The sequence below is a fragment of the Bifidobacterium sp. UTBIF-78 genome, assembly GCF_006408945.1.
Lineage (GTDB): Bacteria > Actinomycetota > Actinomycetes > Actinomycetales > Bifidobacteriaceae > Bifidobacterium > Bifidobacterium myosotis.
Genome location: NZ_JFAO01000020.1, coordinates 1 through 57,671 on the forward strand (window position 1 = coordinate 1; position 57,671 = coordinate 57,671).

The 57,671-nt window shown below is 62.5% G+C and carries 42 protein-coding genes, 1 tRNA gene and 5 pseudogenes (1 of these 48 running past the window's edge); 15 read left to right on the plus strand and 33 right to left on the minus strand.

What is annotated here, in order from left to right:
• A pseudogene (locus BG22_RS05325) lies at positions 1 to 225 on the minus strand (hypothetical protein); the annotation flags it as partial.
• A gap of 121 nt (positions 226 to 346) precedes the next feature.
• Here BG22_RS05325 and BG22_RS05330 point away from each other — a divergent pair.
• On the plus strand, positions 347 to 1,630 hold the full coding sequence (locus tag BG22_RS05330) for an MFS transporter (protein ID WP_140493882.1): 1,284 nt from the start codon (positions 347 to 349) through the stop codon (positions 1,628 to 1,630).
• 3 nt (positions 1,631 to 1,633) lie between these two features.
• On the opposite strand, the gene BG22_RS05335 is transcribed toward BG22_RS05330, so the two are convergent.
• A complete protein-coding gene (locus BG22_RS05335) occupies positions 1,634 to 3,133 on the minus strand; it encodes a hypothetical protein (RefSeq protein WP_094667794.1) in 1,500 nt (499 codons plus the stop codon).
• A gap of 138 nt (positions 3,134 to 3,271) precedes the next feature.
• Positions 3,272 to 4,165: a response regulator transcription factor gene (locus tag BG22_RS05340; protein ID WP_258186219.1), complete on the minus strand. Its 894-nt coding sequence runs from the start codon at positions 4,163 to 4,165 to the stop codon at positions 3,272 to 3,274.
• 160 nt (positions 4,166 to 4,325) lie between these two features.
• Between BG22_RS05340 and BG22_RS05345 the strand changes: the two genes are divergently transcribed.
• The 5 genes from BG22_RS05345 (at position 4,326) to BG22_RS05365 (ending at position 9,942) form a co-directional block, all read left to right on the plus strand.
• On the plus strand, positions 4,326 to 5,297 hold the full coding sequence (locus BG22_RS05345) for a DUF2400 domain-containing protein (RefSeq protein ID WP_140493884.1): 972 nt from the start codon (positions 4,326 to 4,328) through the stop codon (positions 5,295 to 5,297).
• Between the two features lie 17 nt (positions 5,298 to 5,314).
• Complete coding sequence (locus tag BG22_RS05350; protein WP_140493886.1) at positions 5,315 to 5,878, plus strand: hypothetical protein; 564 nt, start codon at positions 5,315 to 5,317, stop codon at positions 5,876 to 5,878.
• Between the two features lie 245 nt (positions 5,879 to 6,123).
• Positions 6,124 to 7,530, plus strand: a complete 1,407-nt coding sequence (locus tag BG22_RS05355; protein ID WP_140493888.1) for a serpin family protein — start codon at positions 6,124 to 6,126, stop codon at positions 7,528 to 7,530.
• A 323-nt stretch (positions 7,531 to 7,853) separates the two neighbouring features.
• Positions 7,854 to 8,936 (plus strand): ABC transporter substrate-binding protein, encoded by a 1,083-nt coding sequence (locus BG22_RS05360; RefSeq protein ID WP_181163396.1) that lies wholly within the window; start codon positions 7,854 to 7,856, stop codon positions 8,934 to 8,936.
• A gap of 232 nt (positions 8,937 to 9,168) precedes the next feature.
• Positions 9,169 to 9,942: an ABC transporter permease gene (locus BG22_RS05365; RefSeq protein WP_140493890.1), complete on the plus strand. Its 774-nt coding sequence runs from the start codon at positions 9,169 to 9,171 to the stop codon at positions 9,940 to 9,942.
• A 197-nt stretch (positions 9,943 to 10,139) separates the two neighbouring features.
• Here the strand turns inward: BG22_RS05365 and BG22_RS05370 are convergent, their stop codons facing one another.
• The 9 genes from BG22_RS05370 to BG22_RS05410 all read right to left on the minus strand — a co-directional run bounded on the left by BG22_RS05370 (position 10,140) and on the right by BG22_RS05410 (position 20,143).
• Positions 10,140 to 10,928, minus strand: a complete 789-nt coding sequence (locus BG22_RS05370; protein WP_140493892.1) for an isoprenyl transferase — start codon at positions 10,926 to 10,928, stop codon at positions 10,140 to 10,142.
• A gap of 2 nt (positions 10,929 to 10,930) precedes the next feature.
• Entirely contained in the window at positions 10,931 to 11,650 is a 720-nt protein-coding gene (gene recO / locus BG22_RS05375; protein WP_140493894.1) for a DNA repair protein RecO, read from the minus strand.
• An 87-nt stretch (positions 11,651 to 11,737) separates the two neighbouring features.
• Positions 11,738 to 13,450 carry a S9 family peptidase gene (locus BG22_RS05380; protein ID WP_258186224.1) on the minus strand — a complete coding sequence of 571 codons (1,713 nt, stop codon included), beginning with the start codon at positions 13,448 to 13,450 and terminating at the stop codon, positions 11,738 to 11,740.
• Between the two features lie 283 nt (positions 13,451 to 13,733).
• Positions 13,734 to 14,945, minus strand: a complete 1,212-nt coding sequence (gene ispG / locus BG22_RS05385; protein WP_140493896.1) for a flavodoxin-dependent (E)-4-hydroxy-3-methylbut-2-enyl-diphosphate synthase — start codon at positions 14,943 to 14,945, stop codon at positions 13,734 to 13,736.
• A gap of 137 nt (positions 14,946 to 15,082) precedes the next feature.
• Complete coding sequence (gene dxr, locus BG22_RS05390) at positions 15,083 to 16,276, minus strand: 1-deoxy-D-xylulose-5-phosphate reductoisomerase (RefSeq protein ID WP_140493898.1); 1,194 nt, start codon at positions 16,274 to 16,276, stop codon at positions 15,083 to 15,085.
• Positions 16,273 to 18,150 carry a DivIVA domain-containing protein gene (locus tag BG22_RS05395; RefSeq protein ID WP_140493900.1) on the minus strand — a complete coding sequence of 626 codons (1,878 nt, stop codon included), beginning with the start codon at positions 18,148 to 18,150 and terminating at the stop codon, positions 16,273 to 16,275. The genes dxr and BG22_RS05395 overlap by 4 nt, the downstream gene beginning before the upstream one ends.
• A gap of 263 nt (positions 18,151 to 18,413) precedes the next feature.
• Positions 18,414 to 18,490: transfer RNA gene (locus tag BG22_RS05400), tRNA-Val, on the minus strand.
• Between the two features lie 147 nt (positions 18,491 to 18,637).
• Entirely contained in the window at positions 18,638 to 19,054 is a 417-nt protein-coding gene (locus tag BG22_RS05405; RefSeq protein WP_094667780.1) for a DUF3052 domain-containing protein, read from the minus strand.
• Between the two features lie 252 nt (positions 19,055 to 19,306).
• Positions 19,307 to 20,143 carry a PDZ domain-containing protein gene (locus BG22_RS05410; RefSeq protein WP_258186220.1) on the minus strand — a complete coding sequence of 279 codons (837 nt, stop codon included), beginning with the start codon at positions 20,141 to 20,143 and terminating at the stop codon, positions 19,307 to 19,309.
• Between the two features lie 383 nt (positions 20,144 to 20,526).
• Here BG22_RS05410 and BG22_RS05415 point away from each other — a divergent pair, with 383 nt between their 5' ends.
• The gene (locus BG22_RS05415) at positions 20,527 to 22,347 is read left to right on the plus strand and encodes a zinc-dependent metalloprotease (protein ID WP_140493904.1); all 1,821 of its coding nucleotides are present in this window, start codon (positions 20,527 to 20,529) and stop codon (positions 22,345 to 22,347) included.
• Between the two features lie 212 nt (positions 22,348 to 22,559).
• Here the strand turns inward: BG22_RS05415 and BG22_RS05420 are convergent, their stop codons facing one another.
• Positions 22,560 to 24,122 carry an ATP-dependent helicase gene (locus BG22_RS05420; RefSeq protein ID WP_140493906.1) on the minus strand — a complete coding sequence of 521 codons (1,563 nt, stop codon included), beginning with the start codon at positions 24,120 to 24,122 and terminating at the stop codon, positions 22,560 to 22,562.
• 348 nt (positions 24,123 to 24,470) lie between these two features.
• Here BG22_RS05420 and BG22_RS05425 point away from each other — a divergent pair.
• Together BG22_RS05425 and BG22_RS05430 are read left to right on the plus strand one after the other, a co-directional pair.
• A pseudogene (locus tag BG22_RS05425) lies at positions 24,471 to 25,946 on the plus strand (phosphotransferase); the annotation flags it as partial.
• Positions 25,947 to 26,805: 859 nt separating this feature from the next.
• On the plus strand, positions 26,806 to 27,030 hold the full coding sequence (locus BG22_RS05430) for a DUF3107 domain-containing protein (protein ID WP_094667776.1): 225 nt from the start codon (positions 26,806 to 26,808) through the stop codon (positions 27,028 to 27,030).
• 451 nt (positions 27,031 to 27,481) lie between these two features.
• On the opposite strand, the gene BG22_RS05435 is transcribed toward BG22_RS05430, so the two are convergent.
• A complete protein-coding gene (locus BG22_RS05435) occupies positions 27,482 to 28,375 on the minus strand; it encodes a PHP domain-containing protein (protein WP_140493909.1) in 894 nt (297 codons plus the stop codon).
• 303 nt (positions 28,376 to 28,678) lie between these two features.
• On the opposite strand from BG22_RS05435, the gene BG22_RS05440 reads away from it, so the two are divergent.
• On the plus strand, positions 28,679 to 29,431 hold the full coding sequence (locus BG22_RS05440; protein WP_258186221.1) for a vitamin K epoxide reductase family protein: 753 nt from the start codon (positions 28,679 to 28,681) through the stop codon (positions 29,429 to 29,431).
• Between the two features lie 312 nt (positions 29,432 to 29,743).
• Here BG22_RS05440 and dapF read toward each other — a convergent pair whose 3' ends face one another.
• Entirely contained in the window at positions 29,744 to 30,637 is an 894-nt protein-coding gene (dapF, locus tag BG22_RS05445; RefSeq protein WP_140493911.1) for a diaminopimelate epimerase, read from the minus strand.
• 58 nt (positions 30,638 to 30,695) lie between these two features.
• Between dapF and murI the strand changes: the two genes are divergently transcribed.
• Entirely contained in the window at positions 30,696 to 31,490 is a 795-nt protein-coding gene (gene murI, locus BG22_RS05450; RefSeq protein WP_140493913.1) for a glutamate racemase, read from the plus strand.
• A gap of 265 nt (positions 31,491 to 31,755) precedes the next feature.
• A complete protein-coding gene (locus BG22_RS05455) occupies positions 31,756 to 32,604 on the plus strand; it encodes a patatin family protein (protein ID WP_181163397.1) in 849 nt (282 codons plus the stop codon).
• Between the two features lie 91 nt (positions 32,605 to 32,695).
• Here the strand turns inward: BG22_RS05455 and BG22_RS05460 are convergent, their stop codons facing one another.
• The 11 genes from BG22_RS05460 to BG22_RS05510 form a co-directional block, all read right to left on the minus strand.
• Positions 32,696 to 33,973: an amidohydrolase family protein gene (locus BG22_RS05460; RefSeq protein ID WP_140493915.1), complete on the minus strand. Its 1,278-nt coding sequence runs from the start codon at positions 33,971 to 33,973 to the stop codon at positions 32,696 to 32,698.
• Between the two features lie 9 nt (positions 33,974 to 33,982).
• Positions 33,983 to 35,350 carry a glutamine synthetase family protein gene (locus BG22_RS05465; RefSeq protein WP_140493917.1) on the minus strand — a complete coding sequence of 456 codons (1,368 nt, stop codon included), beginning with the start codon at positions 35,348 to 35,350 and terminating at the stop codon, positions 33,983 to 33,985.
• Between the two features lie 115 nt (positions 35,351 to 35,465).
• Positions 35,466 to 36,875, minus strand: coding sequence for an APC family permease (locus BG22_RS05470; protein ID WP_140493919.1), 1,410 nt, complete (start codon positions 36,873 to 36,875; stop codon positions 35,466 to 35,468).
• 260 nt (positions 36,876 to 37,135) lie between these two features.
• Positions 37,136 to 37,846 (minus strand): class I SAM-dependent methyltransferase, encoded by a 711-nt coding sequence (locus BG22_RS05475; RefSeq protein WP_140493921.1) that lies wholly within the window; start codon positions 37,844 to 37,846, stop codon positions 37,136 to 37,138.
• Positions 37,843 to 39,036 (minus strand): methionine adenosyltransferase, encoded by a 1,194-nt coding sequence (gene metK, locus BG22_RS05480; protein WP_140493923.1) that lies wholly within the window; start codon positions 39,034 to 39,036, stop codon positions 37,843 to 37,845. Before metK ends, BG22_RS05475 begins: the two co-directional genes overlap by 4 nt.
• A gap of 152 nt (positions 39,037 to 39,188) precedes the next feature.
• Positions 39,189 to 40,481: an O-acetylhomoserine aminocarboxypropyltransferase/cysteine synthase family protein gene (locus tag BG22_RS05485; protein WP_140493925.1), complete on the minus strand. Its 1,293-nt coding sequence runs from the start codon at positions 40,479 to 40,481 to the stop codon at positions 39,189 to 39,191.
• Between the two features lie 427 nt (positions 40,482 to 40,908).
• On the minus strand, positions 40,909 to 41,796 hold the full coding sequence (locus BG22_RS05490; protein ID WP_375137701.1) for an SPFH domain-containing protein: 888 nt from the start codon (positions 41,794 to 41,796) through the stop codon (positions 40,909 to 40,911).
• 142 nt (positions 41,797 to 41,938) lie between these two features.
• Complete coding sequence (locus BG22_RS05495) at positions 41,939 to 42,601, minus strand: amino acid ABC transporter permease (protein ID WP_140493927.1); 663 nt, start codon at positions 42,599 to 42,601, stop codon at positions 41,939 to 41,941.
• Positions 42,602 to 42,802: 201 nt separating this feature from the next.
• Complete coding sequence (locus tag BG22_RS05500) at positions 42,803 to 43,663, minus strand: transporter substrate-binding domain-containing protein (protein ID WP_140493929.1); 861 nt, start codon at positions 43,661 to 43,663, stop codon at positions 42,803 to 42,805.
• A 120-nt stretch (positions 43,664 to 43,783) separates the two neighbouring features.
• Positions 43,784 to 44,551, minus strand: coding sequence for an amino acid ABC transporter ATP-binding protein (locus BG22_RS05505; RefSeq protein ID WP_140493931.1), 768 nt, complete (start codon positions 44,549 to 44,551; stop codon positions 43,784 to 43,786).
• A 400-nt stretch (positions 44,552 to 44,951) separates the two neighbouring features.
• Positions 44,952 to 46,331, minus strand: a complete 1,380-nt coding sequence (locus BG22_RS05510; RefSeq protein ID WP_375137700.1) for an O-acetylhomoserine aminocarboxypropyltransferase/cysteine synthase family protein — start codon at positions 46,329 to 46,331, stop codon at positions 44,952 to 44,954.
• Between the two features lie 604 nt (positions 46,332 to 46,935).
• On the opposite strand from BG22_RS05510, the gene BG22_RS05515 reads away from it, so the two are divergent.
• Positions 46,936 to 48,042, plus strand: a complete 1,107-nt coding sequence (locus BG22_RS05515; RefSeq protein ID WP_140493933.1) for a helix-turn-helix transcriptional regulator — start codon at positions 46,936 to 46,938, stop codon at positions 48,040 to 48,042.
• 113 nt (positions 48,043 to 48,155) lie between these two features.
• Here BG22_RS05515 and BG22_RS05520 read toward each other — a convergent pair whose 3' ends face one another.
• The gene (locus BG22_RS05520) at positions 48,156 to 48,404 is read right to left on the minus strand and encodes a mycoredoxin (protein WP_094667764.1); all 249 of its coding nucleotides are present in this window, start codon (positions 48,402 to 48,404) and stop codon (positions 48,156 to 48,158) included.
• Between the two features lie 280 nt (positions 48,405 to 48,684).
• Entirely contained in the window at positions 48,685 to 49,917 is a 1,233-nt protein-coding gene (locus BG22_RS05525) for a PLP-dependent aspartate aminotransferase family protein (protein WP_140493935.1), read from the minus strand.
• 268 nt (positions 49,918 to 50,185) lie between these two features.
• Between BG22_RS05525 and BG22_RS05530 the strand changes: the two genes are divergently transcribed.
• The gene (locus BG22_RS05530) at positions 50,186 to 50,836 is read left to right on the plus strand and encodes an alpha/beta hydrolase (protein WP_140493936.1); all 651 of its coding nucleotides are present in this window, start codon (positions 50,186 to 50,188) and stop codon (positions 50,834 to 50,836) included.
• Here BG22_RS05530 and BG22_RS11455 read toward each other — a convergent pair.
• Both BG22_RS11455 and BG22_RS11460 read right to left on the minus strand, forming a co-directional pair.
• A pseudogene (locus tag BG22_RS11455) lies at positions 50,814 to 51,839 on the minus strand (GTP-binding protein); the annotation flags it as partial. The gene BG22_RS05530 and the pseudogene BG22_RS11455 sit on opposite strands and share 23 nt — an antisense overlap.
• Before the next feature lie 146 nt (positions 51,840 to 51,985).
• Positions 51,986 to 53,072, minus strand: a pseudogene (locus BG22_RS11460) (GTP-binding protein); the annotation flags it as partial.
• 391 nt (positions 53,073 to 53,463) lie between these two features.
• On the opposite strand from BG22_RS11460, the gene BG22_RS05540 reads away from it, so the two are divergent.
• Positions 53,464 to 54,069 (plus strand): PolC-type DNA polymerase III, encoded by a 606-nt coding sequence (locus tag BG22_RS05540; protein ID WP_258186225.1) that lies wholly within the window; start codon positions 53,464 to 53,466, stop codon positions 54,067 to 54,069.
• A gap of 331 nt (positions 54,070 to 54,400) precedes the next feature.
• Here the strand turns inward: BG22_RS05540 and gmk are convergent, their stop codons facing one another.
• The 3 genes and pseudogenes from gmk to carB form a co-directional block, all read right to left on the minus strand.
• Entirely contained in the window at positions 54,401 to 55,060 is a 660-nt protein-coding gene (gmk, locus tag BG22_RS11135; protein WP_258186226.1) for a guanylate kinase, read from the minus strand.
• A 9-nt stretch (positions 55,061 to 55,069) separates the two neighbouring features.
• Positions 55,070 to 55,984 (minus strand): annotated as a pseudogene (gene pyrF, locus BG22_RS11140) (orotidine-5'-phosphate decarboxylase); the annotation flags it as partial.
• Positions 55,984 to 57,671: the 3' portion of a carbamoyl-phosphate synthase large subunit gene (gene carB, locus BG22_RS05550; RefSeq protein ID WP_140493942.1), read on the minus strand. The gene runs 1,696 nt beyond the window's last position; the window shows 1,688 of its 3,384 coding nt (coding positions 1,697-3,384); its start codon lies off the right edge, out of view; the stop codon is at positions 55,984 to 55,986. The pseudogene pyrF and the gene carB, both read right to left, overlap by 1 nt.

Here is a 57,671-nt window from a genome sequence, read left to right on the forward strand (position 1 = left end):
TTCGACCCGCCAGCATCCGAAATCCTGATGGCGCCATCGGCGCACGCCGCCGCCACGGTCATAGCCACGACGCTTCCGCCCGCACCTCGAGCACCTGAGCATGCCCGCACGCGGGCGCACGCGCACCTCGAGCACGGGTTCGGGGCGCATGGGACCATCGACGATGCAGACGTTCTCGACGACCATGCCTTTGACGTTGAGGAGCTGTTTGAATATGCTGTTCATCAGGCGCTTTTCGGTTGTGTTTTTCTTGGTCGATGAACATCCTAACCAAAAAGCGCTCTTCTCTTACCGGTTCAACGCCCCACCGGCAAACAACCACCCACGAAAACAGCAATAGCGCCATATTATCTCGCGCGTGGATCGCGCACACGAAACCCCGATGTTCCATCGCATCGTCGCGCTTGTCGCGGCCGGCATGCTGATGGACAGCATCGACGTCTATATCGGCAGCGCCGTGGCTTCCAGCGCGCTGTCCACCCACTGGTCCACCGTGGCCCAGAACTCCACGTTCATGTCCGCGGGCTTCCTTGGCCTGCTGGTCGGCTCGCTGCTCGCCGGTTTCGTCGGCGACCTGAAGGGCCGTCGCGTGGCATACCAGATCAACCTACTGCTCTTCGGCGGCTTCACGTTCCTGGGCGCATTCGCCCCGAACATGGCCATCCTTTCGCTGTGCCGCCTCGGCGCGGGCCTCGGCCTCGGCGCCGAGATCGTGACCGGCTTCGCCATGGTCAACGAGTTCGCGCCGATGAACCGCCGCGGCCACTGGTGCGCGATCGTCTCGCTCGTGGCCAACTGTGGCGTGCCGATCGCCATGCTGCTGTGCGCCTTCATCATCCCCCGCTGGAGCTGGCGTCCGCTGTTCGTCGGCATCGGCGTGGTGGCCGCCGTAATCTGGTGGCTGCGCCGCGACATCCCCGAATCCCCGCGCTGGCTTGCGGTGCATGGCCGCTATGACGAAGCCGACGCCATCGTCAAGCAGCTTGAGGCCAACGGTTCGGAGCCTCAGACTGCTGCCGCCAAGGCTGGCGTTGACTCCACTCGCAACGCCGGTGGCCGTTCGCTGGGCATCTGCCTGCTCGTAGCCATCGTGGCCGTGAGCGCCACCAACGTGTGCTCCTACGCCTTCACCTCGTGGGTGCCGACGATTTTGGTCAAGCGCGGCATCAACCTCTCCTCCTCGCTGACCACGTCCACCCTGATGATGCTCGGCGCCCCGGTGGGCTGCCTCATCGGCTCGCTGCTCATCGACCGCATCGGCCGCAAGCGCACGATCGTGCCGGCCTTCCTGTTCACCGGCGTGTTCGGCATGCTGTACGCCTTCCAGTCCTCCACCACGGGCGCGATTATCGTGGGCTTCCTGCTCATGATGTGCCTGTACGTGCTTATGGCTTCGGTCGTGGCCGTATATGCCCCTGAGCTGTTCGCCACCAAGGTGCGCTTCCGTTGCGTGGGCGTGGCCAACGCCATCGCCAAGCTGCTCAACGTGCTGATGCCGATGGTCGTGGGCTGGATGCTCACCGCCCTCGGCGCCACGTCCATCTTCGTCTCCATCAGCGTGATCGCCATCGCCTCGATGCTCATCGTCGGCTTCTTCGGCGCCGAAACCGCACAAAAGTCGGTGGGCTGAGAACTAATACGGCACCACCACGGATAGCGTCCATTCGGCGTCCTGCGTAGTAATGCGCAGGACGCCTTTTCGTTCTTCCAGCAACGTTCCGTACCGGGCCAGCCCGGTACCGCCCGCGGCGATATCGGCACGCGCCCCCGGTTCCTGCACGCGCGGCCTGTCAGTGCATACGATATGGACGGCGTCCGAGCCGAATCGAATCGTCACCACGTATCCGCCCGCCGGATCGGCGTGTTTGGCGATGTTGCCATACAGTTCCTCCAATAATCCCGAAAGCAGGCCGCCGTAATCGGTGTAATCGCCGTAATCGTCAGAGGCGCCGCTGTCGGCATCGGTCTCATCGATACTGACCACTGGTCCGACATCGACCGTGGAGATGATGGTCCGTCCATCGAATCCCAATTCCGCGAGCCTGCGATCGCCGTTCCGCGCGATGCGGCGCACCCGCCGCACGGCCGTCTGCTCTGTCTGCTTCGCTTGCTCCGACCGTCCCGACATTCCTCCGGACAGGTCGAGCGTCGGACCGGAAACGCCTGATGGAACGCCATCCTTTCTCCGTGCTCTTCCCCGGTCCAGCCGGTCTCCGGAAGTGATATTGCCGGCACCGATTCCCCGGTTCCGTGGGCCGGACGTATCGGTAGTGATGTCGCCGCCGCCAGCTTCGCCGTCAATGTCACCGTCAAATTCACCACCATCACCGACAACGTCGCCGGAATCCCCACGCCCCTCCATCACGTCGATGACCTGATGGGTCCGATTCAACGCGCCGACGGCCACCTTGCGCAATTCCCGCAGCTCCTCGACGGACGGGGCATAATCATCCGCGATATCCTTGTCGAGCCGCAGAATCAGATACGCCAGATCATTGGATACGTAGTCATGGATGTCCCGGGCCGCACGCTCGCGACGCCGGCGATGATCCAATTCGGCTTGGGCCATGCCGCGCTCATGGTTCCAGCGCGCCGCCACGCCGGCAAGCAGGCAGCCGACGGCGAGCACGATCACCGGCATGGGCCCGTCGATGGTGACGACGCCGAGAATCACCTGCCGACCGGCTCCTGCCTGAACCGTACCGGCAGTCTGTGCGTTGGCACCCGTATGCCCGGAAGCAGCCACATCCCCGACCGGCCCAATCACCCAGCCCATCACGGTCACGGCCAATATGAGAGCACCGAACCATCCGAAGACGTATCCCGCAATGCCAATCGCCAGCATCACCGCAAGCAGCGCGCCGGACGGCACCCACGACGCCCCGAACGTCATCACCACAATCAGTGCAGTCGTCAGCAGGCAGCCCTCGACCGGACGGAAGGACATCAGCACCGTCGCCGCGACAAGCAGGAACGCCGGTGCTCCCGCTGCCGCCGGCAGACCGTCGACCATAATCGAGCGCATCGTTTCGATCACGCAGACCAAGGCGACGAGCAGCGTGGCGGTCAGTAGCCACGCGTTGCCCACGCGCGCGTCGGCTTCGGCGATGCGACGCCATAATCCACGAATCATCGTCCGCTCCTCCTTCAGAGATCGGGTAATGTCCTGCGTCGGAAGTCCGTTGACGAATTGACTGACTTCAGTCCCGCTCGCGGGCCGGCTCGTCCTGCAATTACGGATGCGCTTCTCGCACGTGGCTTTCTAGAACCACTAAATCTCGTGTCGTCTGACGCATATGGAGATGGCATGCGCACGGCTTCGCGCGCCAAGTTTGGCGCACGCCCTGCGCTCGAAAGTGGCCACGGTCGCGGCGCTCACGCCGAGACGTACGGCGATCTCCCTGGTGGTGAACCCTTCCGCATACAGGCGCAGGGTCTCCCGTTCCTTGGCGGACAACGCCCCGCGGGCGACGTAGCCCGCATCCTCCAACAGCATATGGGCACTGACGGCGTCCATGAATCCGGCTCCCCCGCGCCCGACTCCGTTCCCGCCTGCATCCCCATCCATCGGCATGCCACGCGCCGCGCAACGGATGCCACGCGCGATGCCGGGAAGGTCGGTCTTGGCCACCAGCGCCTGGGCCCCGCAGCGTACGGCCTCGTCACGGAATGAGGCGAGTGAATACGAGGTGACACAGACCAAGCCGACCTCCGGAGTTTTGACGCGGATGGCCCGACAGACCTCGGTGCCGGGCACGTCGCCCATCGACATGTCGGTGACGAGCACGTCCGGCCGTTTCGCCGGGTTCAGGCAGCGGCTGATTGCTACGGCTCCCAGGTCGCAGGTCCAGACCACCCGGAAGTCGGCACCCATGCGTTCGATCATCGCCTGCAGAACCTTTACCGCGTACGGGTCGTTGTCCACGAGCCCGATGCGGATGGATGCCGACGTCCTCGCCTTCCCCGTATCGGCGACGGCGTCCATGCCGTCATCGTTCCCGCCTTCGATCCCCGTGACGGCGATGCCACTGCCGGCGTATCCGGTACGCCCGCCGGAACCGCCGTCACCGGTACGTCCAACGAATCCGTCATCGATGACGTCGCCGGCGCCGTCGGCGCCAATCCCGTCATTACCGCCCATACCGATTCCCGTACTCCTTCCCATGCCGCCATCCCCTTCCTCGGTCCCATCGATGATGCCCGCGCGAAACCGCTCCGTCCCCGCGTTGTCATAGCCGCTATGACAACCATCATCCCACGATTTGCGGCGAATCTATGATGGAATCATCCCGATAATCCGCACAACGTCGTGAAAGGAGCATCCGATGAACACGACATCGCAACGACGGTTCACCTGGAACCGCGCGCATTGGATCGGCATGATCTCATTGGCTGTACTGCTGGCGCTGCTGATCATGGGATCGGGCGCGTTCATCCTCGACTACGACGGCAACGCTAACTGGATGACCTCGCCTGACCATTTCGTCTGGCTGGGCAGCATGCTGCTGCCTTGGCCGTTGGCGCTGGGACTAGCCAATGTGATTCTGGGCACCATCCGCACCGGCAGTCTGTCCTTCCCGCTGGCGAGCGCGCTGCTCGGCCCGTTGGGGTTCGGCTGGGCGAATCTGCGGCTGCAGCCCGGGTATCGGTATCCGACGTGGCCGGAATGGGTCGAGCTCATGCGCACCGATGGGTTGCGTCTCATCGGGCAGACGCTGTACGGCGTGGGCGTGCTGCTGGTCTCCTATGCGGCGGTGGCGTTCATCTGCTACGCAATCGGTCGATACGGCCTGCGCGCGCTGTTCGTGAACCCCGAACCGGGCTCGCTCAGCGCCCGGATGCTGCGCTGGATTCGCAAGGATGCCGTTCGATTCGGTTGTTGGCTTGCCGTGGCACTGTCGTACGGCCTGCTGCTGGCTCTAATCATTGTGGGAAGCGAAGCCGTGCTGGGTGCCGCCCTACTGATCAATTTCGTGATTCCGCCGGTACTCCTGATAGCGTGCGGCGCATACGCCTCGCGGGATGCCGCGCTGAGCCACCCGTGGCGCGCGTTGCTGTTCCCGCTCGTCTGCTCGCTGGTGTCAGCACCGATACTCGTGGCTCTGATCAGGCCGTTGGACGACACCTGCTATGTCGGGTCGGTCTGCACCACATTGGGCGACATGTATTTCAACTGGTCGCAGATGGATCAGGTGTGGCATTTCGTCAAGGTGTTCGCGGTGGCCTCGTTCCTCGGTTTCGCCGTGGTGTGGGCCGCGCGGTACGCGTACCATCGGATTCGGAAGGCGTCCGGCTGACGGAAGGCGGCAAACCGATGAATCCATGGGTGCAGGGATCACAAGAGGCGTTCCATAAGGCGTGGGCCGGCCGCCGGCGGGTGGCCGGCAGTACCTGGTTTCTCACCTTCATCGTCGGATGCCTGATTTGCGGAGGTCTGGCCACGCTGCTCGACCGCACCATCGGGTTGCCTTCGATGCCGGGACGATGGGCGATGATTACGATTCTGCTGATCATCCTGCCACTGGCCACCGTTGTGATCGTCGTGGCCGTACGCCTGTCGAACCGGCCGGACGGCATGGTGGCCGTGCGATGCCTATGGACAGGCGTGCTGCTCAGGTATCGTCCGGATGTCTATCATTATGATTCCCCTGATGAAGAGACCCCGGCCGATTGGATTGTCTGGCCAATCGGCCTGCGGCGAGCCTTCACCCTGCCCTGCTATGCGAACGGTACACTGATGGTCGCCGACCTCGTCATCGACGGGGTGTTCATCCGACTGGCCGGCGTCCGGCCCGCGCGTCCGGACGAGTGTCACATCGCCGGGAGGGACCCCTCGATTCGCTATGATTACGCGGCCCGTATGCTGACCATCGGTTAGCCGCCGTCATACGGTCGCCGTACTGCCGCCGTACCGCCGCCATACTGCCGCCATACCAACGCCACACGGTCGCCGTACAGTCCGCCCCACCATCGCCGTACCGTCCGACCTATCCGGTCCACCCCCGGTACGGCACGGCTGGCCATCGAGTGCATGTTCCCCCAGCCCTCACCTCTACAATGGAATCATGATTGCGCCTTGCAAGGAAGCGTGGCGCACATGGCCTTTGGGATGGATGAATCATCATGGATACGACGGATACGACGGACGCGACGAACACCGGCGACACGGGCATCCTCGACTATTACCGCACGAGGCAGCGCCGGAGGAAGCGGAATGCGATCATCGCCGCCGTGACGGCGCTCGTCATCGTGCTGGGCGCGTGCGCCGGAGTGTGGTGGACGGTCGGAGGCGGGAGCATCATCGCGGCGAACCTCGCCAAGCCGGCCGCCCAACCCGCCACCGAGGCGGCGAACACGAGCGTCACCGCGTTCGCCTACCGCAGCGCGCCGGAGTTCCTTGCCATGGAATCGGCGCGCGACCCCAACGGCAACATGAACTACTCCCCCGCCTCGATGTGGATGGCACTGTCCCTTACCGCACAGGGTGCGAAGGGCGACACCCGGTCGCAGTTGGATGAACTGCTCGGCACCGGCTCGCTCGCCGAGACCGATTACCGGTCATTGATGCGCTCGATCAACGGGCGGTACGACGGCTCCCAATCGCAGATGAGCGCCGCGAACTCCCTGTGGGTGGACGACGGCATCACGTTGGCGGACGGGTTCCGTAGCACCGTAAGCCGATCCTTCGATGCGGAAGTCGTCTCAGCGGACTTCGGCGACCGGAACGGCGTCGCGGAGCGGATGGGCCGTTGGGTGTCCCAACATACGCAAGGCATGCTCAAGCCGAATGTAAAGGTCAGCGAACGGGAGATCATGTCCGTTATCAACACCGTCTACGCGGACGGTCGCTGGCAGGACCCGTTCGACCCGGAGTTCACCACCGACGAACCGTTCCACAGCGCGGACCGCGAGTCCACGGTGCGGATGATGCATCGCGTTTTCGATAGCATGGTCTGGGCCCATGACACGAACGACACCTGGCAGCGGGTGACCATCCCGTTCGATAACGGCGGCGCACTGGTCGTGCTGCTGCCGGCCGACGGCCACTTCGACGAGATCGCCGGCGACGCGGAGCGGATGCAGTGGGCGCTGGGCACATGCGCCAACGAACCATACGGATGCGTCACCGACGCCGCGCCCGGTTGGGGCGTGTCAAGCGAGCCGCGCACCGTGTACGTCTCGATGCCGGTGTTCACCATCGATTCGATGTTTACCTCGGACGAGACGATCGCGACGCTCAAGTCGCTGGGTGCCACCGATGCCTTCGACGGTGCGTCCGCCGATTTCTCCGGCATGACGGCGAACGAATCCCAAGGCGTCGGCCGGCTGTTCATCGGTACGGTGGTCCAAGGCACGCGCATCGAGGTGAACGAGCACGGGGCCCGTGCGGCGGCGTTCACCAAATCCGGCACGGACTCCGCCGGCGCACCTGCGGACCCCGTGGAATTCACCGTGGATCGGCCGTTCCTCTATGCGTTGATCACCCCCGACGGCATCCCGCTGTTCATCGGCGCCGTGCACAATCTGTAAGCGCCGGGACGAACCCGTCGAAGCAGCGGCTACGCTCCGGCACTTCGCACCTTCCCGCTCATGTGCCGGCTTGCCGCACCGCTCCCGAACCCCACGGTATCCCGCTCGCCCAGACGTCTGGCTATACTGGGTGGCGTTCGTGCGGTTGGTGGCAGCAACCGTGCCCACATCAGTTGGATTCGCGCCCGGCAAGGTCCCGCACAGTTTTGGGACATACGCACGGGGCGCTTGGTCTGATGTCTCGCGCGGGCTCCTCACCTTCCCGCTTCCGATGCATCAGGCCGTATCGCGCGATATGCGCGGAAGGCAAGGTGAAAGAGAAGATGATGACTGGACTCAAGAAGGGTCTGACCACGATTGCGGCCGCTGCAGGAGCCCTTGCGATGGGCTTGTCCCTCGCGGCATGCGGTAGCACGAATACCGCCGATTCCTCCAATTCCGGCTCCGGCGACGCGGGTTCGGCCACACCGACCGTGTCGTTCATGCTCGACTGGACGCCGAACACCAACCACATCGGCCTGTACGTGGCCCAGAAGCTCGGCTACTACAAGGACGCCGGCGTCAACGTGAAGATTCTGCCCACCGCCCAAGCCGGCGCCGAGACCAGCGTGGAGAACGGCGTGGCCAACGTCGGTTTCACCACGCTGAGCAACGTGGCCGCCTTCAACTCGCAGGGCGCGGACCTCAAGTTCGTGTTCGACCTGACCCAGAAGCAGGTGGCCCGCTGGTGCGCGCTGGCCTCCCGCACCGACATCAAGACCCCGAAGGACCTCTCCGGCAAGACGTTCGTGAGCTTCGGCTCAGCCGAGCAGACCGCCGTGGTCCAGCAGATGATCAAGTACGCAGGCGGCACCGGCGAGATCAAGACCGCCACCGCCGGCACCAACACGTTCGAGACGCTCACCAGCGGCAAGGGTGATTTCGGCGGCTTCTACGTGACCTGGGAGGGTGTGGAGAGCGAGCTCAACGGCCCGGCCCTCAACTGCTTCGTCGCCTCCGACTGGGGCGTGCCCGGCAACCCGGACCAGCTCGGCTTCGCCGTGAAGTCCTCCTGGCTTAAGGATTCCAAGAACGCCGACGCGCTGAAGAAGTTCATCTCGGCCACCAAGAAGGGCTACGACTACGCGCTGGCCAACCCGGACAAGGCCGCGGACCTGCTGGTCGAGCAGGCCAAGGAGGCTCAGCTCGATTCCAAGCTGACCCGTACCTCGATGGAGGAGATCGCCAAGAACGGCTACTGGACCACCGACGACCCGAAGTCGCTACCCGGCACCGTGAACTTCGACGACGCCCAGCCGTACCTCGACTTCCAGTACAAGGCCGGCACCTACAAGGACAAGGACGGCAAGGACCCGGCCGAGGCCCCGCAGGCCAAGGATCTCGCCACCAACGACTACGTGGCGTGAGTCCGACCGGATACCGGATCGCGCAGAACACACATCACACATGACATTCTGGGCATATGCCTACGTTTTGCGTATCCCCATATGCGGTTCTGGGCATATGGCTACCTGATAAACGGCCAATACCCCGTCTACAAGGTGGCTATATGCCCAGAACCGCATAAAAGATACGTAAACACCCAGAATAATTGGCTGGCTTATGCCCAGAATGTTTGCGGAAGACGGATACCGACGAATGAAACTTAAACCGTGGATCGAACGGATATGGCCACCGGCACTGACCATCGGAGGCCTGTTGGCGATTTGGGAGTTCGCCGTTCGCGCCGGACACATTTCCGAGCGTGTGCTCGCCGCGCCCACGCAGATTGTGGCCTCGATGGTCGATACATGGCCCGATCTCATGACGGCCGCGTCGATCACCACCTATGAGGGTGTGACCGGCTTCTCCATCGCCGTGATTGCGGGCATCCTCATCGGCATCGGACTGTACGTTTCGAAGACCATGTATCGCGCGTTCTACCCGTTGCTGGCGGCCGCGCAGACCATTCCGCTAATCACGGTGGCCCCGCTGTTCATGATCTGGTTCGGGTTCGAGCCGCTCGGCAAAATCGTCATCGTGGCGGTGTTCGGCGTGTTCCCGGTCTCCGTGCAGACGGCCCGTGGACTCAACGCCGTGCCGCAGTTCTACGAGGACGTGGCCCTGACCTGCGGTGCCACGCGTGCATGGACGCTGTGGCATGTGAAACTTCGCGTGGCCGCGCGCCAGATCTTCGGCGGCATCCGCATCGCAGCCGCATACGTGTTCGGCACGGCCGCCACCGCCGAATACCTCGGCGCGATGAACGGCCTCGGCATCTGGCTGCAGGCCGCGTTCAACTCATTCCGCACGCCGCTGATTTTCTCGGCCACGGTGGTGGTGATTGTCGAGACGGCGATATTGCTCGGGCTGATTTCACTGGTGGAACGGGCGGCGCTGGGCCGCGAATCGGACGAGGATCTGGACCAGTAGCGAATGAGCGGCCAGATGGTCTGGTGTTGTGTTGCTTCCTTCTGGTGTTGTGGTACTCCCGCTGCTGTCGTACTGCTCCCCTCAGTCACTTCGTGACAGCTCCCCTCAAAGAAGGGGAACCAAATGGGGAGGGCGATTCCGCCTGGTCGGCTCGCCTCAGGGAGGGGAGCCAGCTGTGGGAGGGAAAGCGATTTTTGCTACTTTGCGTTGCCGAAGCGGCGGTCGCGGTGGATGTAGTGATCGATGGAACGCCACAGCACCTCGCGGCCGCAGTCGGGGAACAGCTCGGGCACGAAGTCGAGCTCGGCGTAGGCGGCCTCCCACGGCAGGAAGTTCGACGTGCGCTGCTCGCCGGACGTGCGGATTACGAGGTCGCAGTCCGGGATGTCCGGGTTGTAGAGGTGGTCGGCGATCATCTTCTCGGTTACACGATCGCCGGAGATGCGGCCGTCGCGCACCTCGCGCGCGATCGCGGCGCAGGCGTCGGCGATCTCGGCGCGCCCGCCGTAGTTGATGCAGAACACCACGTCGATCACCTTGTTGTGCTTGGTGCGCTCCATCGCGACCTCAAGCTCGTCGATGACCGACTTCCACAGCTTCGGGCGACGCCCGGACCAGCGCACGCGCACGCCCCAGTCGTCCATCTGCGCGACGCGGCGGTGGATGATCTCACGCGAGAACCCCATGAGGAAACGCACCTCCTGCGGCGAGCGCTTCCAGTTTTCAGTGGAGAACGTGTAGAGCGACAAATAGCGAACGCCGGCCTCGATCGCGCCGGCGATGGTGTCGAACACCACCGGTTCGGCCGCCTGATGGCCATTGGTGCGAATCATGCCGCGCTGCTTGGCCCAGCGCCCGTTGCCGTCCATGATGACGCCCACATGGCGCGGCACCTTGTCCTTCGGGAAATCGGGGATGCAGGCGGGGTCGGAAAACGGCGCCGCCGGAATGCTCAACGAAGTGTAGTCGACGTTCTCAAAAGCCATACTCACGAATCTATCAAGCGCAGCGAACGAATCGGACGCTCCAAGTAATATTCCGCCCAATCTTCAACCAATTGGCCCGCCACGGGCTCGAGCGGACCGGCGTCCAGCACCTCCCAGTCCCCCTCGGTGAGTGCGGCGAACTGGCGCAACGCCAAGGGCGGGATGCGGCGGGCGTCCGTCGTGTGGTCGGCCTCGCACATCACACCGCCTGCGGCGATGGACAGGTACGCGCCCTCGCGCCGACCGCATACCACGCAGGTGTTGAGTCTCGGCGTCCAGCCTGCCACCGCGAGCGCACGCATCACATAGGAACCGCTGATGGCGCGGGGCGCGTGAGCGCGTTTGGCGAGCGCGTTGAGCGCGCCGATGATGAGCCGGTACTGGGCCACGGTTCGCTCATGTTCGGTGCTCACGAGCTTGTCCGCCGTTTCGACGATGACGCTGGCGGCCTCGTACGCCCCGTAGTCGGCGGCGATGGACGCACCGTACGCGGCCACGGATTCAGCTTGGGAGACCACGTCCAGCGAACGGCCTTCGGCGATGAGCACGTCCACGCGCATGAACGGTTCGAGGCGTGCGCCGAACCGTGATTTGGTGCGGCGCACGCCTTTGGCCACCGCACGGATTTTTCCATGCCCACGGGTCAGCAACGTGATGATGCGGTCAGCCTCGCCGAGCTTGGCGGTTCTCAGGACCACGGCCTCGTCACGGTACAACGACATCGATCAGCTTCCTTTGCTTGATGGTCACCCCTTTGGGATGGTCGCCCCTTTGCATGCACGGTCGCCGGTCGACCGCGCATACCGCCATCAGTAGATGAACAGCCCCCAGAAGGCGAAGAACAGCAGCACATACAGCATAGTGAAGGTGACGATCCAGAACAGCACGCGGGCGAGTCGGGTGGAGGCGAGCACCGGTTCGGCGCCCGTGACGATGCCCCTGACCGCGCCCTTGCGTGGTGGCCATTGGATGAGACCGCGTCCGGATGCCACTTCGATGAGCCGCATGAACACGCGAGACCATGCCCAGACGACCAGCGCGGAAACCACCTGAATCACCGGCCAGCTCCAATACATCACGCCTGGCGTCTCGGTGGGTGCGCCGCCCCAAGCGAGGCGGACCACGCCCATGACCACCTGTCCAAGGCCGGCGAAGAAGATGAGCAGCGTGCCCAGCGTGGTGAGGGTCAGCGTCAGCAACGCATTGCCGAAGCCGTGTGTGAAGCCGAGCGCGACCGGCCTCGGCGGCGGCAGCATCCCCTCCCGGCGTGCCCGTCGGCGTTCCCTCCGCCATCGTGCACGGACCCGGAGCACCCGGATCAAGGCCACCAGAGCGCATATCGCCGAGGCGACGAGCAACAACAGCATCGTGGCATGGATCACCAGCCCGTAGATGGTGCCGGCGCGCCGCGCCTCAAGCGCCCGTGGCAATCCGATGGATTGGTAAAGGTCAGTGCCGCCCACCCGTTCGCTGGTCTGTCGCAGCCCGGCCGAGGTGCCGACCGCCCAATCGATGAGATCGGTCACATAGGCGTCGGCGAATGGCGTGCCGGCTTCGGATTCGTCGCCGAGGCGCAGCACATGGTTGGCCACCGGATAGCTGCGTATGGTGACGTCCCAGTTGCCGGCGCGATGGGCTTCGTACAGGATGGCGCGCACGCCCTCCACCTGTGCGGTCATCACGTCCTTGGAACCGTAGGCCACGTAGGTGGGCACGGCGTAGGCGCCGGGGTTCAGGGTCTCCAAATCGAAGTTGTGCAGGCCGACCAGCGAGGCATCGGCGCTGAACAGTCGCTGCACGATGGACTGGTACCCGTCGTTCGCTCCGGCGAGCGTGAAGTCCTGGGTGACGAAGAAGCCGAGCGCCTGCCGTGGACTGAAGACCATCGGGCTAAGGAGGATTTGGAAGGCGATGTCGGAATCGTCCCCGAGCAGGTATGAGGAGATCCATGTGGATTCGGATGTGGCGTAGATGCCGACTTTTGCTGCGTCCACCGTATCGAGCCCGCGCAGATAGTCGATGACATTGTCGTAGGCCTTGGCTGAGGCGGGGTAGTCGCGGTTGACGTCGGTGGTGTCCCAGACGGGCTTGTCGAGCACGGCGGTCACGAAACCGGCGGAGGCCATGTCGCCCGCCACATCGCCGAAGGAGTTGTCGCATGTGCCGTAGCCCGCCCCGTGCATGAACACGACCGCCGGCAGCTTGCCGGACACGCCCTTCGGCTCTCGGATGAGCACCTTGATGGCCTGCACGCCGTTGGCGTCGGCCTTGTGGCGCACTCCCCCGCCATCCACCAGCGATCCATCCCTCGCGACGCTCAGCGTGACGTATCGTTCGGAGACCTCGTAGGTGCCTTTGCCCGGCAGCTCGGCTCCGTCACCGCTGTCGAACATGACGCTCGTGTCGTCGGTGAGCGTAGCCATGGACTGGCCGGTGGGCTCGATGTTCCACGATACGGCGGTGAGGTTGGAGATGACCACGAGCAGTCCGAACAGGATGATGAAGATGGGCAGGCTGACCATCAGCCTGCGGCCGCGGGTCCACGGTTGGGCCTGCTCAGGCGGCTCATGCGATGGCATGCCCACCGACGACTGCGATTGCTGCTGCGACCGCAATGACGTCCGCGACTGTGGCCGCACGTTCCGCTGACGTTCCTCATCTGACACGAGCAACCATTCTAGCCATGAGGTAGCCATGCGGCCGATGTTACGCCCTTGGCTGTCAGCCGGGAGCTTGAGTCAGCGGCCGTCCACCGCCATGACCGCGGCCATGGGTAGTCGTGACATTCATGGCAGCCGCGGTGGTTCAACGGCCGGGGTGCTGGATGGGAACCACCACCGGACCGGTCGAGCCCGTCGGCACCTGCCCGTCGGCCTCCATCTGGGCGGCGATCTCCTGCGCCTTGGTGAGCAGCGTCTCCACAATCTGGTCCTCGGGCACGGTTTCAACGACCTTGCCCTTGATGAAAATCTGTCCCTTGCCGTTGCCGGACGCCACGCCGAGGTCGGCCTCACGCGCCTCGCCCGGTCCGTTGACGATGCATCCCATGACCGCCACGCGAATCGGCGCGGTCACGTCCTTGAGTCCCTCGGTCACGGCGGAGGCGAGCTGGATGACGTCCACCTGCGCACGGCCGCAGCTCGGGCAGGAGATGATGTCGAACTTGCGTGGGCGCAATCCCATGTATTCCAGAAGCTTGCAGCCCACCTTGACCTCCTCGACCGGCGGGGCGGAGAGGGAGACGCGGATCGTGTCGCCTATGCCTTCGGCGAGCAGCGCGCCGAACGCCAGACAGGATTTGATGGTGCCCTGCCAGGCCGGCCCCGCCTCGGTGACGCCGAGATGTAGTGGCCAATCGCCCTTGGACGCCAGCAGACGGTAGGTCTCGACCATGGTGATCACGTCATGGTGCTTGACGGAGATTTTGAAGTCGTGGAAGCCCACGTCCTCGAACATGTGCGCTTCCTTCAACGCGGAGGCCACCAAGGCCTCCGGGGTCGGACCGCCGTACTTGGCGTACAGATCCTTGTCGAGGGAACCGGCGTTGACGCCGATGCGCAGGGAGATGCCCGCATCGGTGGCGGCCTTGCAGATGTCGGGCCCCACCTGATCGAACTTGCGGATGTTGCCGGGGTTCACGCGCACGGCGGCGCATCCGGCGTCGATGGCCTGGAACACGTATTTGGACTGGAAGTGGATATCCGCGATCACCGGAATCGGCGATTTGCGGCAGATCTCGGGGAGCGCGTCGGCGTCATCCTGACTGGGCACGGCCACGCGCACGATGTCGCAGCCCGCGGCCGTCAGCTCCGCGATCTGCTGGAGCGTGGCCGGCACGTTGGCCGTCAGCGTATTGGTCATCGACTGCACGGAGATGGGCGCGCCACCGCCCACCGGCACCGGCCCGACCATGATGCGACGGGATTTGCGACGCGGGTGCAATGGCGACTCGCTGGTCAGCTGGACCGGGTCGCCGGTCTTACGGAACGGTTTATTGACAGGGATGTCCGTGGTCAACGGGTTCTACCTCCGGCATACGTGATGGTCGTCCCGCTTGACGGGCCATCCCGCGCACGCGTCGACGTGGCCATGGGTTACGGCCATGTCGACAGACGTTTGTGAGACGGCTCGAATCAATCGAAGACTTGCAAAGACTACTGCTTGTTTATCATCTCATCGGCACGCCGGCGGGCTTCCAGCTCGACCTGACCCATTTCCTCCACGTCTGTGAACAGCGGGTTGCCGCGCAGTTCGGCGTCCATCCGGTCGAGCACGGCCTTGACGGTGTCCACGATGCCGAGATACGGCAGACGATGGCCGAGGAAGGCGTGCACGGCCTGTTCATTGGCCGCGTTAAGCACGGCCGTGTGCTTCTCGGAGGCCGTCAGGCAGTGGCGCGCCAGCTGGACGGCCGGGAACGCCTCATCATCCAACGGCTCGAAGGTCCATGTCGCGGCTGTGGTCCAGTCGCATGCGGCGGCCACATCGCCCATGCGCCCCGGCGCGGACAGGCCCAACGCGATGGGCAGGCGCATGTCCGGCGGGGAGGCCTGGCAGATGGTGGCACCGTCCACGAACTCGACCATGGAGTGGACGATGGACTGCGGATGGACGGTCACCTCGATGCGGTCCGGGGGCACGTCGAACAGACGCGACGCCTCGATGACCTCAAGCCCCTTGTTCATCAGGGTCGAGGAGTTGATGGTGACGACCGGACCCATGTGCCATGTGGGGTGATGCAATGCCTGTTCGGGCGTGATATCGGCCATATCCGCGCGCTTCCAACCGCGGAACGGGCCACCCGAGGCGGTGACGATGAGTTTGGCCACCTCGGCGTGGGTGCCGCTCCTCAGCGACTGCCAGATGGCCGAATGCTCGGAATCGACCGGATTGATCTGATGCTCACGCACCTGGGCGCCGAACAGCAAGTGACCGCCGGCCACCACCGATTCCTTGTTGGCAAGCGCCAGCTGCGAGCCGGCCTTAAGCGCCGCGATGGACGGCTCCAGACCAATCGACCCGGTGATGCCATTGAGGACGACGTTCGCGCCGGAGGCGGCCATTGCGATGACCGCGTCCGGGCCGCCGCTCACCCGCACCGAAGCGCGGGCGCCGGCCTGTTCGAGCGCGGCGCGCACGGCAGGCACCTTGGACTGGTCGTACACCGCGACTTCGGGCACGCGGAACCGCATCGCCTGCTGGACAAGCAGCTCCACATGGTTGCCTCCGGCGGCAAGACCGGTGACGGTGAACCGGTCGGGGTGACGCGCGATGACGTCAAGCCCCTGCGTGCCGATGGACCCGGTGGACCCGAGGATGACGACGCTGGAATTGGAAAGCACGCTCACTGTTCCTTCTTCGTCTGGGATGCGTTATGGGATTCGTCCCTACCGAGCGTCGGGAAGGACAGGTCGGGGATGTCCGCGTCGAATCCCGCTTCGATGGGGAAGAACGAGGGGAACAGATCGTCGTCATGGCTGGACGCGGTCTGTTGCGCGTGGGCGGGGCTGGAGTCGTCGGATGCCGCAGTCGTGCCGGATGACGCGGCGGATATGCCGGATGCGCTGGCAGGCGCGGCGGTCGGCGCAGCGGCAGTTGGTGCAGCAGTGGCCGATTCGGTCGCGGGCGTAGTGGCCGATGCTCCTTCCCCGGCACCCTTGAGCGATGTCGGCATGTCATTGAGCTTCAGCACGCTGGGGGTATCGAGGCTCGGCATCTTGGGCTCGAAGGTGGGCGTGCGCACGGCGGGCATCTCCTGGGAAATCTCGACCATGTGCGCGAGCGCCGCGAGGGAGGAATCGTTTCGGGAGGTATCCACCACATGCTCGTCTACGGAAGCGGATGCGACGGGCTGGTTGGATTGGCCGGCTTGGTTGGATTGCCAGTCCCACACGGGCTGGCCCGCTGGTGCCGTCTGGCCAGACAGGTCGGCGCGGGCCGACGAGTGCTCGTGGCTGGGCGTGAAAGCCGGCGGCAATGCCGATGTCGCGGCCTGTCCCGATGGCGCCGTTCCGGCGGCATACGACCGAGCAGCCCCGGTAACGGACGGTTCCGTGGCGGACGTTTGTGCCGGAGAGTAATCCGGCGACGATCCGGAAAGACCATAGGGGGCCGATGCAGCGGACGCGGAGGTCGCGGAAAGATTGGACGAATCCCCACCTAACGGCGACATCACCACCGTCTCGGACTGGGATGGCACGGCATCCGCATGACCATCCACATGGCCGGAGGCATCCGCTGGAGAGCCCGAGTACTGATGCTCCGGCTTGACCGTAGGGGCAAACGCGACGGGCTGCGGCGCGGACGGGCCGGAGGGTGCCGATGCGGCGAATGCGGGCGCGTAGGCTACAGGCTTGTCCTGTCCGGCAGGGGCCGTGAACAGGTCGCGTTCGGCCTGATGCAACGCATCGAACGAGTCATGGTACATCGGCGACGACGCGGAAGCCGGGGCAGACGGGCCGGACGGAGCGGCAGCCGGGGCGTGGGGGGCGTCGGCACCGAACAGCGATGAAACATTGCCGGCCGGCGCGGGGGAAGCGGCTTCGGCGGCCGCAGTTGCGGAGGCCGCAGCATCGCCGGACACGAAATCGGCCACCCGCGCATATGATTCCAGTCGGCTCAGCAACTGGACGCAGGTGTTGAGGAAGAAGTCGACCTGACGCTCGTCATAGCCCTTCCTGCCCTTGCGCTGGGTGAAGACCACGTTGTTGACGGCGTTGGCGTTGAGATCGGCGAGCTTGCGTACATCATCCTGACTCACGCCGTCCACGCCGAGAGCGGCGGCGGCCTTGTCCACGATCTGATCGGTGAGGCGATCGACCTGTTTGCGATCGTAGGAGGGCTGCTTGGCGTTGCCCGGCTTGAAGCGCTCGCGTTCGGCGCGTTCGGCGTGCTTGACGATTTCGTGGTAGAGGTTCTCGGTCTGCGCCTTCCACGCCACACGACCGTGCTGGGAGATCTCCCATGTGGTCTGCTTGTCCACCACGGCTCGTTCGAGACGGCTCAACGCGGCGTCCACTTGGGAAATCACATAGCCGTTCTTGGCCAGATCGAAGGAGACGTCTTGGATGTCCTTCTGGCTGAGTTGGACGCCCTCGCTGTCATACAGGGCATGGGCGCGTTCCAGAAAAGCGTCGACCTGTTCGGGGTTGTAGCCCAGCTTGCGCTTGCCTGCGCGGGCGATACCCGATTTGCCTTCTCCTTCGCGAAGTTTCTGCGCCATCGGCCTCCGACCTCCTGCTGAATGGAAACACTCTGTCCACACTTTACGTGACTGTTGCGACTCATGCGAGTATTCCGGAAGGATGCGTGACGGTTTTCACCATGCGGGGAAGCGGTGGTACCAGCTCCGTCACCGGTTTGACATATTCGTCGCGCGACATGCTGCAAACGTCGAATGACTGTTTCGTTGTCACGTTGTTGTCACGACGCCAGCCCGGATACGCGAGAGGCCCCGGAACCGTAATGATTCCGGGGCCTCCTACATGGTGGGCGATGAGGGACTCGAACCCCCGACATCCACCGTGTAAAGGTGGCGCTCTAACCAACTGAGCTAATCGCCCGCGGATGTCAAGGATAGCGCATGGGATTCCCCGACGCGCCACTTGACGTATTTGCGGATTCGGGTGCGCCGGTTATGCCCGTCACCGTGAAGGAGACGCACCCGACGCCACGAAGGTGCAGCACCCGATTCAATCGGTTCCGACCAATCAGCGTCCCTTGCCGAACGCGCGCAGACGGATGCCGTTCCAGTCGCGGCTCACCGTCAACGGCGTGGCCGCGTTCATGCCGGCCGTCTTGGCCGCGGACTGCACGGTGGAGGAACTTGCGGCTCCCGGGCGGCCAGGCTTGGGGGTGAGCACCCACAGCGGGCCATCGTCGCCGAGCACCGCGTACGCGTCAACGATCGTATCGGACAGCTCGTCCTCGTCGTCGCCGTCGCGCCACCACAGAATGACGCCATCGACCGAGGAGTCATAATCCTCATCCACGAGGTCTTCGCCCGTAAGCTTCTCGATTTCGGCGCGGATGGAATCGTCCACGTCGTCGTCCCAGAGCCATTCCTGGATTATGTCCCCAGGCTCGAAACCAAATTCTGCCGCGTTCTGTGATGCCGTTTGATTCACAGGGGCTACATTAGCAAGCCATCACGAACAAACACGTTAACGCCACCGGGTTTCTCATCGGATTATGGACAGAATCGGGCCGAAACAAGCGGGGAAGACCAAGAAAGCCGAGGGCGTAGCTCTGGAGGCCGGTGGCCGGACTGTAGGGACGGGGACAGACTGGCGACCGAAGGCTTGAGGAGCTGCGGAAACGGAACGGGTCGCCGCACACGCCACACCCTGCAACACCACGTCACACCCCACAACACCGCATCACGCCGTGCAGTGCGGCAATCCGTCTGCTTTCCCGGCACCGATGGCCACCAGCGCCTGATACGCCTCGTCCAGCGTGGCGACCTTGACGTCGCGTAGACCGTCCGGTACATGACCCACCACCTCGGCACAGTTCGATTCGGGGGCAAGGAACCAGGTGGCGCCATCACGCTTGGCACCGAGCATTTTCAGCCTGATGCCGCCGATTCTGCCCACTGCGCCGTCCTCGCTGATGGTGCCGGTGCCGGCGATCGTCTTGCCTCCGGTCTCCTGCGCGGCTGTGAGCTTGTCGATCAGCCCAAGCGTGTACATCATGCCCGCGGAAGGACCGCCGATGCTGTCCACATGCATCGTCACCTTCAGGTTCCCGAGCTCGGCGGCGTCCACGCCAAGCTCGGCGCCGTGGGCCTTGAGATAGGCGATTGCGGCCTTGGTGGCCGTGTCCTGGGAGCCGGTCATATCGGCATCGACCTTCTGCTGGTATTCGTCCGCGGTCTGCCCCACCGGCACCACGGCCTCGCGCGGCGTGACCTCCACCTGCGGATCGGCCCACCCCCATACGGCCTGCGCGTTGACGATCGGATAACCGGGCACACCGGACGCACTGACCGTGACCAACAGCAGCTTGCCGGAATCGCGGTGTGTCGAGACGGCCTTCCCGTCCACGGCGATGACCTGCCCCTCCTTGACCGAACCGAGCACGTCCTGCGTGGGACCGGGCATCTCGATGACGTATGGGCTGGGCATCAGCAGTATCGCCGCGCCCAGCGCCACAGCCAGAATCCCGGTGAAATATCGGGCAGAACGTCCGGCGACGTACCGCCGTACCCGCGCCACGGCAGCACGCGCGGCCCGTCCCGGATGACGGGTCCATCCCGCCCGGCCCCGGAACTCTGCGCCAGATTCCGGCTCACGCGTCACGTCCTGCTCGCGCGTCGTGTCCGGCCCGTACGTCGCGCTCGATCCGCACGTCGCATCCCCGCCATCGGCCGTCGCCGACACCGACCCGAGGGGCGACGCACCGCCCCTCGTGGGCTTGTGCGTAGGGTTCTGAACATTCCTATGACCTGCAACCATATCCAACAGTGTATGCGGGTTCCGGCCAGCAAGACAGAAAAGACCGGGATGGCCCGGCAAGGCGAGGAAAGGCTCGGCCACAAGCGAAAGGGCGCGGCAGACCCTACACTTGGGGTAACACACCGCGGCAAAGAAGGATAGGCATGGACGACAACGCGATTCACGACTGGCTCATCAAATGCTTCGGCCCGATTCAGGGTGAGATGGCTTGGCAGCAGATCAACCAGCTGCCCGCCGAAATCCGCGATCAGCTGATGAGCCAGGACCCCGGCAGACTGCCCGATCCCACCGAGGTCCAGCAGATGATGGCCGCGTTCACCGCCGGCGGACTCAATACGATGGGCGACATGCAGCGCACCGTCGAAGAGGGGCCGATCAACATCAAGCTCGCGAAGTCGATCGCTCTGCAGCAGGCGAATGCGCAGGGATCGGCCTCCAGCGTGTCCGCCACCGACGGCGAGGCCGCCCGGCGGGCCATGAGCGAGGCCAATCTGTGGTTGGACACCGCCTGCGAATTCAATCCGGCGCCCGGCGAACCCGATGTGCTCACACGCGCCGGATGGGTCGAGGGCACCATCGACCAGTGGGCCAAATTCGCTGCACCCGTGGCCGAATCGATGAACGACGCTCTGGCCTCGGTGATCTCGGAACGGCTTGGCGGCGCGCTGGGCGGCGGAGAGATCACGGGCATGTTCGCTGGGCCGGTGCCTATTCCTATTCCGGACGGCATGAAGGACCCGGCCCAGCTCATCAAGCTGCTCGGCAATACGTCCTTCGCCATGCAGCTTGGGCATGCTGCGGGCAATCTGAGCCATGAGGTGCATGGCAGCTTCGATCAGGGCATCGCGCTCACCAAGAACCCCGCCGGCGGACTCATCGCGCAGAACATCACCGAATACGTGAAGATGCTCAACGGCGAGCTGCCGGCCGACGATCAGGCGACCGCGAACGGCGACGACGTGGATTCCGGCGCGTTCCCGTCACCTGCTTCCGGCAATCCGATCGGATTCGCGTCGGCCCGCGCGCAGAAGCCCGGCAACGGCGGCGATGCGCACGACGCCGCGCCCCATGACGACGCTACCTCCAACGATGGCGCCGTCGATGTCACCGGCACGTCCGACTCCCCCAATGCCGCGGATTCCTCCGCCAAGGATGACGAGGCCGCATTCGAGGCCGCATTCGCCGGGTTCACCTCCAGCGAACGCATCCCCGAATCCGAAGTGCTCTCCTATCTGGCGTTGCAGGAGATGGCGCACGCCCGGCTCTACGCCTCGGTACCGTGGCTTATGCCGCGCTTCGAGGCGCTGATTGGAAAATACGCGCGCGGCATCTCCATCGACCTCGATGCCATGGAGGAGCAGCTGCGCGATGCCGAGGCCATGGACCCCGAATCCATTTCGGATGCGGTGAACCTCACTAAGGTGGGCATTCCCGATACGCCCGAGCAGCGTGAGGCCCTGTCCTCGCTGGAATCGCTGCTTGCCATGGTCGAGGGCTGGGTCGATTGCGTGGTGTGGCGCGCCGGCATGGCACATCTGCCGCACATCGAACAGCTGCGCGAGATGACCCGTCGCGAACGCGCGATGGGCGGTCCCGCCGAGCGTACCTTCGAGAGTCTGCTTGGTCTGCAATTGCGCCCCAAGCGCATGCGTGAGGCGGCGGGATTGTGGGAGATGATCACCGCCGCGGAGGGCTCCGAAGGTCGTGACGCCAAGTGGTCGCATCCCGATCTGCTCCCCTCGCTGCCGGGCGACCAGCCCGTCAATGGCACGGCTGGCGACGCCGTTCCCCCGAAGGGCAGTGCTTCGGGCGCGCAACCCGCACATCCCTCCGCCGACGGCAAGACCGAGAACATCGACTGGGACGCCGAGCTCTCCAAGCTGTTGGATGAGGACGGTGGCACGAACGGTGACGGAAACGGAGACGCAGCCGACGGCTCCGGTAGCGCGGACGACGCACAGTAACAGAACAGCAGCGGCGCGAACCATCCTACGGCTCCGCGAGACACGCCCGTACAGGCGCGGTCTGTATCTCCGCAGACCGCGCCTATACCGCAGACCGCCCCAAACCACCCTAACAGACCCGCTCCGGCGCCCCGTTCGATCGACTCACCCGTCCGAGGGCGTCTTTCGAATGGCCAAAGCCCTCGATGCCCCGCTCCCCTTCACCGTGCGTATCACAGGAACCGTGACGGACGACGTTGTTGGGCGCCGTATCCGTCCTTGGTGCGCGCGTAGGAGAGATGCAGCGAGTCCTCGGCGCGCGTGATGCCCACATACATGAGCCGTCGCTCCTCCTCCAGGCTCTCCCCCGGCGCCGGCGCACCATACGGCAGCAGTCCCTCGGAGCAGCCCGCCAGGAACACATGCTTGAATTCCAGACCCTTGGCCGCATGGATGGTGGAAATCGTGACGCCGGAGTCGTCCTCCTGCCTGATGCCGGTGGCGTCCAATCCCATGGCCTCCAGCAACGCGCGTTTCGAGGCGGCGGAATCAGCGAGCGCGGTCGACTGCCATCCCGCGTCTCGGCGCACGCGGAACTTGAGGCCGGCCGCGCGCAACGCCGTGCCGAACACCGCCTGCTGAGCGTTGATGCGCGTGAGAATCGCACAATCCGAGGGCTTGGCTCCTGCGGCCACCAGCTTGCGTATGCGGGCGGCCACGCCCTGCGCCTCCTCCACATCGGTGTCGTATACGGTTCGGCTCACCCTCCGCCCCGGTTCGCGCGCGGACCGCAGTTTCAGGTAGTCGTCACGGTTCGGCGCCGCCGCGAGCACCCGGTTCGCCAGTCCCACCACTTCCGGCGTGGAACGGTAATCGATGCCGAGATTGATGTCGGCGGACAGCGGCCCGAATTCGTCGGCGAACCGCAGCAGATCCCAGCTGGACGCGCCGGCGAACGAGTAGATGGTCTGCGCCGGGTCCCCCACCACGCAGACGTTGCGATTCATCGCCGCCTTGCCATCAGGTCCGCCACCGCCGAGCCACAGGGTCAACAACCGGTGCTGCAGCGGGGAGACGTCCTGGTACTCGTCCACGGTGAGCCAGCCGATCGACGAGCGAATCTGGGCCGCGGCATCCGGGAAATCGTCCATGATGTGGCATACCAACAGCAGGATGTCGTCGAAGTCGATCTCCCCGCGCGAGGTCTTTTCCTGTTCGTAGGCGTCATACAATTTCGCGAAACGTTCCGGCTCGAGCCCGGACGGCGGCCGATGGTTCGCGGCCCTACAGATGCGCTCGTAGTCGGCCACGGGAATCAGGGAGATCTTGGCCCAGTTGATTTCCGCCAGCATGTCGCGCACGGTGAGTGGATCGATGTCGCTGCGCGCGGTGACACGGGTGATGGCCTGTGCGACCACGTCACGCTGGTCCTCGATGAGGTGCGGGAACGGGGCGTCGCACACATCCGTCCACACGCCGTTGAGCTGGTTCAGGGCCGCGGAGTGGAAGGTCGCGGCGGTCACGCCCTGGCCGGTTCCCTGACGCGCTGCGCCGCCCACGCCGAGTTGCGCCAGCCGGGCGCGCATTTCGGCGGCCGCCTTGACCGAGAAGGTGACGGCGAGTACCCGTTCGGGCTTCCAGGCACCGGTGGCGCAGGCGTAGGCGATGCGACGCGTAACCGTGCGCGTCTTGCCGGCGCCGGCACCGGCGATGATGCGCACCGGCCCGTTGAGCGTGGTCGCCGCCCTGCGCTGCTGCTCGTCGAGCCCTTCAAGAATCGTCTGTGCCTGTTCCATGCCCTCCATTGTGACACGGGCAAGGCGCCGGACGGCACGCTGGCCCGAGGCCGGCATGGCCGACGCGGCCCGAAGGTCCAGCTCGGATGCCGACGATGCAGACGCCTCGCGCACGGTATGCTTGCGGCCCACGGACGACGCGCGGACGCCGTTGATGCAACAGGCCGGCTCCGTCATGGCGCCGATACTCGCGTCGGCCGCTATGCCGAACACCGTGACGAATGCCAGCCGAATGCCATGGCAAACTCCATGTCGCCCGCCATGACGACCGGTGGAACGACCCATATGCCGTGTTTTCCGGTGTCGCCCGGCCCCGTGACGCATGTGATGTATTAGTGTTGAAGGGTGATGAAACGTAGCAATTATGTCTTGGCGGCGCTGACTTCGGCCGTCCTGCCGAATCTGGCTGTCGCCGGCGTGCGGGAGAGCACGCAGGCCAGTTCGACCGACGAGGCCAAGGGCATCGACCAGGCGGTGGTGCAGGACGCCTCCGGCAAGCTGTATGACGTCTACGCCACCGACACCAAGGAAGGGCGTACCCGGCTGATCCGCCGCGTCCGGGCGGCGCAGACGCTGGCCGCGGCGCGCGAACCGGGCGGACTCGGCTTCGATCTGGACAGGGTGATCGCCTTCTGCCCGGGCGACGTGGCCAAGCCCGGCCAGACCGCCACAGCGCAGGCGTTCCAGCGCGAGGATGCGGATGCGGCGGCGGCAGCCACCGTCGATACGGGCCGTCCCAGTCCCACCGGAGAGACGACCGTGATGATCGCCGCCCATCGTCAGGGGCAGTCGCGGCCGTTGGACCTGCTCACGCTGGACGACTGCGCCGCCGTGGGCACCGCCCTCGGCTCCATCCACCGGCTCTCCCCCGCGTTCCTGACCGCGGCCAAATATCCCGTGTTCACCACCGGGCAGATTCACGCGCAGCTGACCGCATGGATCAAGCGTCTGCGTTCGGCCGGCCATGTTCCGGGCGAAATCACCAACAGCTGGGCCCGCGTCATCGAGACCGACGGCCTGTGGTCGTTCGCCACCTGCACAGTGCATGGCGGGTTTTCGGACGGCGATCTGCTGTTCTCAGGCTCCACCATCACCGCCGTGACCAACTGGCAGGACATGCAGGTCAACGACCCGGCCCGTGACCTCGCCTGGATTTTCGGCAAACTGGACGAAACCCACCGCAATGCCGTGCTTTCCGCATACGGGCGCATGATGGGCTCCCGTCTGGACGATCTCATCATGCTGCGCGCCAACCTGTGGCTACAGATGGAGCAGGTGGGCGAATTCATTCAGGCGCTGAACCGCGGCGACAACGATAAGATCATGCAGTTCAAGGCTCAGGTAGAGCGTCTGGCCCATCAGCTGGGCGTCATCAGCCGCGACGCCACACCCGCGCCCGACGCCAAGGCCGCAGCGGGAGGGGCGGGCACGTCCGGCAACGAATCGCCTTCCACGATCACCGTGGGCACGCTTCTGCATGATGACCGGCGCCACGGCACGACACCGGCGCGCCCCGCGTCCGACACCACCCGCGCATCAGGCACCGGCTCGCGGGCTGCAGGCGCCGTCACGACGGGCACCGCGACGGGCACCACCGACGCCACACCCGATCCCGATCGCACCGGTTCCGCCGAAATCTCGGCCGCCGGCAACGTCGATATCACGCCGGAGGTCTCCGGTGCCGCGTCGGACCGCACCGCTGATCATCCGCTGGCAGGCAGACCGCTGACGGGAACCGGCACCGGCTCGACCGCACCCCAGCGTTCGCAATCCTCGCCGCACTCCTCGGTGACCATCACATTGAAGGAGCTACTGGAGATGGACAAGCGCGCCTCGTCCGGCTCATCTCGAGGAGCCGTAGGCGACAGCAACGTTGCCGGGGCTTCGACTGATGCGACCAAGGACTCTGTTGCAACCAACGGCTCCGCGACGACGGGCACTGCGTCTCATGGCAATCCCGCTGGCGCCGTGGACCGCGCCGCCGGTGGAACCGGTTTCTCCAGCGCGTCCGCCCGACCCGCCGCAGCAGGCGCACGCACCTTCCACGTACCCCGTCCGCTCTTCCCCACCTCTGTGCGCGATGACGACGACACCGGGGAACGATTCGCGCATTCCTCCAACGCCAAGACCACAGTCATCCCGTTGCTCGAGCGCGAGGAACGCGCCCTGCGCGACGCCCACGCCGGTTTGGATGGATACGACGCCGACGGCAATCCCGTGACGGGTACGGCCGAATCCGCCGTGGCGCCCGTCGCTGCGTCGGGCGCCATGTCCGAAGTCGGTCAGGACTCCAGACGCGAAGCCGACGCCGGTCAGACAGCCGATCAAAGCGACAGTCTGGACAACAGCTCCGCGAAAGGGGACGCGGCATCCACCGATGGTGACGAATCCTCCGTCACCTCGGCACCGAACGCATCGGAAGACACCAAGGACTCCACAACAAATTCTGCGGCAGATTCTGCAGCGGATTCCACGCCGAGCGCATAACCATCGCGCCTCCGCTCTCGACGGACGACGCAATGGGACATAATCGATAACAAACCAACCGAACATAGCCGGTTGCGGTGGTCATATGGTCACACGGCCACATGACTGCGTCATGCGTCACCTCGCATGACGACACCGCCGCAACCGGCACATCACATCACCGGCCGAAAACGGACCGGGCCAACGAGGAGTATTCATGGATATCGAACTGGGCATTCAGAACGTGGCACGACCGGTGAACTTCAGCACCGAGGATTCCGCGGACAAGGTGAGCGCGGTCATCGCTCAGGCTGTGGAGACCGGCGCCTCCATCGACCTGACCGACGACAAGGGTCGCCGCATCATCGTGCCCGCCAAGGCCCTCGGCTACGCCATCATCGGTTCGGAGACCAAGCACGCTGTCGGTTTCGGCGCTCTCTGATCGTCTTGGGCCCTTATCTTGGGTCCCTACCGCTGACCTGAACCCCTGGCTTGCCCCCAACCCCTGTCTCGGCCCCCGCAGGCCTTCCCTAACTATTTGCCTGACGGTTCTCGACGTTTGCCTGACGGATTTCGACATCTAACTGTCGGAACCCATCGCTTGACTGTCGGATTTCTACGCTTGACTGTCGGATTTCATGCATGTGGTGTACGAGAACCGTCAGTCAAACGTCGAAATCCGACAGTCATCCGAAAACCGACTGCTGTCTGATATGCGATGCCGGTTCAACGATGCCGGTTCAATACCATCGATTGAAATATCGGTTGATGATACCTGTTCAACGTCGCCAAACAGGTGCCGTCAAACCCGGCTGGTGCTGGCCGGTACCAACCAGCACCAGCCGACATAACCCGACGCACCAGCCGACATAACCCGACGCATTGCGCCGGCATCACCGGTACAGCGGCAACACACCCCTACGCACGATTTCGGCGACGGTGGCCTCGTCGGTGAGGTTCTCCCCCAGCCGGTTCGGCTTGCCCTTGCCATGCCAATCGGACCCGCCGGTAACCAGCAGATGGCGTCTACGGCAGATGTCGAGCAACCGTTCGCGCTGTTCGGGCGGGTTGCCGCGATGCCATACTTCCAGACCATCCAGCCCCTCATCGGCCAACGCCTCGATCTGGGCGTCCGTCATCAGGCGGGGGTTGCGGCTCAAATCACCGGCGTGGGCGATGATGACCACGCCCCCGGCCTCCTTGACCGCCGCCACCACCTCATGCGTGGTGGGCGAGGGCGTGGGGATGTAGTACTTGGACGCCGAGTTGACCGCATCGGCGAACGCCTGCGAACGGTTCTCATAGACTCCAGCACTCACCAACGCGTCCGCGATATGCGGCCTGCCGATGGTGGTCTTGCCGCCTTCCTTGACCTGATCGAGGACGGACTGCCAGGAGATCGGGTAATCACGAGACAACAACTCGACCATGCGCTGCGTGCGCCTGAGCCGCGCGGCGCGGGTGGTCTCGAACAGATTCACGATGTGCGCGTTGGCGGGGTCGTACTGGTAGCCGAGCATATGCACGGACAAATCCTCGTCGGTGGCGGTGATTTCGGTGCCGCGCAGCAACGGCAGCCCGACCTGTCGCGCCGCCGCCTCGGCTTCACCCCAGCCGGCGGTGGTGTCATGATCGGAGATGGCGACGCCGCACAGCCCCAGCGCCTTCGACTGCTCGGCAAGCGTGGTCGGCGTTTCCGTACCGTCGGAGAACACGGTGTGGCAGTGGATATCCCACCCGGTCGCAGGCGGCATTGCAGGCATCACGTATCCAGTCATACTCTCCATCGTAACCCGTTTTGCCGGCTTTTTCGTACGCGAGGCCGATGCCGGCTTGCTTGCCGCCCCGTCGCCGTCGCCTTCGGCGGATAGCGAATCATATGAAGCGATTCACCGCACATGACAAGCGCAGACGCTAGGCTGGAGCCCAGCACACCAAGGCCCGTCCCCACGGAGCCGGCAGGATGCGCTCACGCACCGGCAGGACGCTTCCCCATCGTGACGCCAACGACGTGGAATGATCGGCACCACCGGCAAGCACGAGGCGTATCGACTCCAGGACAAGGCCACGCAACACTGCAGGGGGACACCATGACGAGCACAACACGCATCACATCCGCTTCCACCGACACCGTTGACGACACCGAAAACGCCGGCAACGTCCAGTCCGCCGATACCGGTTTCCGCGAGTCGCAATCCGATATCCTGCTCGACGCGCCGCGATTCACCGGCTGGCGTCATTCCGCCACATGGACGTATCTCATCGTGCTGATCGCCTCGCTCGTGGCGTTGGGCACGTCGTTCATCCTCTCCGCGGAGACGCTGCAATTGGCCCGCAACCCCGGGGCTTCGCTCGGCTGCGATGTGAACGCCGTGATCTCCTGCTCCACCGTCGCGCAGTCCTGGCAGGCGGAGATCGTGAAGTTCGGCGGACTATCTTATCCGAACGCCTTCTTCGGCATCGCCGCCGAAAGCGTGTTCGTCACCATCGCGGTGATCGGATTGGCCCGCGTGCGCGTGCCGCGCTGGTTCGCCACCTGCACATGGCTGGGCGGTCTCGCCGCACTGGCCTACTCGTACTGGCTGAGCACCCAGTCGCTGTTCGTGATCCACGCGCTGTGCCCGTGGTGCCTGACGCTCATGTTCTCGACCACCATCCAATTCATGGCGCTCAGCCACGCCACCGTCGCCGTTCAAGGTCTGCCGTCCGGCAAGGACGGCGAGATTCCGGCTGGATTGTCGAAGTACTACCGTCTCGGCATCGACCTCATGATCGATGTGCTGTGGATCGTGGCCATCGTGGTGCTCATCATCGTCACCGAAGGCGCCGCGTTGTTCGCGTGAGGGTTGCCGGTCCGACTCCTGCCTGAGGCGGCCTCCGCCTGAGCAGCCCCTGCCTGAGACGGCCCCACACGCGGATATAACTGAGTATCCTGCGCCATGAATTCGTTTATTGATTCACTACCCCTCAAACCGCTTCGCGGGCCAGCTCCCCTAACAAGGGGAGCCAAAAATATAGTCAACGAATTTTGGCGCGGGATACCAGTAATGACGCGCAACCAGCGGACCCACAATCGGGAGGATCAAAATGCGGCCCCGCATCAGCGAGACCGCAAGAACAGCGATAACAAACCCCGATTCGGCCGGACCGGCAGCCTATAGCAACGTCACCTCGCCAACCAACGTGGCCGAACCGGTCAGCCGCACGTCATCGGCGCTGACATCGACACGCAGCGTGCCGCCACGCACGGTGATGTCCCAATGGTCGATGCCGGTCTTGGCGCGCAGCACCACGCCGGTGGCGCACAGACCCGTGCCGCACGACAGCGTCTCGCCGCAACCGCGTTCGTTGACGCGCATCGTCGCCTCGCCCACGCCGGTGTTCTGATCGATGTCGTCGACGCGCACGAACTCCACGTTCTGGTCCGACTCGATTACCGGGGCGACCACGGGCTTGGTGACGAGGTCCAGATCCTCGACCACCGGCAGCGTGGCGAAGGCATCCTCGATCACCGCCACCACATGCGGATTGCCCATATCCACGAACGTACCCCGCGCGGAGCCCGACGTGCCCGGGATGGTGACCTCGTAGGCGTCCTCCTCGCCGATATGCCACGCCCCCATCTCCACTTGGAACACGTTGGCGCCATACGGCTTCATATTGCCCCGCGGCGTGAGCACCTTGACTCCGGCGCGCGTGCCGAGCCGGAACGGTTCGGTCGAGTCGGCGACGCCCTCGTGCTGGGCGAACAGGGTGATTGCGCGCGTGCCGTTGCCGCACATCTCCGCCAAGGAGCCGTCGGCGTTTCGATAGTCCATGAACCATTGCGCTCCATCAGCGTGCGTGGCGTCCACCTGTTCACGGCTCAGATCGGAGACATGCTCGGGAGCGGTCAGGCGAATCAGCCCGTCGCCGCCGATGCCGAAATGACGGTCGCACAGGAATCGAATCTCATCGGGCGTGGGCTCGAATTCACCCGAACGGTCGAGATACACCACGAAATCATTGCCGGTGGCGTGCACCTTGGTCACTTGTTGCGGAAGACTCATGGCTTACAGAGTACTCTGGTAACCGACACTGCGGCGTCAACAACAGGAGGAATCAGACATGAGCTCAACATCGCCGATCGGCGTGTTCGATTCAGGTCTCGGCGGCATTTCGGTGGTTCGTCAGATGGTGAAGGACATGCCGGGCGAGCATGTGCTGTATTTCGGCGATTCCGCCAACGCGCCGTATGGCACCAAGACGCCGGAGCAGGTGCGCGCGCTGAGCTTCGACATCGTGGAACACTTCGTGAAACAGGGCGTCAAGGCCGTGGTCATCGCCTGTAACACGGCCACATCGGCTGCGGTGAACGACCTGCGTGAGCGGTATGACATCCCGATCATCGGCATGGAGCCGGCGCTGAAGATCGCCTGCGACCGGGGGGACGTGCCGTCCGACCCGCATCATATCCCGCAACGCGTGATTGTGGCGGCCACGCCGTTGACGTTGCGCGAGCGCAAATTCGCCAAGCTGATGGACCGGTTCGATTCGGACAACGAGATCTACAAGGAGCCGTGCCCCGATTTGGTGGAAATCGTGGAGTCCGGCCGGCTCGACGACCATGATCTAGTGATGCGCACCCTGCACGGGTATTTCGACCAGTACGACCTCGACCGTATCGATTCGGTGGTGCTCGGCTGCACACATTTCGTGTTCTACCGCGACTATTTCCGCGAGCTGCTCCCCGAACGCGCCGCGATCATCGACGGCAACGAAGGCACGGTGCGTCACCTCGGCGTGGTGCTCGAATCCCTGGGCAAGCTGGCGCCGGAAGACACCGTCGGCGGCGTGGAGCTCGCCAATTCCGACCCGTCGGCGCGTATCGCCGAGCTGTCGCGGGCGCTGCTGAGCCGCTGACGATGGCCCGGCCGCCACACGTCACGCGCCGCACTCGCCACCACGCGCCAATTAATGGTCGCTTACGTCCCACGGTGTAGGGATTTTCCCACCGTGTAGGGATGCAAAAATGAAGAATGGCGGAATCAAGCCGTTTTTCATCACTACACCGTGAGAGTTTCCCTACACGGTGGGAAAATCCCTACATCATGGGGTGCATTGTCCAGTGCCTTGTCCGGTCGGAGCGCGTAAGCTCTGCCCTATCGGATTGAACAGGGGGATAGTCATGACAGCAAAGTCCGCGATGATCGACGTCGGCGGCGGATTCCGCGCGATTTTCGGCTGCGGGGTGATGGATCGCATGCTGGAGGATGGCATCGACGTGGACATGTGCTATGGCGTCTCCGCCGGCGCGGCCAACATGACCTCGTTCATCGCCCGCCAGCATGGCCGCAACCACACGTTCTACACCAAGTACGCCTTCCGCAAGGAGTATGCGAGCGCGGAAAGCTTCTTCAAGAACCACAACTTCGCCAATCTGGACTACATCTATGGAACGCTGAGCAACCATGACGGCGAGTATCCGGTGGATTTCGAGGCGTTCGAGGCCAATCCCACCGGATTCACGGTGGTTGCCTGCAATGCGGAGGACGGCTCGGCCAAGTACTTCGACAAGTCCCGTATCCGGTACGACGATTTCGACATCGTCAAGGCGTCGTCCGCGGTGCCGGTGGCCTGCGAGCCGTACGTCGTGGACGGTGTGCCGTATTTCGACGGCGGCATCGCCGACCCGATCCCGGTGCAGAAGGCACTGGATGATGGGTATGAACGTGTGATCCTGATCCTGTCCCGTCTGCGCGACGAGATCCGTCAGCAGCGCAAGGATCTGGCCCCCGCGCGTATCCTGGAGCGCACGTATCCGGCGGCGGCCGAACGGCTTCGCGAGCGCTACAGGACCTACAACGACGAAATCGAGCTCGCGAAGCAGTACGAGGCCGAGGGCCGAGTGCTCATCCTCGCCCCCGAGGAGCTGTACGGCCTCAACACCCTGAAGAAAAACTTCGAGGGTCTTGAGATGATGTACCGCAAGGGATACGCCGCCGCTGAGGCGATTCCAGAGTTCTTGGGGCGATGATCGAGAGGATTTCTCGCTCTCGATCATCGTCGAAGGATTGTTCTGAATAATTGCTGCATTGACTCATCCCTCGCCGGGCAAGGCAGGACCATCATAATCCATACACTCGCCGGGCATTGGCTTGAGCAATCCCATCAATAACATCAATGGCTTGCCGCTCAGTCCAGACACCTTCGTGTACCCATTCAACGGCAATCTGCGCAATATGCCTGCGGAACAGCACCGATGCAAGGTAATGCAGCTCGGCAAGCCCTATGCCATCTGATGCATACAGCAGTTTATCGAATGGGCACCAAGCCAACACCTCGCGTAGCAGTTCTCCCACCTGTGCTCCCATGTGGGGATTGGATAGGCTCACATCCATATATACGTTCGCATGCACTGAGCATAGAAACGCCGCTTCACGCTCATACGGCACGCAATGGAGCAACACGATGGGGGATCCGTGCTCCTTGGCCCACCGAATCAAAGGAACCAAATGAGAGGGATTGCATTCGGCCAGTGCTGTGTCCGCATCCCCCACCCCCACATGGAATTGCACAGGTAGTCCTAATATCGTTGCCTCTCTATCTATGAACGCTTCAATCACAGGGTCGACAAGCCTGTGCCGACCAAGGGCGTCAAGGTTTTTCACGGATTGAGTTACCTGTTGTTCGTCGATGGCAAGCCAAGAAAGAGCGAATCCCGTGCGGTATGCCGCAATGCTTTTGAATCCAACAGACACCGATGCCGATTCCCGGAGCCGCTGTCGGAATACTTCAATGAACCGTTCCGGCTCATGCTCGGTTTCGGATAATACCGATTCGGCCAAGACCTCGATGCGGGTCAGGCGTTTCACGGTTCCATCAACAAGCGTCTCCAATTCTTCCGGACCGTGAAGAGACTCAGCGGCAAAACCGGAATCGATAATCCAAGTGGAAACACCAGCCAGCCTGAGGAACTTCCGATCCAAAACCGTCTCAGAATGAGCATCAACAAACGCATGACGCGTCTTCAGGTAATCGGCTGACGATACCCCTGTCGATGAGCCATTTGATTCCCTGAGCAATGGAAAGCAATCCCGCAACAGAGCATACCCGAATTGGCTACGCATACGATCAATCGCATCCGGCCATGCATCATCATCGAGAAACACCGCCTCCTGAAATTCTTCATCGCTGGGTTCATGCCCATACACCGAATGCGCATGCTGGTCTATCAAAGGCACCCGAGCGGCGTACTCATTGATGACGTCCACATGACTTTCATTGTCTCGTTCGTATGATTGTTCCGTCAGAACCGGCAACACGTTCCCCTTTTCCGCATAAAAGGTGCCATATCCGTCAATGCAGCGACGATATGGCACGCAAACCAGATTCAAACCGTTCAAATCAACCTATCACCAAAGGTTGCGGAACAGCCACGCAAGTTCTTCTGCCGACTTGTCCTTGTACGTGGCCTCGTTGAGGTTTCTTACCTGAACGAGGGCGTCCACCAAAGCATCACCGAAATACGAACGCACAGCGGCAGACTGGTCCACCGCTTCGGTAACCGCATGGTATGAGGCCGGGAACGGCACGATGCCGCGCTCACGCTTCTCCTCATCGGAATAGTCACCCGGATACCGGGTGGTCTCCTTGGCCAGAGGCAACTTCTTCTCAATGCCCTCGAGCGCAGAGAACAGCAATCCCGCTACCGAAAGATACGGGTTCGCGGCCGAATCACGGTTTTTGACCTCGATGTTCGCGCCATGCGGGTTACCGATGTTGTTCTCGATGAAGCGGATGGCGGCCTCACGGTTTTCAAGGCCCCAGCTCACAGCCGCACCGGTCCAAGTTTCCGGCTGCAGACGAAGCAGCGAAACCGGGGAACCAGCCAAAATGGCAGTCAAATCAGCCAGATGGGCCTGAACACCGGCGATGGCCGAGGCGCCCTCTTCCGTCAACCCGTGCGGCCCCTTGCCTCCGGAAAGCAGCGAGGTACCGTCGGAGAGATGGGACAGCGAGAAGTGCACGTGGCCGCCATTACCGGGTTGATCCACAAAAGGCTTGGGAGACAGCACAGCCACCAGCCCATGCTTCGCGGCAACACGCTTCAGCAGGAGTTTGAACAGTACGTTCTTGTCCGCAGCGGCAAGCGGCGTGTCAGGTGCGATGGAAACCTCGAACTGGTTGGTACCCCATTCGGTATGCACCTGATCAAGATCAATGCCAGCGTTGTCGGCCGCTGCAATCAGGTCGGCGAAGAACGCATCCTTTTCAAGGAAGGTTTGTGAACCATAACCCTGCCATGGAGTCTGCTGCAGGCCCTCCGAAGTGCGGGCTGTGGCCACCTCGGGCGGAAGAAGCAGGAATTCAAATTCGAAGCCGAACAGAGCTTCATAGCCTAGATCGTTGGCCTTGCGCTCGGCCTCGATGAGTTTGGTGCGCGGATCATATTCGGAAACCGTGCCATCCTGATTAGTCAGGTTGGTGGGCCCCCAGAGTACAAGGTCGTCATAGGGACGCAATGCAGCAGAGTCCAGATGCAGTCGCAAATCGCCGGAGACATTGAACTTCTCATTTTCGGCGAAGGAGTTGTCCGCGCCAAACACCACCCAGACCAGAGCGGCGCCCAAGCCGTTGCGTTCAAACGCCTCACGGCGACGGGCGGGTACCGACTTGGCTCTGGTGACACCGGCAAGATCGACATAGGTTCCGGTGACAATCTGGGCCGGCCTGCGCTCTGCGATCTCGTTGGCCGTGGCGTTGATGGTGAGGTTGGTCATGATGATATTCCTTTACGATAGTGAGCTTCGTGTGTTTGCTCGATGGATGTGATGAATGAATATGTGATTATGCGATGGATGAACATGTCGCATAAGACGTTGGAGACGGATGGAATCAGGCGAAGTACTCCTGCAGGTTTTCGCTGGCTCCGAGCTTCTTAGTAAAGAATCCGGTTCTGATTGCGATAATCACGACACCAACAAGCAGCCATACGGAGCCAATGGTCCACGCAAGCGGGCCAAGTCCCGTGAAAATCCACACGCTCACGGCGGTGCCGATGAGCGGAGCGACCACATGGGTCAGAACGGAACGCGGGCTCTTGTCGTCCGAAGTGATGAACAGCTTCCAGATCACCGTGAGATTGAGCAGCACGAATGCAATCAGTGCGCCATAGCTGACGGCGTTGCCCAAAATGTCGGTGCTGGTGGCAAGAGCAAGCACCAGACTGACGGCGGCCACCACGAGCGTGGCGAACACAGGTGTATGGGTCTTCTCGTTGAGCTTGCCGAACTGTCGCGGCAGGATACCGTCACGTCCCACCGCATACAGGATGCGCGAAACGGATGTGACGCATTCCTCTCCAGAGGCCAGGGAGAACGAAAGCACAATCACGATGCTGGCGAACAATTGCAACGGAGCGCCGCCGACAATACCGAGAATGTCGAGGAACCCACTGTCCGGATTGATTTTGGTGTAATCAGGCTGAACCGAACCGGCAAGGAACGTCAGCAACACGAATACAGCGCCAATGATGAGAATCGATGTGATGATGGCTTTCGGTACGGTTCGACGCGGATTTTCGGCTTCCTCCGAGAGCGTGCTGATAGCGTCATAGCCGAGGAAAGATACAATCACCAGTCCGATGGCGCTAAGCACATTGGAGAAGCTGAAGTCCTGAGGGTTATAGAATGCCGCGAGAGAGAAATGCACGCTGCCGTTCGCCACTGCCAACAGCGTTGCCCCGACGAACCAGACGATAAGAACCACCTGCAGACCAAGGAACAAAGCGGACAGCTTGGAAAGCACATTGATGCCGAGAATGGAAATGGTGGTGATGGCAGCGATGATAACGATTGCCCATACCCATCCGGGTACAACCGGAATCAGGGATGTCAGGAAACTGGTACCTACCAGCGTCGTCACAGCCGGCAGCAGCAGGTAGTCAAGAATAATGCTCCATCCGGCGATGAAACCCACGCCGCCGGAACCGGTCCCCTGCCTAACGAAGTTATATACGGATCCGGCGTATGGGTATAGCTTCACCAGCTGCGTATAGCTGTATGCAGTGAACAGCATAGCCACCAATCCGATGAGATAGGCCGTGGCAACCAATCCGTGCGCGCCGGCCACTTGGGAGCCATAGAACGCAATCGGCGCCACCGGAATCATGAAAATCAGGCCATAGGTGACCAAATCGGAAAACCCGAGGGTGCGATTCAGCTTTGTTGTTGTGTTTGTCGTTGCAGTGCCTATGGCACCGGCTTTGGCGGCCAAGGATGGTGCCGCCGTAGTTTGTGCAGTCATTACGTAATCCCCTTCATGCTGCAATGGTGATGTATGCGGGCGAATGCCCAGTGAGATTCGTTCCGTTTCAGCCCCAAACTTCTCAAGCGGAACGTTGCCGTTTATCGTAGCGCCAATATGACGCTCGTGGGACCGTGTCATTATCCGGAATTCGATGTCTTCGATATAACGGCCGCTTATGCCCCAGACGCAGTGCGACGAAGCAGCTGGCCCACGCCGTAAACGATTATGATGGTCAATCCGATTACAGATCGCTCAAGTCAGAACTTCCGTGCCGTCAGAGCCACGTAGCTGCCTTCCTGATACCCCTCGGTCACGGGTTCAGGAGCATCATTCTGGTAAATGAGATGCCTACGCAACGTCTGCCACGTACGTTGTTCGACGAAGCCGGCATCATTAAGCAAACCGCCATACCATTCGGTGGTTCGCCAGTATTCCTTATGCGGCGTTTCCGCGCCGTACCAACTCGTCGCCAGCACATGAGACACATACGTGGGCTTATTGAGGAAAAAGGAGGCTTGCACGGCGATACCGAGCGCACTGGCAGGTGGCACATCCAGCAGCGCGATGACGCCACCGGGCTTGAGCTGCCGCCAATGTCGTTTCAGCACTGCCCGCAAAGAGACCTCGTCGATGAATCCAAACGCGCTGCCGTTATAAAACACCGTGTCCAAAGACTCATCCTCAAACGGCACGTCCTGGATGAGTTTGCGAATCACATGGAAGCCACGCTGTTCCGCCTCATCGGCCAAATCAGGAGCCGGTTCCACGATATCGTTCACTGCAATGTCATACCGCTTCAACGCATCCTCGTAGGAACCGGTGCCAGCGCCGACCGATACGGTCCTTCCGGTAGATCGCGTGCCGTCCAAGGTGATGGCGGTTCTCAATAGTTCGAGTTTGGAAGCGAAGATGTTCGGGTGGTCCCGTTCGAAGTCATCGAAGTACTCGCGCTTGTATTCATCGTTCATCGCACGTTCCCCAGCAGTTCCTCCACCTTATCGGTGCGCTCCCATGTGAAATCCTCGTCATCGCGTCCGAAATGCCCATAAGCCGCAGTCTTGCGGTAGATGGGTCGTCTCAGATCGAGTTCATCGATGATGGCGAGCTGTCGGAAGTCGAAGGTCTTCCGCACCGCACGCTCGATGGCGGCACGATCCACCGTCTCGGTACCGAAGGTCTCCACGTCCACAGTGATAGGGCTTGCCGATCGATTAAGATAGCCGAGTTCGACCTGTGCGCGTCGGGCAAGGCCTGCAGCCACTATGTTCTTGGCAGCCCAACGTGCCGCATATGCCGCGGAGCGGTCGGGCTTTCGTGGGTCCTTGCCAGAGAATGCGCCACCACCGTGTCCTGCCACTCCGCCGTATGTGTCCACAATGATCTTTCGCCCGGTAAGGCCTGCATCCGCTTTCGGACCGCCGTTGATAAATGGAGACTCGTTGATTACCACTTGTGCCTGAGATGCATCGACATCCAATGTCTCCAGTACCGGTTCAAGCACATGTTCTCGAACCAAGGCGCGCACTTCATCCAGTCCGAGTTCATCGGAATGCTGGGTCGAGATAAGGATATGGCGAATCGCTTTCGGATCGGTAATATTGTCATTGGCGTATTCCACCGACACCAACGTCTTGCCATCCGGTCTCAGCAACGGAACAATGCCGTTTTTTCGCACATACGCCAAACGTTCGGCAAGCCGGCTCGCGGCGTAGATCGGCAACGGCAATAGGGCTTTCGTATCATCCGAAGCATAGCCGATCATAAGGCCCTGATCACCGCCGAAGGTGTTGTATGCCTCTTCACGGTCAAGTTCGGAATCATCGCCGAAGTTGCCGAAGGCTCCGCCATCCTCGCTATCGAATTCCCTCGGACGGATATTGTTAATCACTCCGGCACCTTCGGCGTCAAGGCCGACTGCGGCGCTAGTGTATCCGATGGAGGCTATAGCCTCACGCACAATAGCCACATGGTCGAGTGTCTGAGGTGCCGAGACCTCCCCCTCCACGACCACCAATCCGTCCTTGGCTGAGGTTTCGACAGCCACGCGAGAGTCCGGATCAATTTCGAGATATGCATCGAGAATCGAATCGGATATGATGTCGCATACTTTATCCGGATGACCTTCGGTTACGGATTCAGAGACGAGTATTCTACCCATGATTGATATTTCCTTATTTCCTTGATATGTGTCGGATGGGGTGACTACGCCGATTACTGGATTGCAATGGCGCAAAAATAAAAAGGCAAAAAGAGGCAAGTTCTCGAGATAAACGAGACCGTCGCTTCTGCCACTGATACCTGTTTGCGAGGCTAATAGGCCGCCGCTATAGCCTGATCGAGATCGGCGATGAGATCGTCCGCATCCTCCAAACCGATGGACAGACGAATGAGATTGTCGGTCACACCATTTTCGCGAAGCGTCTGCACCGATACCTCACGATTAATGATGGGGCCGGGATCGACTATAAGCGATTGGACATCACCGATATTGGGAATGTACGTGAAGACTCGGGTTTCATTGAGAATTCGACGAACATTGTCACGAGTGCCTTCCACCAGAAATGAGAGCACCGCGCCCACTCCTTGCGGATAGTATTTGTTCACCAAATCTCGTTGTGCGTTCGTGCCGAGCGAAGCATAGTTGACCTTAAGCACATGAGGCACATGGGTGAGATGCTCGGCTACGATTGCGGCCGTAGCGGTTTCCCGCGCTTCTCGCTCTGGTAAGGTGGCAAGTCCGGCAAGGGTCAGATAGGCGTTGAATGGACTTTGCGCTGCGCCAAAGGTGCGCAGGTATTCGATGCGAATACGACTGATGAACGCCTTGGAACCAAATCTGCTGACGAAACTGTGACGGATGCCCTTGCGTTCGTCGCTGATTACCAGCTCCTGATCGGTGAATTGCGGGAACCGACCGTTGGCCCAATCGAATCGACCTGCATCGATAACGGCACCTCCGATGGCATTGCCATGACCTCCGATGCCTTTGGTGGTGGAATGCACCACGATATCGGCGCCAAATTCGATAGGCCGGAAGAGGTAAGGCGTGGGAATGGTGTTATCGATGATGAGCGGGATATGGTGACGATGTGCCAACTCCGCCAACGGCTCCACATCCGTGATTTCCGTAGTGGGATTCGCCACAGATTCCGCATAGATGGCTTTGGTATCCGGTTTGATAACCGACTCGACCTCGGCGAGATCGTTGACGTTCCGGACGAAATCAGTATGGACTCCGAAACGAGGGAAAAAGGACTTCATAGCGTCTACGGAAGCACCGTATAGATTGGCCGGCGAAATGATGCGTCCGCCTTCTGCCGCATTCAATAGAGCAGATGAGATGGCGGCCATGCCGGAAGCGAACACCACCGCGCCCACTCCACCCTCCAAGGCAGCCAGTCGTCGTTCCAGCACGTCAACAGTCGGGTTGGCAACGCGCGAATACGTAAAGCCTTCCAAGTCGCCGGCAGCAAGAGCATCACCACGAACCGCATTTTCCAAATCGAATGCCGCAGTGGCATAAATTGGCACCACTGCGGCATCTGCGTTAGCGCGTCTGTCATAACCCGCATGAATTGCCTTCGTGCTGAAATCCTGAGTCATTGCGTGAATCCCCTTTTGCAATGGATACGACCGCCACGACAATCGCGGCGAAAATGGCGATGCAACCAATCCTAAAATCCCCAACTGGATCGGTTGATGGCCATGCTAGCAATTCATCGCCATGCACACCACGGTTTCGTTATTCATATTCAAGACATGAAGCTATAACCATCATTTATGCAGATTGGGAATCTTCCGCTCATATACGCATTATGACCTTAATCTCTGGAAAGAATCCAGCAGATATTGTTTTTTAAATAAAAAGAACGGCTGTGAATTCTCTCACTCAATAATCCCAGTGTGAGAATTCACAGCCGTTCAGAATAGTCGTTCGAAATGATACATAAATTATTTATGCCATATCATTCGATAGCATTCGAAAACGACATCTTTTTTTCTGGAGCAGATACTACCTGCCGCCACTCCGTCACTTCACATCAGAGGCGGTGAGCATGGCCTTGGTGACCTGCTCGTAGAGGTCCTGATAACCGCCGGGCGTGGAGGCGGGCAGCACCACGGTCTTGGCGTTGCCGGACTCGGACAGCGAGCGCATCACGTCAAGGTACTGGTTGAACAGCACCACGTTGTTCACGTCGTTGATGCTCATGCCCACCGCCTGCAGACTCTTGATCTGGTCCACGATACCGTTGGCGATCTCACGGCGGTAGTTGGCCTGGCCTTCACCCTGCAGACGGGTCTTCTCGGCCTCGGCGGCGGCCTGCGTCTCGATTTGGATGCGCTGGGCCTCGGCGCGCTGGCGGGTGGCCTCCTTCTCACGCTGCGCGGCGTTGATGGAGTCCATCGCGTTCTTGACCTGCGGCGAGGGGTCGATCGCGGTGATCAGTGTCTTGACCACGGTGAAGCCGAACCGGCTCATCTCATTGCCCACGGTCTTCTGCACGTCGGAGGCCACGTCGTCCTTGCGGGCGAAGGCATCATCCAGTGTCAGGGCGGGGATGGCGGAGCGCAGCGCGTCCTCCATGTAGCTACGCAGCTGTCCGGCCGGATCGCGCAGCTCGTAGTAGGCGGTGGCCACGTTCTCCGGGTTCACGCGGAACTGCGTGGAGGCCACCACAGTGACGAACACGTTGTCGAGCGTCTTGGTCTCCAACTGCACGTTGAGCTGGTTGACGCGCATGTTGGTCTTCATGGCGATACGATCCACGAGCGGAATGCGCATGTGGATGCCCGCGAACTGCACCTTCTGGAATTTGCCGAATCGCTCTATGATGTACGCCTGCTGCTGCGGCACGACGAAAATCGCCGCACACAGCAACAGGAAGATGACGACCAGCAGAATAATAAGCAATATCATGGTCCCTCCGAACATGGCTGCTATGGATGCCATCGAAAGCCCCCTTCCCAAGGGCCAAGCACGGCCTTCCTTGTGCCGTGTCCTTACGGTATCCATGCTACCAGTGCGCGGCGAGACGGAAGCTACGCGCACCGAAATTCCGCTAGAAATGCGCGTTGAGGCGCTTCTCACAATAGTTCTGTAACCAGGTGAGCACCGTGCAGAAGAACAGGTAGATCAGGCCTACCTCGATGTACAGCACCAGAGGTTCGTAATAGATGGCCACAATGCGCTGGGCGGACATGAACATCTCCACCACGGTGATGTTCGCGGCCAGTGACGTATCCTTGACCAGCGCGATGAACGAGTTGAACAGTGCCGGGAACGCCGATCGGAACGCCTGTGGCAGAATGATGCGCCGCATGATGGTCACGTACGGCATGTTGGCCGCGAGACCTGCCTCGAGCTGCCCCTTGGGCACCGCCAGAATCGCGCCGCGCAATGTTTCGGAGGCGTAGGCACCCACGTTGAGCGAGAACGCGATCACGGCGGACGGGAGAGCCGGAATCGTGATGCCCACCGACGGCAGACCGAAGAAGATGACGAACAGCTGCACCAGCAATGGCGTGCCGCGGAACACCCATACGTAGAACCATGCGATCTGCGAGGCCACCGGCACCTTGGCCACCCGGATGAGCGCCACCACAATCGCCAGCACCAGACCGAAGGCGAAGGAAATCAGGGTCAACGGTATGGTCACCGTCAAGCCCGGAATGAGTAGCTTGGTGAAGGAATCCGTGACAATTCCCCATACTCGCGCGTCCATGTACCCGTCCTTTATCCCTTATGGCTTATGGCTGATGTGCTGATGACTGATGACTGATGTATATCACGTTGCCGATGCGCCGCGATGGGCAGACAACCGTGCGGCGGCGGTCCGGTGGCCGCCAATGGTTCGCGAGCGACCATCCATCGATGGCCGCCACCCACGGCAAACCGCCGGACCGCCCGTCCGGGACGCCGAGCATCACTCCTGCGAGAAGTCCTCGCCGAAGTACTTTTCGGAGATCTTGGTGAGCGTGCCGTCCTGCTGCAGCTTGGCGATGGCGTCGTTGACGGCCTTGACCAGATCGTCACTGCCCTTGCGGAACGGCAGCTGCGCGGCCGGGGTCTTCTCGGACTTGGCGGCGATCTTGATGTTCGCGTCCGGCTTCTGCTTGAGGTAGTCGAGCACGGCGAGGCCGTCGTTAAGCGTCACGTCCGCGCGGCCGGACTGCAGGGCCTCCACGGCCTGGCCGAAGTCATTGACCTGCACAATGGTGGCGCCCTTCTCCTGGGCGGTCTTGTTCCAGTTGGAGGTTCCGGTCTCGGCGGCCTGCAGACCCTTGACGTCGTCGAACGACTTGACACCCTTCGGGTTGTCCTTGGTGGTCACGACCACGCCGTAGGAGTAGGTGTACGGTTCGGTGAAGTCGTACTTGGCCTTGCGCTCGTCGGTGGCGCTGATCTGGTCGGCGACCGTGTCATATTTCTTAGCGTCCACGCCGGCGAGCAGCGAATCGAAGCTGCCTTCGGCGAATTCGGCCTTGACGCCCACCTCCTTGGCGATGGCCTTGGCCACTTCCACGTCGTATCCGGTCAGCTCGTTGGTCTTGGAATCGTGGTAGCTGAACGGCGCGTAGGTGCCTTCGGTGGCGAACACGATCTTGCCGGCGGACTTGACCTGCTCCAGTGCGCTGGCGCTGGAGGACGCATCGGAACCGGACTTGCCGGACTCACCGGCGTTGGCGGAACCGCAGGCGGCCAGCGAGAACAGCACGGCCACACCGGACAGCAGGGCCACGGCCTTGCGCAGCGCGCCGCGCGACTTGGATAGATTGTTGGACATGACAAACCCCTCTCTTGAATATGTCATTTATCTCTGGTTTATTGTTCGCTCGATGATTTCGGCGGATTGTTGGCGGACCCATCAGGATTGCGTCAGGACCGCTTAACAGCCGCATCAGGCTCAGCGCGGTGCGTCGCCCGCCGGAATCATGAGCACGTTGTTGGTCGAGGACAGGAACTCCCGTGTGCGGTCCTGCCGCGGATGCTCGAAGATCTGCTTCGGGTCGCCCTGTTCGATGATGTGGCCGCCCTCGATGAACACCACACGATTAGACGCCTCGTAGGCGAACCGCATCTCGTGGGTGACCATGAGCATGGTCATGCCGTCGCGCCCGAGCTGCTTGATGACCTCCAGCACGCCGGTCACCATCTCCGGGTCCAGCGCCGAGGTGGGCTCGTCAAGCACGAGTAGTTCGGGGCTCAAGGCCACGGCGCGGGCGATGCCCACACGCTGCTGCTGTCCGCCGGACAGGGTGCTCGGGTATCGGTCGGCGAAATCCGCGAGTCCGACGCGGTCAAGCTGCTCGGCGGCGACCTTGCGGGCCGCGGCAGGCTTGACCCCCTTGGCGTAGATCAGCGGTTCCGCCACGTTCTGCAACGCGGTTTTGTTGAGGAACAGGTTGTAGTTCTGGAACACGAATCCGATGCGGGAGCGCACCTTGCGGATGTCCGATGATTTGGTGGTGGTCAGGTCGACCGGACCATCGCCGAAGTCCACAGTGCCGGAATCCGCGCGCTCAAGGAAATCCAGGATGCGCAGCAGCGTGGATTTGCCGGAACCGGACGGTCCGATCACCGTGACCACGTTGCGACGCGGGATGTCGAGATCGAGCCCGTCCAACACCTTGGTGTCGCCGAAGCTTTTGCTCACGCCTCTGATCTCGATCATCGGTTTCCTCTCGTATCGTCGTTAAGTCATATGCGCCATATGCCATATGGATGCCATGGGGAAGACCGCCCGCCCATGTCGGACGTAGCGACCTTACCGGCATCCCGCGAACCGGTTCCGCGACTGTTCTCCAGTAGCGAATCCGCAGTAGCGGCGCCGCGGCAAACCCGCAGTGGCGAATCGTTTCCCTTCCACCGGTCGATTTCCACCTTAGCCAAGGGATGCCAGCCCCGGCCCGGCGTTGCTATACGCGTTGTCTATGAAGGGTTATTCGGTGGCGTCTCTGCATCGGGCGCACGCTTGCGAACACGAACGCATGGCGTGAACCCATGGCGCGTGGACACATGGCACGAACGCGCGGGAACATGGATGGCGGAATATGGTGCCGGACGTCGGCAGGTCAGGCTCGGTACGCGCCTGCGATGGCCTGATCGAGGTCAGTGATGAGGTCGTCCGCGTCTTCCAGTCCGATGGACAGACGGATGAGGTTGTCGCTCACACCGGCCGCAATCCGGGCGTCCGCCGGCACCTCACGATGGGTGATGTGCGCGGGGTCGACAATCAGCGAGCGCGCGTCGCCGATGTTCGGCACGTACGAGAACAGCCGTGTCCCGTCGATAATACGGCGCACGTTGTCGGCGCTGCCGTCCACCAGGAAGGAGAGGATCTGTCCCACGCCGCGCGGGAAGTACTTCGGCACCAGATCGTATTGCGGCGTGTAGCCGAGACCGGAATAGTTGACTTTGATCACATGCGCGGCATGGGTCAGATGTTCGGCGATGCGATGTGCGGAGGCGACCTGCTGGCTGACGCGCTGCGGCAGCGTCTCCAATCCCACAAGGGACAGGTAGGCGTTGAACGGGCTGGCCACCGCGCCGAACGTGCGCAGGTACTTGATGCGGATGCGCTTGATGAACGCGGCGTTGCCGAATTTCTCCGCGAAACTGTGCCATTCGCCTGCCCGGTCGTCGCTGATAACCTGTTGGCGCGCGGTGAACTGCGGGAATCGGCCGTTGGCCCAGTCGAAATGGCCGCCGTCGATCACCGCGCCGCCGATGGCGTTGCCATGGCCGGTGATGCCCTTGGTGGTGGAGTGGACGACGATGTCCGCGCCGAACCTGATGGGATTGAGCAGGTACGGCGTGGGTACGGTGTTGTCCACGATGAGCGCGACGCCGTGCCTATGGGCGAGCGCTGCGAGCGGCTCGATGTCCAGGATCTCGGTGGACGGGTTGGACACGGTTTCGGCGAAGATCGCGCGGGTGTCGGGGCCTATTTTCGACTCGACCTCGTTGAGATCGTTGATGTCCTTCACGAAATCGGTGTGGATGCCGAACTGCGGCAGGAAGTCGCCGAGCGCGTCCACGCTGGCGCCGTAGAGGTCGCTGGGGGCTATAATCCGGCCGCCGCCCTCCCCCGCGCACATGAGCGCATAACTGACGGCCGCCATGCCGGAGCCGACCGCCACCGCGCCTATGCCGCCTTCGAGCGCGGCCAGTCGCTTTTCCAGCGCGTCAACCGTGGGATTGGCCACGCGCGAGTATTCGAAGCCATCGAGGTCGCCCGCGGCCAGCGCGTCGCCCCGCACCGCGTCGCCCAGATCGAAGGCCGCCGAGGCGTAGATAGGTGGCACGGCCGCGTAGCCGTGGTCGAGCGGATCATAGCCCGCATGGATGGCCCGCGTCGCGAACGCGCCGATCACGGCACCGGGCGCGGCCTCGGCCGTGACGTCGTCCGCTTCAGAATCCACCGTGTCGAAACCCGCATTGTTGGAACCCATATGACCCACCATCTTCTTTCCGCTTCCACGCCCAAGCGCACTCCACGCCCGGCGTACGACAACATATGCATCCGAACTTAGCAAGCAACGGCCGGCCGAAACGTCGTGCCGATATCGCGATTCGCCATGCCGTCCTATAACCGTGGTTTATGTGGACCGGCGTTGTTGTTGGATTCTCTGTCGCCGGTGGAGGCCGTCACTCCTGCGGAATATCTGGCTCGTATGGATTAGTGGTCCTGAATCAGCAGTGACCGCATAACCGATGCTGTCGGCTCTTCCCCAGTTGAATCTGCCGACAGCCTTTTATCAGAGGTGCCATGCTCGCTCAAAGACTCCATCGCGACCGGATACGCCTAATGCACCGGAATGCCCTGGAACCCCATAATCCCCATAATCCTTGGAATCATGCGGATGCAACCGGTGGTTGCTTGCGGTTGCAGGCGGTTTTCGGGTTGCTTTTGGGCGTGGCAACCCAAAGATGGTGGTGCGGCAGGCCGTACCATGACATAGTGAGGGGCATCGTATCGGAGCGTCGCCCGAATGCGGCGATTGCGACGATACCTAGCACGATGAACCCGACATTCGGGAGGGGAAGGGGAACACGATGAGTTTTCGTACCAATCTGCAATACCTGCGTTCGCAGCGCAACATGACGCAGGAACAGCTGGCCATGCTGCTTGGCGTCTCGCGGCAGGCGATCTCGAAATGGGAATCGGACAAGGCCTATCCCGAAATGGACAAGCTGCTGGCGATCTGCGACCTGTTCGGCTGCACGCTCGACGATCTGGTACTCGGTGATGTGAGCCGCCCGGCGTCCGGCCTCGCGAACGCCCGGCAATCGACGGGCGCGTCGGCATCGGCCGAAGTCCCGGCGAATGCCTCCGTCACCACACCGGCCGTCACGCCCACTGCCACCCCAGCCATCACGGCGTCGCCGGGCAAGACGCCCGCCGCCCTGCCCCGCGATTTGACCGGCTATGATGCGCACCGGCGCATGTTCGCCACGCTGATCGCCTCCGGGGTCGCGGTGATTGTGGCATCGGTGGGTGTCGCCAACCTGTTCGATGAGGACAACTCGATCATCGGCACCAACCCGCTCAACGACTTTTTGACGTTCCTGTGCATCTGCGTGGGCGTGATCATCGGTCTGGCGTTGCTGATTCCGGGCAGCATGTCGCACGCCGCGTTCAAACGGGCGCACCCGTATGTCGAGGATTTCTATACCGAGAACGACCGTCGGCGGGAGATGAGCACGCTGGCGATATGCGTCGTGGGAGGCATCGCCGCGATTCTCATCGGCATCGCCGTCGTGATGTATGCGGACGATGTGATGGAGATCAGCGCTGGATGGCCGAATGCCGTCATGCTGTTGCTGTGCGCGGCCGGCATCTTCGGATTCGTCTATGGCGGGATGCGATACGGTCTGCTGGACATCGAACGGTACAACAGCGAGACCGAAGCGAATCACAGAGTACGCGACGGCGAACAGGATCCCACGGCCAGGCTGACCGGTGCGGTGAACGGCATCATTATGCTGGCCGTCACCGTGATTGCCCTGATTGTGCTGTTCCTCAGCCTTGCGATGGACTGGCACGCAGGCATGCGGTTCTTCTGGATTCCGTGGCCTATCGGCGGCATCCTGTGCGCCATCGCCTCCGTCGTCATCGCGATCCTCCGGGATTACCGGGGCTTGGGGAACGATAAGCGCTAGGCAACCAATGATTGCAAAATGCATGACGGCGGGTGGCCGACGGGGAACACATCATATCCCCGTCGGCCACCCGCCGTCGTATGGTTCTTTGCTGTAGACTGCGGCACGAACCGTCAGCTCAGCAGGCCCAGCTCCTTGAGCTTGTTCTTGATGTCAAGCGCGGACGGCTCGACCTGGAAGCTGCCATCACCGTACTGCACGACCGGAATGTGCTGCTGGCCGCTGATCGCCACGGCACGGTCGGCCGCTCCCTCCTCCTGCTCGATGTCGTGCCAGACGAAGGCGGCGCCGAAATCGTTGAGGGCGTCCTTCGCGCGCTTGCAGTCGCCGCACCACGTAGCGCCGTATACGTCAATCGCCATGTCGGATCTCCTTGTTTGAGTTGTTGGTCACGCGTCTTATATCACGTTTGTCACGTTGCGTTGCCTGTGCCATACTCGACCTGTCGCTACGCCATAATCCATGTTCATCCGCGGCATTCGTCGAACTGTCATCACTCCCCTACCGTACCGGACATCGCACAAATCGCCATTGATGTTCGGTCATAGAGAAACCGGCGTCTGACGAATGGACGCCGGTTTCACCAGGAGTAGGAAGGAGTAACGAGAAAAGCGGAAGCGGAAAGAACGAGCGAATATCAGATCAGGCGAACACCCCCGAAGTCAACTGGCTGAACACGTCGGACTCGGCGTGACGTTCAAGGTAACGCTCGTAGGCAATCTCGAAGGCCTGTCCCAGATCCTCGATGAGGTCCACGGCGTCTTCGATGCCGAGTGACAGGCGAACCAGCTCGTCGGTGATGCCGACTTTGAGACGCTCCTCGCGCGGCAGTTCGAAATGGGTCATACGGCACGGCAGCTCGGCCAAGGATTCGACCGCGCCCAGCGAAACCGCCAAACGGAAGACGTGCAGGTTGTTGAGCACGTCGGCCGGATCGACGCCGGGCACCACCTCGAAGCTCAGCACGCCGCCGGCGCCCTTCAAGCCCTTGGCGGACAGTCGCTGGTCACCGGCACCGGGCAGGCCCGGGTAATGCACGGCCTTGACCAGAGGATGGGCCAGCAGATAGCGGGCTACGGCGAGCGCATTCTCCTGCTGACGGTCCATGCGCAGGGCCAGCGTCTGGATGCCACGACGCACCGCGTCGCACTCGGCTGGAGCCAGCACGCCGCCCAACCGGTTCTGGGCGAAGTAGATGCGATTGGCCAGATCCTCACCGGAGGCGACCACCAGACCGGCATTCACGTCGGAATGACCGGCCAGATACTTGGTGGCGGAATGGATGACCACGTCCGCGCCGAGGGAAAGCGGCTGCTGCAGGTACGGGGTCACGAACGTGTTGTCCACGATGGTGAGGGCTCCGAATCGGCGGGCCACGGCGGAGATGCCGCGCACGTCATTGACTTTGAGCAGTGGGTTGGTGATGGTCTCGAAGTAGACGGCCTGGGCCGGTGCGACGCCGTTCTCGGGGTCGCCTTGCACGGCCGTGGTCAGCTCCTCAAGGTTTTGGGTATCGACGGACTGCACTTTGAGACCCCATCGGGTGAAGAACTCGTTGAGCTGCGAGTAGGAGCCGCCGTAGATGTTGTCGCCAACCACGATGCGGTCGCCGGGCTTGAAGATGCTCAGCACCGCGTGGATTGCGGCGAGGCCGGATGCGAATGCGAAACCGCGTGTGCCCTGCTCGAGCTGCGCGATCTGGCGCTCCAGAAAGTCACGGGTGGGATTGCCGCTTCGGGCGTAGTCGTAGCGGGGCATCGCATCGACCCTCTCGAAGGCATATGTCGTTGAGTTGTAGATCGGCGGGTTCACGGCTCCGGTGTTGTTGTCTCCAACCGGCAGTCCGTGGACGAGCTGAGTGTTGAACCTGGTCATTGCGCACCCCCTTATGGTGTCTTTGTGGCGCCGTTTTGGCGTACCGTTGGTGTTATTCGCACTGTTTGCGTTATCCGTGCCGCCGCCGGTGTTTCGTTGGCCGGCCACCTGCGTGCAGGCTGTGCGCGGGAACCGTTCCCGCGCGGCACGATTACGACGATAACGCGCCGAGGCTGCGATGTCACCGGCGTGGCTATAGGGGTTTTTTATGGGGTGTTACATACGGGCCACGGGCTGCTTCATGGCTGCGTTGACTAGACTGGGAGCCATGAAGGTTACCAAGGCTTTGACCCGACTGAAGGGTACGGATAAGGACCCGGTGTTCCTGCTGCTGCACGGCTGGGGTTCCAACGAATACGATCTTCCTGATTTGCTGAACTACTGCGGTGCCGGTTCGGCCGACTACGCGAGCCTGCAAGCGCCGATCGCCTACGGCATGGGATACACATGGTTCGGCACATGGGCCCATGAGGGCGTGCCGGAAGGGCAGTCGCTCACCGATCAGGCGTTGGAGGCCGCCACCGCCATCGACGAATGGGTGAAGGCGAACATCCCCGCCACACGCGCGGTGGTCACGATGGGCTTCTCGCAGGGCGGCCTGCTGGCCGCGCACCTGCTGCGCGTCGATCCGGAACGCTATGCCGCCGCCGTCTCATGCTCCGGCTGGCTCGCTCCCGGCTCGCTGCCCGGCGACGCCGATCTGGCCGAGCGCAAGCCGCCGGTGTTCTACGGTCATGGCTCGATTGATGACATCTTCCCGAAGGCGGATGTCGATGCCATGGGCGAGTTCTGGCGGTCGCATGCCACGCTGACCGAACAGGTCTACCCTGGCATGGCGCATTCGATGAACATGCCCGAAATGCGGGATATCCAGCGATTCCTGGAGACCAACGGGTTCATTCGCCCGCAGATCTGGTAGTCGCATATTCCACATGGGCGAACTCCGGAACTTTATACCATTTGACCGGATAGCCGGCGCCGTGAGCGCAGAAGACCGAATCAGGCGTGTTGTCCAGATCCGACTCGGCGTCATAGGCGGCAGCCCTGACCACCTCCTCCTCGTTATGGCATGGCCGGTATCCGCCGAACGTCGCCGAGAACCTGCCGTGCCCGTGCGTGTATTGGTTGACGTCCATCGCGTAGTCGCGCATTTCGGAGACCGGCGCCATGCCTTCGATCACCGCATAGTCCCCCTCCATGAGCGGTGCGTCGAAGGTGCCGCTCATGCGTTGCACGTCGCTCATGGCACGTCCAATCATGTCCGCCGGCACCTCCAAACGGAACCGATACCATGGCTCCAACAGACGGCAATTGCCAACGCCTGACGTATCGGGACGTTCCTCAACCGGGACTTCGGGCCTGCCGACAACGCCCGCCCGCGCTTCCATCAGCCCCTGACGGATAGCCCGGTATGTGGCTTGGCGGAAGTCGCCGCCCTCGGTGTGTTTCAGATGGGCCCGGCCCGCCACCAGAGTCATCGAGATATCCGTCAACGGGGCACCGACCAATACGCCGAGATGCTCGCGCTCGGTCAGATGAGTAAGAATCAACCGCTGCCAGTTGCGGTCAAGCTCATTCTCGGACAGCGCCGACCGCACCGAGATACCGCTACCGGGCTCCCCCGGCTCCAACAGGATATGTGCCTCGGCGTAATGGCGCAACGGTTCGAAATGCCCGACGCCTTCGATAGGCGCCGTGATGGTCTCGCGATACAGGATCGAGCCGGGACCGAACGATACCTCCAGACCAAATCGATCGTGCAACGTCTGCTGAATGATCTCCAGCTGCACCGCACCCATGAGCTGCACATGGATTTCGCCTAGTCGCTCCACCCATACCACATGGAGCAGTGGGTCCTCGTCTTCCAATTCGCGCAACGCGGCCATCACCTTGTGGAGGGTGAGGTCGTCGAATCGTGGCCGCGGCGCGATCTTGGCGTCTTCGGATGAAGCTCCGTCGGTGTCCGACTCATCCTGTCCTTTCGAAGCTTCGCCCCCGTCGGAAGCGCCCGGCATCCCGGCGCCGCCCGACGTGCGTGAGGCGCCAGCAGCACCGGCCGCACCGGCAACGCCGACTACCCCGGCCGACTCGTCCCCGGACGCCCCGCCCGGCAGCACCGTATAGGTCAGCACCGGCTGCAATGCGGGCGACTCCGCATCCGGCTCGGCCCCCAATCCCTCACCGGGGAAGGTCCGGGTCAGACCGGTCACCGCGCACACCGCGCCGGCCGGCACTGCGGTGACGGTCTCGAATTTCGCGCCGTTGTAGACACGGACCTGATCGATTTTCTCGGCTTCCCCGCCGACATCCACCATCTCCTTGGCCTTCAACGTGCCTCCGGTCACCCGAAGCCAGGTCATCCGGTTGTGCTGGCCGTCGTGCGCGATCTTGAACACCCGTGCGGCGAACGGCTCCGGCCAATCCGGCTCGATGGAGTAGGATTCCAGCCCATCCAAAAATTCCTCGACGCCGTCGAGTTTGAGTGCCGAGCCGAAATACACCGGGAACAGCCGTCGTCCGGCGATCATCGCGCGAATACGGCCCACGGTCAGGCTCCCGGATTCGAGGTATTCGTCCATGGCCCGCTCGTCCAGCGTGGCGATGTCCTCGGCGCTCTCCCCCAACGGCACGATCGCATCGGGTTCCACCGGCCCAGCCCCGGTGCCCGGATACTCCTCATCCGGCGCCGGTAGAGCATACACCGCATCGCTCAGCCGGCTACGTAGCTGCCCGAGAATAGCGTTTCTGTCGAATCCGGAGGCATCGCACTTGTTGACGAAAATGAACGTAGGCACGCCGTATCGGGCCAGCAGCCGCCAAAGCGTCTCCGTGTGCCCCTGCACGCCATCGGTGCCAGAGACGACCAGAATCGCATAGTCGAGCACACGCAGCACACGCTCGGTTTCGGCGGCGAAATCCACATGGCCCGGCGTGTCCAGAAGCGTCAGTCGCAGCGAGCCGTGCTCCACGAGTGCCTGATGCGCGAAGATGGTGATGCCGCGTGCCTTTTCCAGCGAATTGGTGTCAAGGAAGGCGTCCCCGTGATCCACGCGGCCAAGCTTGCGAATCTCCCCGGACCGGTACAGCAACGCCTCGGACAGCGTGGTCTTGCCCGCATCCACATGGGCCACAATGCCCGCCACCACTCGTTTCATCGGCCGCATCCCCTTCTTTCCGTCAATCACCCTGCGCGATTCATTATCCTGTGCGATTCCGTTCCCGGATCTCACCGAGAGGTCTTCCCACCAATATATCCGCACCTTTCGGGTAGGGAATAATTTTTCCCTATGACGGTCGTCCCATTACAATGTTTGAGCGAACATCGACTATCGTGAGGAGATTTCCGTGACCACATCCGGCATCGCCGTCTACGGCCGACCCAATGATTCCGGTTTCGCCGACGCATCGGCAATCAGCAGAGCCGGCCGGGAGACCATCGGACCAGTCGCGGCTGCCTCCCCCACCACAACCGTCGCAACCGGCACAAACGGCACACATACCGCGAATACCGCAGGCACCGACCTCGACGGATTCCCGCTCGATTACGTGGCGCTGGATCTCGAGACCACCGGCTTCTACCCCAACCGCTGCGCCATCACGGAAATCGGCGCCGTGCGGGTGCGTTCAGGCCGTATCGTGGACCAGTTCCAGGAACTGATCAACCCGTTGCGCCCGATTCCACGCCAGATCACCGCATTGACCGGCATCAGCGACGCGATGGTGGCTGATCTCGACCCCATCGACGAGGTGCTGCCCCGGTTTATCGCATGGCTCGCCTCGTCGGACTCCGGTTCCGTGCCTGAACCGATTGTGGGCCATAACGTGAGCTTCGACCTGCGGTTCCTCGACTACAACACGCGGCATGTCGCCGGTTCCGGGTTCGCCTGCACGGATTACGACACCATGCAGATCAGCCGTATGCTGTTCCCCGAACACAAGCATCATCGCCTGGCCGATCTCATCGTACGGTTCGACATCGCGCAGAACGAGGAGCACCGTGCGCTGAGCGACGCCATCCAGACCCAGGAGTGCTTCGAATGGATGCGCCGGTACATCGCCGGTCACCATGATCCGGCCCAGCTGGAATGGCGTCCGGTCCCGGCCAAATCAGCCACGCCGATTCTGCACCAGCAGCTGGTGGTGCTGCGCTAGCGGCAAGTTCCAACATTGTTATCTGACGGTGCCTTGACAACGCCCTGACGACGCCCTACGCCAACAATTCCAATACATTGGCTACCTCTGAGACTCGCTTTGCGGAGCGGTTCCCCTATCAAGATAAGCCGAGATCAACGTCAACGAACTTCTGGCGCAGCATATTGAAAGCCAACGGCTGCAAAGACGTACGCGTTGCAACCAATCTTGCCTTACACAGCTGACACAAGAAATGGCGGTGGACAACACGACGTCGCGTGTCATCCACCGCCATCAGCGATGTAATTCAGCTGTTCAGAGCCATCCGATTGTCAGAGACCGTACCGTCCCGTCAGAGGCCGTACTCCCTGGCGATGACGGACCACAGCTCGTCGGCCGCACGGTCGACGTTGTCGTTGACGATGGTCACGTCGAACTCGTTTTCGGCGGCCAGCTCCACTTTGGCTGTCTCGAGGCGCTTCTTGACCTCCTCCTCGGACTCGGTGCCACGGCCCTTGAGTCGGCGCACCAGCTCGTCGAAGCTCGGCGGGGCGATGAATACGTACACCACGTCCACACCCAGCTCGGCCGCGGTCTCCTTGATGCGGCGGGCACCCTGCAGATCGATCTCCAGCAGGGTCGGCACACCCTCGGCCAGATGCTCCTGCACCGGCTTGAGCGGGGTGCCGTAGCGGGCGAGCCCATGCACCAGCGCGGTCTCCAGGAACTCGCCGGCGTTCTCCTTGGCGGAGAATTCCTGATCGCTCAGGAACCAGTAGTTCACACCGTTGACCTCACCGGGGCGCGGCTTGCGCGTGGTGGCGGAAACGGACAGCCAGACGCCGGGGTGCTTCTTGCGCATGGCGTTCTCCACCGTGCCCTTGCCCACACCGGCGGGACCGGTGAGCACGACCAGACGGCCCTTGGGCTTGGTCTCGGAGGACTCTCCGGACTGCTCCGCCTCGGCGGCGGCATCAGCGGACGCAACGGCTGCCTTCTTCACGGTTCCCATGCCGCTCTTCTCCTTGTTCTCACCTTCGTTCATGGCCTCATACAGCGCCTGGCGCACATCAAGCGCAATCGATTCGGTCGCCTGCTTGAGCGCGCTGATGGACGGACCATGCGATGCGATGAAGCGCGACACAGTCACCAGCACGTTGCCGCGCGTGCCCTTGAACACGGTTTTCAGATCCTTGGCCTCGGCGCCCTGCCAGCCGTAGCCCGGGGAGAGGATCGGGCCGGTGAAGTCGGCCGGGTTCACGCCGGAATCCTGAATCCACTGGCCGATGGTGGCACCGATGATCAGGCCCACCGAGCCCATGCCTTCGATGCCCACGTTGTGCTTCTGCGCGGTGGAGGCGATGCCGTAGGCCACGGTGCGGCCCTTGTAGTCGCCGCTCTGGCGGATGGCGGTCTGCAGGCTCATGCCCTCCGGGTTGGAGGTCAGGGAGGCGATGAACACGCCACGCCCGTTCTCCAGCGCCTCGTTGATCAGGCCGTTGAGCGACCGTGCGCCGTAGTACGGCAGCAACGTGATGGCGTCCGCCAGCATCGGGGAGCCCGCCTTGAAGTAGGCGTCCGCGATGGCGGAGATGGTGGTGGGCAGACCGCCGTGCAGGCAGTCCACGATGGTGATCACACCCATCTGGCGGGCTGCGTACAGGACGCGCTCGAGCGCTTCGAATCCCTTGGCTCCGTAGCGCTCGAACATCGGCGTCTGGAACTTCACCGCGGCGGCGCAACCGCTGGCCGCCTGCAGCATGCGCATGGAGAACAGCTCCGCGCCCTCGGCGTCCACGTTGTATCCCCAGTCGGTGAGGAGTTTACCATGTGGATCAATACCCACGCACAACGGTCCGTATTTGGCCATTGAATTGCTGAGTCGCAAACCGAAATCGGAACGCTGCGCCTGCAACTCCTCATCGCTGGTTACCATCAGAACTCCTGTCTCTCCAATTCGAATAGTTGCTTCGAATGATCCTGGATGCTCATGATCTGGTAATCATTATGCTTCACGGCCTCGATAGCGAGCAGCGCCGCCTGGAACTCCGTGATGGTGGTGAACTGGGGCAAATCCGCTGCAATTGCTGCCGCGCGGATGGAATATCCATCCGACCGCGAGCCTCGCGAGTTCGGCGTGTTGAGGATCATGTCGATCTTGCCGTCCTCGATGAGCTGTACCACGTTCTTGCCCACGGAACCCTCGGCGTGGTGGACCACCACCGGCGCCTCCGGATCGGAATCCACGCGCGTGCTGATCTTGTCCACGATGTTCGAGTCGATGCCGTAGCGGCGCAGCACGGAGGCGGTGCCCTCGGTGGCCCAGATCTTGAAGCCGAGCTCCTCCAAGCGCACCGCGATGAGAGGCAACTGGCGCTTGTCGGTGTCGTTCACCGAGATGAACACGTTGCCATGGGTCGGCAGGCCGCCGTCGTATGCGGCGAGCTGGCTCTTGGCGAACGCATGCGGGAAGTCGCGGTCGAAGCCCATGACCTCGCCGGTGGAGCGCATCTCCGGTCCGAGCAGGATATCGACGGTCTTGCCCACCGGCGTGCGGAAGCGCTTGAACGGCAGGACGGATTCCTTGACCGCCACCTGCTGACCGCGATGCATCACGCCGCCGTCGCCCTTGGGCAGCAGCAGACCGTTGGCGCGCTGGTCGGCGATGGTCTCGCCGGCCATGATGCGCGCGGCGGCCTTGGCCAGCGCCACGCCGGTGGCCTTGGACGCGAACGGCACGGTGCGCGAGGCGCGCGGGTTGGCCTCGATGACGTACAGCGTGTTGGCCATGAAGGCGTACTGCACGTTGACCAGACCCTGCACATGGCAGCCCTTGGCGATGGCGTAGGTGCCTTCGCGCAGACGGCGGATCTGGTCGTCGGACAGCGTGGACGGCGGCAGCGTGCAAGCCGCGTCGCCAGAGTGCACACCGGCCTCCTCGACGTGCTCCATGATGCCGCCGATGTACAGCTCCTCGCCGTCGAACAGGGCGTCGACGTCGATCTCGATGGCATCCTGCAGGAACTTGTCGATGAGCAGCGGGGAGGGCAGACGACCGGACACCACGGTGTCGGCCTGGGCCTCGGCCAGCGCGCGATCTACGTACTTGGTGAGCTGCTTGTCGTCGTAGACGATCTCCATGCCGCGGCCGCCGAGTACGTAGCTCGGGCGGACCAGCACCGGGTAACCGATGCGGTGGGCGGCGTCCATGGCCTCCTCGAGGCTCAGGGCGGTGCCGTAACGCGGGGCGTTCATCTCGGCCTTCTTGAGCACCTCGCCGAACAGCTCGCGGTTCTCGGCCAGATCGATGGATTCCGGCGTGGTGCCGAGAATCGGCACGCCCGCGGCCTTGAGTCGCGCGGCCAGCGACAACGGCGTCTGGCCGCCGAGCTGCACGATGACGCCCTTGACCGGGCCCATCTTCTTCTCGGCCTCGTAGATCTCGAGCACGTCCTCGAAGGTGAGCGGTTCGAAGTACAGGCGGTCGGACATGTCGTAATCGGTGGACACGGTCTCCGGGTTGCAGTTGACCATGATTGTGTCATAATCCTTGCCGAGCTCCTGCACCGCGTGCACGCAGGTGTAGTCGAACTCGATGCCCTGGCCGATGCGGTTCGGGCCGG

Coding starts and splice junctions, on each gene's coding strand:
- BG22_RS05370 (WP_140493892.1), bottom strand. CDS start 10,928: ATGGCTTTTGAGAACGTCGACTACACTTCGTTGAGCATTCCGGCGGCG.
- dapF (WP_140493911.1), bottom strand. CDS start 30,637: ATGAGTCTTCCGCAACAAGTGACCAAGGTGCACGCCACCGGCAATGAT.
- BG22_RS05530 (WP_140493936.1), top strand. CDS start 50,186: ATGAAGGTTACCAAGGCTTTGACCCGACTGAAGGGTACGGATAAGGAC.
- BG22_RS05395 (WP_140493900.1), bottom strand. CDS start 18,150: ATGGCGCAGAAACTTCGCGAAGGAGAAGGCAAATCGGGTATCGCCCGC.
- BG22_RS05420 (WP_140493906.1), bottom strand. CDS start 24,122: ATGGAACAGGCACAGACGATTCTTGAAGGGCTCGACGAGCAGCAGCGC.
- BG22_RS05355 (WP_140493888.1), top strand. CDS start 6,124: ATGGATACGACGGATACGACGGACGCGACGAACACCGGCGACACGGGC.
- BG22_RS05510 (WP_375137700.1), bottom strand. CDS start 46,331: ATGGGTTCCAACAATGCGGGTTTCGACACGGTGGATTCTGAAGCGGAC.
- BG22_RS05380 (WP_258186224.1), bottom strand. CDS start 13,450: ATGGTCAGCCTGCCCATCTTCATCATCCTGTTCGGACTGCTCGTGGTC.
- BG22_RS05365 (WP_140493890.1), top strand. CDS start 9,169: ATGAAACTTAAACCGTGGATCGAACGGATATGGCCACCGGCACTGACC.
- BG22_RS05490 (WP_375137701.1), bottom strand. CDS start 41,796: ATGATATTGCTTATTATTCTGCTGGTCGTCATCTTCCTGTTGCTGTGT.
- recO (WP_140493894.1), bottom strand. CDS start 11,650: ATGTCGTTGTACCGTGACGAGGCCGTGGTCCTGAGAACCGCCAAGCTC.
- gmk (WP_258186226.1), bottom strand. CDS start 55,060: ATGGGAACCGTGAAGAAGGCAGCCGTTGCGTCCGCTGATGCCGCCGCC.
- BG22_RS05350 (WP_140493886.1), top strand. CDS start 5,315: ATGAATCCATGGGTGCAGGGATCACAAGAGGCGTTCCATAAGGCGTGG.
- metK (WP_140493923.1), bottom strand. CDS start 39,036: ATGGGTAGAATACTCGTCTCTGAATCCGTAACCGAAGGTCATCCGGAT.
- BG22_RS05470 (WP_140493919.1), bottom strand. CDS start 36,875: ATGACTGCACAAACTACGGCGGCACCATCCTTGGCCGCCAAAGCCGGT.
- BG22_RS05465 (WP_140493917.1), bottom strand. CDS start 35,350: ATGACCAACCTCACCATCAACGCCACGGCCAACGAGATCGCAGAGCGC.
- murI (WP_140493913.1), top strand. CDS start 30,696: ATGAGCTCAACATCGCCGATCGGCGTGTTCGATTCAGGTCTCGGCGGC.
- BG22_RS05495 (WP_140493927.1), bottom strand. CDS start 42,601: ATGGACGCGCGAGTATGGGGAATTGTCACGGATTCCTTCACCAAGCTA.
- BG22_RS05500 (WP_140493929.1), bottom strand. CDS start 43,663: ATGTCCAACAATCTATCCAAGTCGCGCGGCGCGCTGCGCAAGGCCGTG.
- BG22_RS05455 (WP_181163397.1), top strand. CDS start 31,756: ATGACAGCAAAGTCCGCGATGATCGACGTCGGCGGCGGATTCCGCGCG.
- BG22_RS05430 (WP_094667776.1), top strand. CDS start 26,806: ATGGATATCGAACTGGGCATTCAGAACGTGGCACGACCGGTGAACTTC.
- BG22_RS05435 (WP_140493909.1), bottom strand. CDS start 28,375: ATGGAGAGTATGACTGGATACGTGATGCCTGCAATGCCGCCTGCGACC.
- BG22_RS05415 (WP_140493904.1), top strand. CDS start 20,527: ATGGACGACAACGCGATTCACGACTGGCTCATCAAATGCTTCGGCCCG.
- BG22_RS05335 (WP_094667794.1), bottom strand. CDS start 3,133: ATGATTCGTGGATTATGGCGTCGCATCGCCGAAGCCGACGCGCGCGTG.
- BG22_RS05485 (WP_140493925.1), bottom strand. CDS start 40,481: ATGACTCAGGATTTCAGCACGAAGGCAATTCATGCGGGTTATGACAGA.
- BG22_RS05520 (WP_094667764.1), bottom strand. CDS start 48,404: ATGGCGATTGACGTATACGGCGCTACGTGGTGCGGCGACTGCAAGCGC.
- BG22_RS05525 (WP_140493935.1), bottom strand. CDS start 49,917: ATGACCAGGTTCAACACTCAGCTCGTCCACGGACTGCCGGTTGGAGAC.
- BG22_RS05515 (WP_140493933.1), top strand. CDS start 46,936: ATGAGTTTTCGTACCAATCTGCAATACCTGCGTTCGCAGCGCAACATG.
- BG22_RS05340 (WP_258186219.1), bottom strand. CDS start 4,165: ATGGGAAGGAGTACGGGAATCGGTATGGGCGGTAATGACGGGATTGGC.
- BG22_RS05505 (WP_140493931.1), bottom strand. CDS start 44,551: ATGATCGAGATCAGAGGCGTGAGCAAAAGCTTCGGCGACACCAAGGTG.
- BG22_RS05345 (WP_140493884.1), top strand. CDS start 4,326: ATGAACACGACATCGCAACGACGGTTCACCTGGAACCGCGCGCATTGG.
- BG22_RS05360 (WP_181163396.1), top strand. CDS start 7,854: ATGATGACTGGACTCAAGAAGGGTCTGACCACGATTGCGGCCGCTGCA.
- BG22_RS05475 (WP_140493921.1), bottom strand. CDS start 37,846: ATGAACGATGAATACAAGCGCGAGTACTTCGATGACTTCGAACGGGAC.
- BG22_RS05440 (WP_258186221.1), top strand. CDS start 28,679: ATGACGAGCACAACACGCATCACATCCGCTTCCACCGACACCGTTGAC.